Annotated in this window: 42 protein-coding genes and 5 tRNA genes (2 of these 47 only partly in view); 22 read left to right on the top strand and 25 right to left on the bottom strand. The window is 67.2% G+C overall.

The annotated features are described in order from the left end of the window. The 4 genes in view from TsocGM_RS02795 to TsocGM_RS02780 are tightly spaced (at most 53 nt apart) and all read left to right on the top strand, a layout consistent with a single transcriptional unit that may run on beyond the window. Positions 1 to 99, top strand: partial view of a YqgE/AlgH family protein gene (locus TsocGM_RS02795; protein WP_126723792.1) — the 3' end only. Its footprint begins 456 nt before the window's first position; 99 of the gene's 555 nt are visible here — the last part of the coding sequence; its start codon lies off the left edge, out of view; it ends in the stop codon at positions 97 to 99. Positions 100 to 152: 53 nt separating this feature from the next. Continuing rightward, positions 153 to 812, top strand: coding sequence for a sulfatase-like hydrolase/transferase (locus TsocGM_RS27855; RefSeq protein ID WP_126723791.1), 660 nt, complete (start codon positions 153 to 155; stop codon positions 810 to 812). Continuing rightward, complete coding sequence (locus TsocGM_RS02785) at positions 716 to 1,306, top strand: sulfatase-like hydrolase/transferase (protein ID WP_158633341.1); 591 nt, start codon at positions 716 to 718, stop codon at positions 1,304 to 1,306. Before TsocGM_RS27855 ends, TsocGM_RS02785 begins: the two co-directional genes overlap by 97 nt. Further along, positions 1,306 to 1,581, top strand: coding sequence for a hypothetical protein (locus TsocGM_RS02780; protein WP_126723789.1), 276 nt, complete (start codon positions 1,306 to 1,308; stop codon positions 1,579 to 1,581). Before TsocGM_RS02785 ends, TsocGM_RS02780 begins: the two co-directional genes overlap by 1 nt. A gap of 33 nt (positions 1,582 to 1,614) precedes the next feature. On the opposite strand, the gene TsocGM_RS02775 is transcribed toward TsocGM_RS02780, so the two are convergent. The 3 genes from TsocGM_RS02775 to TsocGM_RS02765 all read right to left on the bottom strand — a co-directional run bounded on the left by TsocGM_RS02775 (position 1,615) and on the right by TsocGM_RS02765 (position 5,449). Then, entirely contained in the window at positions 1,615 to 2,067 is a 453-nt protein-coding gene (locus tag TsocGM_RS02775; RefSeq protein WP_126723788.1) for a response regulator, read from the bottom strand. Beyond that, positions 2,057 to 4,156 carry a sensor histidine kinase gene (locus TsocGM_RS02770; protein WP_126723787.1) on the bottom strand — a complete coding sequence of 700 codons (2,100 nt, stop codon included), beginning with the start codon at positions 4,154 to 4,156 and terminating at the stop codon, positions 2,057 to 2,059. Before TsocGM_RS02770 ends, TsocGM_RS02775 begins: the two co-directional genes overlap by 11 nt. A gap of 195 nt (positions 4,157 to 4,351) precedes the next feature. Further along, entirely contained in the window at positions 4,352 to 5,449 is a 1,098-nt protein-coding gene (locus TsocGM_RS02765; protein WP_126723786.1) for an ATP-binding response regulator, read from the bottom strand. Between the two features lie 337 nt (positions 5,450 to 5,786). Here TsocGM_RS02765 and glgB point away from each other — a divergent pair, with 337 nt between their 5' ends. After that, positions 5,787 to 8,051: a 1,4-alpha-glucan branching protein GlgB gene (gene glgB, locus TsocGM_RS02760; RefSeq protein ID WP_126723785.1), complete on the top strand. Its 2,265-nt coding sequence runs from the start codon at positions 5,787 to 5,789 to the stop codon at positions 8,049 to 8,051. A gap of 224 nt (positions 8,052 to 8,275) precedes the next feature. Here glgB and TsocGM_RS02755 read toward each other — a convergent pair whose 3' ends face one another. The 7 genes from TsocGM_RS02755 to TsocGM_RS02725 form a co-directional block, all read right to left on the bottom strand. After that, positions 8,276 to 9,349, bottom strand: coding sequence for a DnaA/Hda family protein (locus TsocGM_RS02755; RefSeq protein WP_126723784.1), 1,074 nt, complete (start codon positions 9,347 to 9,349; stop codon positions 8,276 to 8,278). A 68-nt stretch (positions 9,350 to 9,417) separates the two neighbouring features. Further along, positions 9,418 to 9,912, bottom strand: a complete 495-nt coding sequence (gene smpB, locus TsocGM_RS02750) for an SsrA-binding protein SmpB (RefSeq protein WP_126723783.1) — start codon at positions 9,910 to 9,912, stop codon at positions 9,418 to 9,420. A gap of 109 nt (positions 9,913 to 10,021) precedes the next feature. After that, the gene (gene folK, locus TsocGM_RS02745; protein WP_126723782.1) at positions 10,022 to 11,023 is read right to left on the bottom strand and encodes a 2-amino-4-hydroxy-6-hydroxymethyldihydropteridine diphosphokinase; all 1,002 of its coding nucleotides are present in this window, start codon (positions 11,021 to 11,023) and stop codon (positions 10,022 to 10,024) included. A 24-nt stretch (positions 11,024 to 11,047) separates the two neighbouring features. Beyond that, positions 11,048 to 12,217, bottom strand: coding sequence for an LL-diaminopimelate aminotransferase (locus TsocGM_RS02740; protein WP_126723781.1), 1,170 nt, complete (start codon positions 12,215 to 12,217; stop codon positions 11,048 to 11,050). Positions 12,218 to 12,299: 82 nt separating this feature from the next. Next, on the bottom strand, positions 12,300 to 13,040 hold the full coding sequence (locus tag TsocGM_RS02735) for a YebC/PmpR family DNA-binding transcriptional regulator (protein WP_126723780.1): 741 nt from the start codon (positions 13,038 to 13,040) through the stop codon (positions 12,300 to 12,302). A gap of 136 nt (positions 13,041 to 13,176) precedes the next feature. Beyond that, the gene (locus TsocGM_RS02730) at positions 13,177 to 15,246 is read right to left on the bottom strand and encodes a tetratricopeptide repeat protein (protein WP_158633340.1); all 2,070 of its coding nucleotides are present in this window, start codon (positions 15,244 to 15,246) and stop codon (positions 13,177 to 13,179) included. Between the two features lie 423 nt (positions 15,247 to 15,669). Next, a complete protein-coding gene (locus tag TsocGM_RS02725) occupies positions 15,670 to 16,527 on the bottom strand; it encodes a prephenate dehydrogenase (RefSeq protein ID WP_126723778.1) in 858 nt (285 codons plus the stop codon). Positions 16,528 to 16,754: 227 nt separating this feature from the next. Between TsocGM_RS02725 and TsocGM_RS02720 the strand changes: the two genes are divergently transcribed. From TsocGM_RS02720 to TsocGM_RS02690, 7 genes are all read left to right on the top strand, one after another. Beyond that, positions 16,755 to 16,826, top strand: a tRNA-Cys gene (locus TsocGM_RS02720). 821 nt (positions 16,827 to 17,647) lie between these two features. Beyond that, positions 17,648 to 17,718, top strand: a tRNA-Gln gene (locus TsocGM_RS02715). A gap of 694 nt (positions 17,719 to 18,412) precedes the next feature. Further along, complete coding sequence (locus TsocGM_RS02710; protein WP_126723777.1) at positions 18,413 to 19,939, top strand: MmgE/PrpD family protein; 1,527 nt, start codon at positions 18,413 to 18,415, stop codon at positions 19,937 to 19,939. Further along, positions 19,921 to 20,820 carry a methylisocitrate lyase gene (gene prpB, locus TsocGM_RS02705; RefSeq protein ID WP_126723776.1) on the top strand — a complete coding sequence of 300 codons (900 nt, stop codon included), beginning with the start codon at positions 19,921 to 19,923 and terminating at the stop codon, positions 20,818 to 20,820. Before TsocGM_RS02710 ends, prpB begins: the two co-directional genes overlap by 19 nt. A gap of 34 nt (positions 20,821 to 20,854) precedes the next feature. Beyond that, positions 20,855 to 22,006: a bifunctional 2-methylcitrate synthase/citrate synthase gene (locus tag TsocGM_RS02700; protein ID WP_126723775.1), complete on the top strand. Its 1,152-nt coding sequence runs from the start codon at positions 20,855 to 20,857 to the stop codon at positions 22,004 to 22,006. Between the two features lie 104 nt (positions 22,007 to 22,110). After that, complete coding sequence (locus TsocGM_RS02695; protein ID WP_126723774.1) at positions 22,111 to 23,358, top strand: aldo/keto reductase; 1,248 nt, start codon at positions 22,111 to 22,113, stop codon at positions 23,356 to 23,358. Positions 23,359 to 23,653: 295 nt separating this feature from the next. Further along, positions 23,654 to 23,736 (top strand) — tRNA-Leu (locus TsocGM_RS02690). A gap of 337 nt (positions 23,737 to 24,073) precedes the next feature. Here the strand turns inward: TsocGM_RS02690 and TsocGM_RS02685 are convergent. Continuing rightward, positions 24,074 to 24,147 (bottom strand) — tRNA-Val (locus TsocGM_RS02685). A 219-nt stretch (positions 24,148 to 24,366) separates the two neighbouring features. Between TsocGM_RS02685 and TsocGM_RS02680 the strand changes: the two genes are divergently transcribed. The 3 genes from TsocGM_RS02680 to TsocGM_RS02670 are packed head-to-tail and all read left to right on the top strand — an operon-like array spanning position 24,367 to position 25,473. Then, positions 24,367 to 24,639, top strand: coding sequence for a WXG100 family type VII secretion target (locus TsocGM_RS02680; protein WP_126723773.1), 273 nt, complete (start codon positions 24,367 to 24,369; stop codon positions 24,637 to 24,639). Between the two features lie 18 nt (positions 24,640 to 24,657). Next, on the top strand, positions 24,658 to 25,215 hold the full coding sequence (locus TsocGM_RS02675) for a hypothetical protein (RefSeq protein WP_126723772.1): 558 nt from the start codon (positions 24,658 to 24,660) through the stop codon (positions 25,213 to 25,215). 27 nt (positions 25,216 to 25,242) lie between these two features. Continuing rightward, complete coding sequence (locus TsocGM_RS02670; RefSeq protein ID WP_126723771.1) at positions 25,243 to 25,473, top strand: hypothetical protein; 231 nt, start codon at positions 25,243 to 25,245, stop codon at positions 25,471 to 25,473. Positions 25,474 to 25,519: 46 nt separating this feature from the next. On the opposite strand, the gene TsocGM_RS02665 is transcribed toward TsocGM_RS02670, so the two are convergent. The 3 genes from TsocGM_RS02665 to TsocGM_RS02655 all read right to left on the bottom strand — a co-directional run bounded on the left by TsocGM_RS02665 (position 25,520) and on the right by TsocGM_RS02655 (position 29,626). Next, positions 25,520 to 26,977 carry a hypothetical protein gene (locus TsocGM_RS02665; RefSeq protein ID WP_233578201.1) on the bottom strand — a complete coding sequence of 486 codons (1,458 nt, stop codon included), beginning with the start codon at positions 26,975 to 26,977 and terminating at the stop codon, positions 25,520 to 25,522. A 105-nt stretch (positions 26,978 to 27,082) separates the two neighbouring features. After that, complete coding sequence (locus tag TsocGM_RS25725) at positions 27,083 to 27,823, bottom strand: GTPase (RefSeq protein WP_158633339.1); 741 nt, start codon at positions 27,821 to 27,823, stop codon at positions 27,083 to 27,085. A 513-nt stretch (positions 27,824 to 28,336) separates the two neighbouring features. Then, positions 28,337 to 29,626 carry a hypothetical protein gene (locus TsocGM_RS02655; RefSeq protein ID WP_199756687.1) on the bottom strand — a complete coding sequence of 430 codons (1,290 nt, stop codon included), beginning with the start codon at positions 29,624 to 29,626 and terminating at the stop codon, positions 28,337 to 28,339. 370 nt (positions 29,627 to 29,996) lie between these two features. Here TsocGM_RS02655 and TsocGM_RS02650 point away from each other — a divergent pair, with 370 nt between their 5' ends. Next, positions 29,997 to 32,462 (top strand): PSD1 and planctomycete cytochrome C domain-containing protein, encoded by a 2,466-nt coding sequence (locus TsocGM_RS02650; RefSeq protein ID WP_126723767.1) that lies wholly within the window; start codon positions 29,997 to 29,999, stop codon positions 32,460 to 32,462. Between the two features lie 23 nt (positions 32,463 to 32,485). Beyond that, on the top strand, positions 32,486 to 33,940 hold the full coding sequence (locus TsocGM_RS02645) for a DUF1501 domain-containing protein (RefSeq protein WP_126723766.1): 1,455 nt from the start codon (positions 32,486 to 32,488) through the stop codon (positions 33,938 to 33,940). 109 nt (positions 33,941 to 34,049) lie between these two features. Here TsocGM_RS02645 and TsocGM_RS02640 read toward each other — a convergent pair whose 3' ends face one another. Genes TsocGM_RS02640 through TsocGM_RS02630 form a run of 3 tightly spaced genes read right to left on the bottom strand, consistent with a single transcriptional unit; the run spans position 34,050 to position 39,550 of the window. Further along, positions 34,050 to 35,702, bottom strand: a complete 1,653-nt coding sequence (locus TsocGM_RS02640) for a PPC domain-containing protein (RefSeq protein WP_126723765.1) — start codon at positions 35,700 to 35,702, stop codon at positions 34,050 to 34,052. Positions 35,703 to 35,722: 20 nt separating this feature from the next. Further along, a complete protein-coding gene (locus TsocGM_RS02635; RefSeq protein WP_126723764.1) occupies positions 35,723 to 37,051 on the bottom strand; it encodes a DUF1501 domain-containing protein in 1,329 nt (442 codons plus the stop codon). Between the two features lie 48 nt (positions 37,052 to 37,099). Continuing rightward, on the bottom strand, positions 37,100 to 39,550 hold the full coding sequence (locus tag TsocGM_RS02630) for a DUF1549 and DUF1553 domain-containing protein (protein WP_199756686.1): 2,451 nt from the start codon (positions 39,548 to 39,550) through the stop codon (positions 37,100 to 37,102). A gap of 322 nt (positions 39,551 to 39,872) precedes the next feature. Here TsocGM_RS02630 and TsocGM_RS02625 point away from each other — a divergent pair, with 322 nt between their 5' ends. The 3 genes from TsocGM_RS02625 (at position 39,873) to TsocGM_RS02615 (ending at position 45,265) form a co-directional block, all read left to right on the top strand. Then, complete coding sequence (locus TsocGM_RS02625; protein WP_233578200.1) at positions 39,873 to 41,279, top strand: DUF1501 domain-containing protein; 1,407 nt, start codon at positions 39,873 to 39,875, stop codon at positions 41,277 to 41,279. A 68-nt stretch (positions 41,280 to 41,347) separates the two neighbouring features. Then, positions 41,348 to 43,492 carry a DUF1549 and DUF1553 domain-containing protein gene (locus TsocGM_RS02620; RefSeq protein WP_126723762.1) on the top strand — a complete coding sequence of 715 codons (2,145 nt, stop codon included), beginning with the start codon at positions 41,348 to 41,350 and terminating at the stop codon, positions 43,490 to 43,492. A gap of 267 nt (positions 43,493 to 43,759) precedes the next feature. Next, the gene (locus TsocGM_RS02615; protein ID WP_126723761.1) at positions 43,760 to 45,265 is read left to right on the top strand and encodes a sulfatase family protein; all 1,506 of its coding nucleotides are present in this window, start codon (positions 43,760 to 43,762) and stop codon (positions 45,263 to 45,265) included. A 145-nt stretch (positions 45,266 to 45,410) separates the two neighbouring features. On the opposite strand, the gene TsocGM_RS02610 is transcribed toward TsocGM_RS02615, so the two are convergent. The 3 genes from TsocGM_RS02610 to TsocGM_RS02600 form a co-directional block, all read right to left on the bottom strand. Continuing rightward, entirely contained in the window at positions 45,411 to 46,310 is a 900-nt protein-coding gene (locus tag TsocGM_RS02610; RefSeq protein ID WP_126723760.1) for an NAD-dependent epimerase/dehydratase family protein, read from the bottom strand. 49 nt (positions 46,311 to 46,359) lie between these two features. Further along, positions 46,360 to 47,826, bottom strand: coding sequence for a DUF1501 domain-containing protein (locus TsocGM_RS02605; RefSeq protein WP_126723759.1), 1,467 nt, complete (start codon positions 47,824 to 47,826; stop codon positions 46,360 to 46,362). 70 nt (positions 47,827 to 47,896) lie between these two features. Further along, a complete protein-coding gene (locus TsocGM_RS02600) occupies positions 47,897 to 51,175 on the bottom strand; it encodes a PSD1 and planctomycete cytochrome C domain-containing protein (protein WP_233578199.1) in 3,279 nt (1,092 codons plus the stop codon). A gap of 522 nt (positions 51,176 to 51,697) precedes the next feature. Between TsocGM_RS02600 and TsocGM_RS02595 the strand changes: the two genes are divergently transcribed. Next, on the top strand, positions 51,698 to 52,360 hold the full coding sequence (locus TsocGM_RS02595; protein ID WP_126723757.1) for a 3-keto-disaccharide hydrolase: 663 nt from the start codon (positions 51,698 to 51,700) through the stop codon (positions 52,358 to 52,360). A 36-nt stretch (positions 52,361 to 52,396) separates the two neighbouring features. On the opposite strand, the gene TsocGM_RS02590 is transcribed toward TsocGM_RS02595, so the two are convergent. The 5 genes from TsocGM_RS02590 to ggt form a co-directional block, all read right to left on the bottom strand. Next, positions 52,397 to 53,230, bottom strand: coding sequence for a universal stress protein (locus TsocGM_RS02590; RefSeq protein ID WP_126723756.1), 834 nt, complete (start codon positions 53,228 to 53,230; stop codon positions 52,397 to 52,399). Positions 53,231 to 53,307: 77 nt separating this feature from the next. Continuing rightward, positions 53,308 to 53,586, bottom strand: coding sequence for a hypothetical protein (locus tag TsocGM_RS02585; RefSeq protein ID WP_126723755.1), 279 nt, complete (start codon positions 53,584 to 53,586; stop codon positions 53,308 to 53,310). An 876-nt stretch (positions 53,587 to 54,462) separates the two neighbouring features. Beyond that, a tRNA-Leu gene (locus tag TsocGM_RS02580) sits at positions 54,463 to 54,547 on the bottom strand. Between the two features lie 276 nt (positions 54,548 to 54,823). Next, positions 54,824 to 55,210, bottom strand: coding sequence for an HU family DNA-binding protein (locus TsocGM_RS02575; RefSeq protein WP_126723754.1), 387 nt, complete (start codon positions 55,208 to 55,210; stop codon positions 54,824 to 54,826). Between the two features lie 209 nt (positions 55,211 to 55,419). Then, positions 55,420 to 57,225, bottom strand: a complete 1,806-nt coding sequence (ggt, locus tag TsocGM_RS02570; RefSeq protein ID WP_233578198.1) for a gamma-glutamyltransferase — start codon at positions 57,223 to 57,225, stop codon at positions 55,420 to 55,422. A 201-nt stretch (positions 57,226 to 57,426) separates the two neighbouring features. Between ggt and TsocGM_RS02565 the strand changes: the two genes are divergently transcribed. After that, positions 57,427 to 57,671 carry the 5' end (the start) of a SurA N-terminal domain-containing protein gene (locus tag TsocGM_RS02565; protein WP_126723753.1) on the top strand. The gene runs 1,015 nt beyond the window's last position, so 245 of the gene's 1,260 nt are visible here — the first part of the coding sequence; it begins with the start codon at positions 57,427 to 57,429; its stop codon lies off the right edge, out of view.

The following is a 57,671-nucleotide window of genomic DNA, read 5'->3' as shown; positions in this document are numbered from 1 at the left end:
GCGTCGATGTGGGAAGCGATCATGCGGCGCGTCTCGGCCTCGATCCTCGCCAATGCGCTGGGGATCGAGGAGCTTCCCGAGGATCCGACCGTGAACTGAACCGAGGCCCCATCCGGGCGCCCGGGAATCGGAGGTCCCAGGGAGATCGACCAATGTTCCGCGCCCTGCTGGCCCTGGCCGCCTCCTCCGCGATCGATCGCGACCAGATCCCTCGGCCGAACGTTGTGCTGATCTCTGTCGATGACCTCGGTTTCGGCGAACTCGGCTGCCAGGGGAACCCTCAGATCCCGACGCCGAACATCGATTCGATCGCCGAGGAGGGCATCCGATTCGCCTCGGAACACGTCTCGGCGTCGTCTTGCAGCCCCTCTCGGGCCGGCCTCCTGACCGGTCGCATCCAGAACCGGTTCGGCTCCGACCTCAATCCGGTCGGCGATCGGAACGACGAGCCCGGCGTCGGGCTCCCGCCTGCCGAACTCACCCTGGCGGAGCAGCTCCGATCGGCCGGGTACGCAACCGGACTCGTGGGTAAGTGGCACCTCGGCGGAACGAGACCCTACCACCCCCTGCGACATGAGTTCGACCACTTTTCGGTTTCCGGCACGAAGGACACGACTACGCCCCCCCTCCCTACGAGGGAATGGTCACCTGGCTGCGCCGCCGGACCCTCCCGGATGGAGGCGAGGGCCTCTGGATTTCCTCCGATGGCCGCCTCGTGCTCTCGACCCAGATGGGGAACGACGAGCCGGCTTATGATGCGAATAACCCGAGCCTCCGCGACGGACAGCCGGTCGAGGTGCCGACCGACCTGACGGATGCGTTTTCCCAGGAGGCCGCTTCGTTCATTCGCCGGAATGCCGATCGGCCGTTCTTCCTGTACCTCGCCTACAACGCGGTCCACAGCCCAATGCAATCCCGAGAGGAGGAGTTCGAGCGATTCGCTTCCATCGACGACATCCAGCACCGCATCTTTGCCGCGATGCTCTCCCGGCTCGATCAGGGGGTCGGGACGGTGCTCGAAGCCCTCCGAGACGAGGGGCTCGACCGCCGCACGCTTGTCTTTTTCATCTCCGACAATGGTGGGCCGACCCGGGAGTTGACGTCCAGCAACTCGCCGCTCCGAGGGGGCAAGGAAACGCTCTTCGAGGGGGGATCCGAGTCCCCTTCCTCGCCCGGTGGACGGGAACCTGACCGGCAGGGAAGGTGGAGGAGCGTCCCGTCTCCTCACTGGACGTCTTCCCGACGGTCTCGACCCTTGCCGGGGTGCCGATGCCTGGAGATCGCCGGTACGATGGAGTGGACCTGATGCCTTACCTTCTGGGAGAGGAGGAGGGCCGGCCGCACAACACGCTCTGGTGGCGGATGGGGGAGGAGGCGGCGTTCCGGTCGGGAGACGGGAAGCTGGTCCGTGATCGCTCGGCAGGCCCAGGACTGGGCTGGCAACTCTTCAACCTCGCCGACGACCTGGGAGCGACTCGAGATCGGAGGGGAGAACACCCCGAACTCCTGGAACGGCTCGCCGAGTCCTGGAACTTGATGGATGCCGAGACGAAGGTCGGAGGCTCCAGTCCGTCGGAGTGAGCGAACCGCCTCGAACTGCCGCCGCGAGGAGACTCAGCCGGAGGGGGGTCGTCGCGGGGGACGAGTCGCGGTCCGCTCCCAGTAACGTCCGATCGTCTCGGCGAGCGTGCGATATCCGGCGAAGTCGGCCGGCTTCTGGACAAACGTATTGGCCCCAGCCTGATAGCTGCGCCAGACGTCGATGTCTCGGCCGGAGGTCGTCAGCACGACGACGGGAACGGCCCGGAGCAACGGATCGGACTTGAAGCGGGAGAGGATCTCAGCGCCGTCCGGACCGGGAAGGTTGAGATCGAGCAGAACCAGGTCGGGGACCTGATCGGCTGGGGTCGAGGGGTTGGAAAGGCGGTCGAGGTGGACCATGGCCGAGACACCGTCGGCCAGGGTGGAGAGCCGGAGCACGATCGGGAGCTCGGCCAGCGCCCGTCGGAGGATGAGCACATCCGACGGGGAGTCGTCGATCAGCAGGATGTGGAACTCATGGGGCATGGATGGCATCGTCCGGGGCGAGTGACGGCTCGTCCCGGCCGGGGAGGCCGGGTGGGGAGGCGACCAGAGGCCGACCGTCGGGGACAAGCGGCAAGTCGACGAGGAAGGTGGACCCGACACCGGGCCGACTCTCGACCCTGATCCTCCCGCCGTGGGCCTGGGCAATCTTTTGGCAGATGGCCAGGCCCGCCCCGGTTCCCTCGTAGCGGTCTCGAGGGTGGAGCCGTCGGAACATCTGGAAGATCTTGTCGTGGTACCGCGGGTCGATGCCGATCCCATTATCCCGGACGAAGAGGGTCGTCCGACGGGAGCTCCCCGACGAGGGGCTCGGGAGGGTCCCGACCTCCACCCGGGGGTGCTCCGCTTCATTATACTTCAGCCCGTTGCCGACGAGATTGCCGATCAGCTGTCCGATCCTGGTGCGATCCCCCCAGATCGTCGGCAGCGGGCGCTCACAAACGACCTCCGCCCCCCGAGTCCGGATCAGCTCGGCATAATCGACCCGGAGGGTCGACACGATCTCCTCCAGCGAGACGGGGCCGAAGTCGTCCGTGGTCCGGCCGGCCCGGGAGAGCTCCAGCAGGTCCCGGATGAGGCTCCGCATCCGGCCGGAGGCCTCGGTCAGATAGTCGAGGTACTCCCGGGCTTGATCGTCGAGCCGGTCGCCGTAGTCCTGACGGAGGAACCCGGAGAAGGCGATCAACGTCCTGACCGGCTCCTGGAGGTCATGGGAGATAACGTAGGAGAACTCATCGAGCTCGGTATTCTTCCGGGAAAGCTCATCATTGATCCGTGCCAGCCGCTCGTTATTGCGGCGCAGCTCGTCTTCCAGGCGACGTCGGGTGGTGATGTCCTGGGCCACGCTTCGGGAGTGGATCAATCGGCCCTGCGAGTCGAGCACGGCGACCGCGGTGACGAGGACGTCGATAATCCGGCCGTCGGCGGTCATCCATCGGCTCTCGACCTCGATGCGGCCCTCCCGGAGGTACTGGGCGAACCGGCCCCGGAAGGTCGGACGGTCCTCCAGCGGAAGCAGGTCCTCGTAGGGGCGCTGGACCAGGTCGCGGCGGCGATAGCCAAGGGTCCGGAGCAGGGTCTCGTTGCAGACGAGGATCCGGCCGTCGGGGTCGAGGCTGAAGTACATCGCGGGGGCGTTCTGATAGAGGTCGCTGTAGCGGTCCTTCAGCTCGGCGAGCGCCCGGTTGGCGAGGCGGAGCTCGTCGTTGAGGTGGAGCAGTTCCCGGGTGCGTCGGCGTTCCTCGCGTCGGGCCCGAATGCGGTCGGTGACGTCGGTGACGTGGCAACGGAGATAGACCGCCGAGCGGTCGGGGCCGTACCGGGCGGAGACGTTCAGCTCGACCACCTTGCGATCGCCCCCCAGCGTGGTGACCCGGTAGATCAGCCCGAGCGACTCCCCCCGGTCGGCGGTTCCTCGGAGCTGCCGCTCGGCGGGGAGTCGGTCGTCGGGGTGCAGGAGTTCGAGGATCGTCCGCCTTCGGAGCGTCTCCAGCCCGGCCCCGAGGAAGGTCTGAAGCGCGGGGCTGGCCTCGGTCCATCGGAGGGAATCCGGCTCGAGTCTCCCGACCATCTCGTCACCGGAGAACGAACTCGAGGAGGATCCGTCGCCGGAGCCAGGTGAGGACGGAGGGTCGAACAGGCCGCTCCGGGTCAGCGCCTCTCGGGCCGGGAGGTTCGATTCCGTGGCGAGGGCCCGCAGCGAGAGCGAGAGCCGGGCCTGAAGCTCGGCCGTGGCCCTGGCCAGTGCGATCAACTCGGGAGGGTCGTCCCGGCGGAGCCCCCTCGGCCGGGCTCCCGGACCGGGCCGGAGGCCATCGGTCTGGGTGGCGATCTGCTCGGTGATCAGCCGGGCCGGGCGTCGCCATCGCCGACGCTCGGCCACGAGGCCCCAGGTGAGTCCAATCGGCAGGACCGCGGCGGCGCCGAGCAGGATTCCCGACGCGGTGCCGGAGGCCCCCCGGAGTGCCACGATTCCCGAAGCGATCGCGAGCAACCCCGAGATCGCCGCGACCGAGTTCTCGGCCATAATCCACCGCCCCAACCGGCCGCGGACCTCGACGTTCCGTGTCATGGCTGGCCTCGCTTGGATGCGTGTTCCGATCGTGTCGACAGGAAAGGAGAACGCCCAATCCCCGAGGGTCGAGAGGGAAGGAAGACGGGGCGGAGCCCGTCTCGCCCTGGAAGTTGCTCCCCGAGAGTCGTCGCCTGCCACCCGAGACGCGACTCCTCTCGGGCAATCGGCAGACCAGGCACGGCATCCTGGGAATCACGCCGGGGCGGCTTCGGTGGCCATCGGGAGCCAAAGGCAAAACCGCGCGCCCCCCTCGGGGCGGTTCTCCGCCCAGAGTCGACCCCCGTGTTCCCGAAGGATTTCGGCGGAGAGATAGAGGCCGTAGCCGGTGCCGGTTTCCTTGGTGGTGTAGAACGGCTCGAAGATTCGGTGCAGCACCTCCTCGGAGATGCCGGGGCCGTCGTCGATCACCTCAATGCGGGATCCCGGGCGGTCGTCGAGCGAGCACGGGGAGAGGCGAAGGACGACTCGGCCGCTCGTCCGGGAGGCGAGGATCGCCTCCCGGGCATTGATCATCAGGTTCAGCAGGACCTGGAGCAGTCGGCCGGCGTCGGCCATGACCGGGGGGAGCGGCCCCTGGGGCTCTTCCACGGTGACCTCGACCCGGCCGTGCTGGGGGTCGGCTCCCTTTCGGAAGTAGTCAACCGCCTCCCGGATCAGGGGCTCGGGCTCCAGCGGTCGGAGAACAGGCGGTCCCCCCCGGACCGCAGCCATCAGGTGCTCAAGGCGGATCTGGAGCAACTGAACGCTGCGGATGATCGGCTCGGCGAACCGAAGGGCCGGGTCGGCCGGGTCGAGCTGCATCTTCATCAGCTCGGCGTTGCCCCGGATGACGCCAAGGGGCCCTCGGATCTCGTGGACAATCCCCGCCAATAGCCGGCCGATCTGGGCCATCTGCTCGTTGAGCAACGAGGTGTTCGCCATCTGCCGGTAGCGGCAGAGCCTCCGGACGCGGGCCAGAACGACCTCTGGTGCCGCATCTTTGGGCACGTAGTCGTCGGCGCCGGCCTCGAGACCGGCGAGGACATCGGCCTCGTGGTCGCGAACGGTGAGCATCAGGACGGGGATGCCACCGATCATCGGGTCGGCCCGCAGGGCCCGGCAGACGCTGTGGCCGTCGAGATCCGGGAGGTTGATATCGAGGATGACGACGTGCGGGCGGATGGAGAGCGCCGCGGCGACCGCTTGGCCGCCGGAGTCGACCTCGTGAACGCGGAAGTCGGCCCGTCGCAAGAGGTTGCGAAAGTAGGCGCGATCAGCCGGGCTATCATCGACGATCAGGACGTGGCTCATTCCGTCGCGTCCGCGGCCCGGTCCCCCAATCCCCTTCGCCGGGCCCCTCACGGCGAAGGCCGAGGCGGGGACCGGAACCGAACGACCACCCCGGGCGGGGGGCGATCGTGCGGAGGCCGACCTCCCTGTCGGACCCCGAGCGGCGTGGCCGGGGTCGCTGGCCCCTCGCGATGTCTCCATCATGGCAAACCCGGCGGCCGCGATCAATCCGCCGCTCCCGGCGATCGGCATTGAGGTTGCAGTCTTACCCATCCCAGGACTAGCCTACAGGCAAGTCAGACGGGCCACGCGCCGAAGATGGCGAACCGCATCGGACCCATCGGATAGCGAAGCGATTATGAGTACCACCGCCTCGTCGCCCCCCTCCTCGTCGAACCGCACCCCGACGATTCACGCTTCGGACATCGAGCACATCGTCCATGCGAATCATTGGGATCCCTTCGGTGTCCTCGGGCCGCACCCGGTCGGGGAGAACGGCCGGCCGGCGATTGCGATCCGGGCGATGCTTCCCGACGCGAGCAAGGCGTGGGTGCTGGATCTCTCCGACGGGGAGCCCGGCCGTCAGATTGCGATGGACCGGATTCATCCGGCGGGCCTGTTCGAGGGGCTGCTCTCGGGCCGGTCGTCCGCGCCGCCGTATCGACTTGTGGTCGAGAATGGCGAAGGGCATTCCTGGCAACTCGTGGACCCTTACCGCTTCGGCCAGATCCTGTCGGACTTCGACGTCTACTTGCTGGGCGAGGGGAACCACCTCCGCTCCTATGACAAGCTCGGGGCGCATGTCCGAGAGGTCGATGGCATCCGGGGGGTACACTTCGCCGTCTGGGCGCCGAATGCGCAGCGGGTCAGCGTGGTGGGGAATTTCAACCACTGGGACGGCCGCCGCCACCCGATGCGGAATCTCGGCCCGACGGGGCTCTGGGAGCTCTTCATTCCCGACCTCCAGCCGGGAGAGGTTTACAAGTACGAAATCAAGAGTCGATACAACGACTACCTTGTGACGAAGGCCGACCCCTACGGCTTCTACGCCGAACGACGGCCCCAGACCGCCTCGATCGTCTGGGACATCGACCGCTTCCGCTGGGAAGACGGCGAGTGGATGGCTCGACGGGCCGAGCGGCAGGCCCTCGACGCGCCGATCTCGGTGTACGAGGTCCACCTCGGTTCGTGGAGACGCCGTGCCGAGGAGGATGGCGGATACCTCAGTTATCGCGAGCTGGCCGAACAACTGGCCGCCTACGTCTCCGAGATGGGGTTCACCCACGTCGAGCTGCTCCCGATCAGCGAGCACCCGTTCGACGGCTCGTGGGGCTACCAGCCAGTCGGGCTTTATGCGCCGACCTCCCGATTCGGCTCGCCGGACGACTTCGCCGCGTTCGTCGACACCCTGCACCGCCACGGGATCGGCGTGCTGGTCGACTGGGTCCCGGCCCACTTCCCCCGGGACCAGCACGGCCTGGGGTTCTTCGACGGCACTCACCTCTACGAGCACGAGGACCCCCGGCTCGGCGAGCACCGCGACTGGGGGACCAAGATCTACAACTATGGCCGATCCGAGGTGCGCAACTATTTGCTAGCCAACGCCTTGTTCTGGCTGGACAAGTACCACATCGACGGGCTTCGGGTCGATGCGGTCGCCTCGATGCTCTACCTCGACTACAGCCGGAACCCGGGCGAATGGATCCCCAACGCCTTCGGAGGCAACGAGAACCTCGAGGCGATCGACTTCCTCAAGAAGTTCAACGAGGCGGCCCACGCCCAGTTCCCTGGGATCTTGACGATCGCCGAGGAATCGACCGCGTTCCCGGGGGTCTCCCGGCCCACATACATCGGCGGCCTCGGCTTCAGCCTGAAGTGGAACATGGGTTGGATGAACGACACGCTGCGCTATTTCTCCAAGGACCCGATCTACCGGAAGTATGAGCACGGGATGCTCACATTCAGCCTCGTCTACGCTTTCAGTGAGAACTTCATGCTCCCGCTGTCGCACGACGAGGTCGTGCACGGCAAGCGAGCCCTCCTGGACAAGATGCCCGGAGACCAGTGGCAGAAGGTTGCCAACCTCCGCCTCTTGCTCTCCTACCAGTGGACCCACCCGGGCAAGAAGCTGCTCTTCATGGGCGGCGAGTTCGGCCAGTGGCGCGAATGGAACGAGTCGGAGAGCCTCGACTGGCACCTGCTTCAGTGGCCGGACCACCAGGGGGTGCAGCGGATGGTCGCCGACCTGAACCGCATCTACCGCTCCGAACCGGCCCTGCACCAGATCGACTTCGAGTGGCAGGGCTTCGACTGGCTCGAGCTACACGACTGGGAGAACAGCGTGCTGGCCTATCTCCGCAAGGGGAAGACCCCGGGGGATGAACTGGTCGTGGTCTGCAACTTCACGCCTTGCCTCCGCGAAGGCTATCGGATCGGAGTCCCCAGGGGAGGCGGCTACCGGGAGCTCTTCAACTCGGACGCGAGCTTCTATGGGGGCTCGAATGCCGGCAATGGCGGCTACCTCGAAGCGATTCCGGAGCACCACGCCGGCCGACCGTACCACCTCCGCCTGACCCTTCCGCCGCTGGCGGCGGTGATCCTCAAGCCGCAGCACGATGCCTGATCGCGAGGCCGACCGCGGGGCGGGAGGACTCGCCGGGCCGGGGGATCGTCCCCGGTCCCGATCGGCCTCGGCGGCGGGACGACAGGAAGCGCTCCCTGGCCTCACCATTGGCGCGCTTCGGTCGCGCACGCCGGCCACCTCGGCGTCATCCCCTTGGCTGAACGGCGTTCGATGACCGGGAGGAGAGTCGGAACCACGGTCGACGAGCGCAGGTCGGTTCCGTCTCAAGGGCGATCAGTGGGGGTGTCGACCCGCCACTCGCGTCGAATCGCGGCGGCGGCGGCAGCGAAGGCCGGGTCGTTCTCCAGCCGAGTCGAAGCGGCTTGGCAGGCGTGACGGATGGTCTTGGCGTCTCGACCGCCGAAGGCCTGGCCGAGGCGAGCATAGCTGGCCCCGGTCAGTTCCCGGGCGATCAGGATGGCCAGGTGGCGGGCCTCGACGATCGCGGCCCGGCGGCTGGGAGACCGGAGGGCCGTCGACCGCAGGCCGAAGTGGCGGGCGACGGATCGGGCGACCGCGCCGATGGACACCTCCGGGCCGTCAGCGGCGTCCTCGGCCACCAGCGTCCTCGCCAACTCGCCGTCGATCGGCCGGCCTTCGACCCGTGACTGGAGGGCGATCCGGGAGAGCCATCCGCCGAGGGTCCGGTAGCCGTCGGCGGACTCGGCGAGGAGGTCCAACGCCTCGGCCGAGAGGATGAGCCCGAGAGCCCGAGCCCGGTCGAGCAGGAACCGCCTCCGGGTCGCCGGCCCCGGGGCCGAGAGCCGGACAGTGAGCCCGCCTCGGAACCGGTCGGCAAGGCGACGGGGCCAGTCTCCCCAGCCCGACGCCAGGTCTCGGGCCGTGACGACGACCGATGCGCCGGCGGCCTCGAGGTCCTCGAGCGTCGACGCCAACTCGGTCGTCGCGATTGGCGACCGAGCCAGGCCAAGCACGTCGTCAATCGCCAGCAGGTCAACCAGTCGGAGCCGGCGGCGGAGGTCTGCCCAGGAATCGGGGGCGACCGCCTCCTTGGCGCGATGGCATTCCTCGGCGAACGAGGAGCCGGACAGAAGGGCGACGGCGGACTCGGGTCGGCGAGCGATGAAATCGGCGGCCAGCTCTTGAAGCAGCCGGGTCTTGCCCGAGCCGGCCGGACCGACGATCACCAGCGGCGAGTGCCCGGTCGTCCCCCTGGCCAGCGCGCAGGCCGCCGCATGCGCCATCGCGTTCTCGGGGCCGACGAGGAACCCGTCCCAGGGGCCGGGCCCGTTGGCGAGGGGATCGGGTCCGAGGTCGACGTCAGGCAGCGGGTCCATCCGTCTGGCCTTCCGAATCAGCCGATCCAACCCGGTCGCTTGGGATCGGCCATGGTCTCCCCGCTCGCTCAGGATCGATCGCGGAGGGCGCGATCGATCTCTCGCATGGTCTCGCGGGACTTGATGGCCTGCCGCTTGTCGTGGAGCTTGCGGCCCCGGGCAATGGAGATCTCGACTTTGGCGAGCCCCTTCTTGAAATAGAGTTGCAGCGGGACGATGGTCAGCCCCTTCTCGGCGGCCTTGGTCTTCAGCCGCTCAATCTCGCGGCGGTGCAGCAGGAGTTTGCGAGGCCGCTTGGGAGTGTGATTCATTCGATTGGCCTGGAGATACTCCGGGATATCAACCCCGTAGAGCCAGACCTCGTCGCGGTCGATGCCGGCGTAGGCCTCCTCCAGGCTCGCCTTGCCGACTCGGAGGCTCTTGACCTCGGTGCCGGTGAGGACGATCCCCGCCTCGACCTTCTCCAGCAGGTCGAACTCGTGGCGGGCGCGACGGTTCCGGGCGACGACCTGGATGCCGTCCGACTGTGCGTCCTTCGCCTTCCCGCCGCCCTTCTTCGCCATGGTGGCCGCCTGCCTCTCGGCTCGAGTCCCCGGGGATGTTCGGTGACGCCCCCGTTTGCGTGAAGGAATTATAGGGCCCTCGCAACGCGCACGACACGGGCCGATCGGATCAGGGTCGCGTCGCGAGGCAGCAGGAGACGACCTCGGCGACGATCCCGGCATCGTCTTCGGCGTCGGGAATTAGGATTGGTACCTCGACCGCCCGCTCCAGGGAGGCGAGGCCCCATCCCCACCTTCGGAAGCCAATGGCGACGCAGAAGGTCGGCGAAGGGGCGATCGCTTGCCGCCGGTCGACCTCGCGGAAGCGTCGCTCCAGGCGATCGAACTCGACCGGGTCGACGTTCCTCTCTGCGCATCGGGCGAGCGCCGACCCGATTCGCAGGAGTTCGAGTGGTGGGGCCCAGTCAGAGACGATCCATCGGTCTCCGGGGGTCCGGAGCAACTGGTCCCTCGCTTCCTCGATGGCCGCACTCGAGGCCTCGATTCGGTCGAGTGCGACGAGGAGCTGTTCGGAAGGTCTGGTCTCCTCGTCTGGAGGGGGCCGTCGCAGCAGTTCCCCCTGAAGTTCGTCCGAGATTGCGAGGGCCACCCGGCTCGCCCGATCGACCTCCCCCCCCGCATCGACGCCGAGGACGCTCGGACGACGATCGAGCCGGACGAGCAGGTCCAGCACGGTCCTCCCCGTCAGCGGATCGACCGCGTCTGGGGCGATCTCCGCGAGGGGATCGAGGACGAATCTTCGGACGGAGAATCTCGGGTGCGGGACGGTCAGCTCGGGAGTGTCGACGATCTGATCCCCGAAGAGGATCAGGTCGAGGTCGAGGGTCCGGGCGTCCCAGCGGATCTCGCGCACCCGGCCGGCCCGACGCTCGAGGTCGAGCAGGACCTGGTGGAGCGAGACCGGGTCGAGCGTCGTCTCCAGCGCCGCCGCCGCATTCAGAAAGGCCCCCTGGCCGCCGGGTCCGCCGACGGGGGCCGTCCGGTGATAGGTGCTCACGCTCCGGAGGTTGACGCCGGGAAACCCGGCCAGGTCGGCAACCGCCCGGTCGAGGGTTGCTCTCCGGTCGCCGAGGTTGCCGCCGAGGGCGATGAGCGCCAGGGTGTTTCCCATCGCGATCGCCCCCGAGCGGCCGGGTTAGAAGGAGAGCTTCGCGATGCGGTCGACCGCTTCTTCAAGGCGAGGGGTGTCGACCGTCAGTGCCATGCGGAAGAAGCCGTCGCCCGCGTCGCCGAAACCGAGTCCGGGGGTGGTGACGAGGTTCGCCTCTTCCAGCAGCTTCGAGCAAATGGCCGTGGAATTGAGGCCGGCGGGGCACGGGATCCAGACGTAGAAGGTCGCCGAGGGGGTCGGGACGTCCCAGCCGAGCCGCTTGAGGCCAGAAACGAGGGCGTCGCGACGTTCCTTGTAGAGGTCTCGGATGGGGGGAGTGAGCGTCTCGTACTGCTCGAGCGCGGTGACGGCGGCCATCTGCACCGCGGTGAAGATGCCGGAATCGGTGTTGGCCTTCACCTGGGCCAGGGCGGCGACCAGCGGGGCGCCACCGACGGCGAAGCCGACGCGCCAGCCGGTCATGTTGAAGGTCTTCGAGAGGCTGTGGAACTCGACCGCCACGTCCTTCGCACCCGGAACCTGGAGGATGCTCGGCGGCGGCTCGTCGAAATAGACCTCGCTGTAGGCGGCGTCCTGGGCGACAACGAAGCCATGCTCCTTCGCGAGCCCCACGACGCGCTCGAAGAACGAGAGATCGGCCGAGCCGGCGGTCGGGTTGTTCGGGTAGTTGAGAAACATCAACTTCGCGCGCTTCCAGACGTCGCCCGGAATGGCGTCGAGGTCGGGGCGGAACTGCAGCTCGGGAACGAGCGGCATGATGTACGGCTCGCCGCCAGCGAACTGGACGCTGGAGCGGTAGACCGGGTAGCGAGGATCGGGCACGAGGCCAAGGTCGCCGGGGTCGATGACCGCCAGCGGGAAGTGGGCGAGGGCCTCCTTGGAGCCGATCGTCGGAAGGATTTCCGCCTCCGGGTCGAGCGCGACGCCATAGCGCCGGGAGAAAAACGCGGCAATCACCGTCCTCAGCTCCGGAGAGCCCTGATCAAGAGCGTACTGGTGGAAGCTGGGGTTCTCGACGTGGTGCTGGAGGCTTCGGATGATTGGCTCGGGGGTGGGCTTGTCGGGGTCGCCGACGCCGAGGTTGATGATGTCCCTGCCGGCGGCGATGGCGGCCTTCTTCTTGCGGTCGATTTCGGCGAAGAGGTAGGGGGGCAGCAGGCGGAGCCGCTCGGACTTGACGAAGGTCTCGGGCATCGTGGGCTTCTTCCGGGAGGAGGCGACGTGGGGGCGTCGGTGCGCCCCGACGGACGGAAAGGTGGGCGAGGGCGGCGCCGGCTCAGGAGGCCATCGCCTCTTCGGGGATATTCTCGTTGCTGTAGACGTTCTGGACGTCGTCGTTGTCGTCGAGCAGATCCCGAAGCTTGAGCATCTTCTTGCCGTTCTCGACGTCAAGGTCGACGGTCGTCTGCGGCACGTAGCTTGTCTCGGCCGATTCCGTGGGAATCTGATGCTCTTCGAAGGCCTTCTGGACGTCGTCGAAGGCCTTGGGGTCGCAGGTGACGACGAAGTAGTCCCCGTCGCGCTTCAGGTCGTCGGCGCCGGCCTCGAGGGCGATCTCCATGAGGCGGTCTTCCTCGATCTTGGCAACCTCGATGACGAAGACGCCTTTGTAGTCGAAGAGATAGCTGACGCAGCCGGTGGAGCCGAGGTTGCCGCCGCAGATGTCGAACGCCCGGCGGACCTCTCCGGCGGTCCGGTTTCGGTTGTCGGTGAGGATCTCGCAAAGCACGGCGACGCCGCCGGGGCCGTAGCCCTCGTAGATGACCTCCTCGAAGGTTTCGGCGCCGAGTTCGCCGGTGGCCTTCTTGATGGAGCGTTCGATGTTGTCCTTCGGGCAGCTGAAGGACTTGGCCTTGTCGATGGCGTAGCGCAGCCGGAGGTTCATGGCGGGGGCGGGGCCGCCGTTGCGGGCCGCGACGTAAATGGCGCGGCAGAGCTTGCTGAAGAGCTTACCACGCTTGGCGTCGACGGCGTTCTTTCGGGCCGCCACGTTGGCGGCATGGGAGTGGCCAGCCATGTCGAATCGGGCTCCGGGTCGGTCGCTCCGCCCCAAGGACGACGGCGGGCACAGTGCGACCCGACCGGGGGATCGGGCCCGGTCAGGGCTACGGTGCCCGCCTCGGGGCGGAACTCGGTTCGATAGGGGAATCGGGTCAGGGGTTGGCCGCTTCGGCGGGCTCCTCGTCGCCGAGGGCCCTCAGCTTCTCTCGGATGGAGGCGAGGGACGGGTCGGGAGGATCGGCATCATCGGCGAGGTCGGCGGCCCGTCTCCAGGCCTCCCGGGCCTCGTCTCGGCGGCCGAGGGCGAAATAGACATCGCCGAGGTGGTCGAGGTTGACCGCGGAAGGGCGCAGGTCAACGGCCTCCTGGAGCGGGACGAGCGCCTCTTCGACCTTCCCTTGCTGGTAGAGCACCCATCCGAGGCTGTCGAGATAGGCGCTGTTGGTCGGATCGGCCTCGACCGCAGTCCGGATGAGTTCCTCCGCCCGATCGAGCTTGATCCCACGCTCGGCCCAGAGGTAGCCGAGGTCGTTGCTGATCCAGGGGTCGCCGGGCTGTTCCTCGAGAAGCTGAAGGAGGATGGCCTCACCCTGCTCGAAGCGATCGGAGGCAGCCAGGGTGTTGGCCTTCCAGATCTTCGCCAGCCGGATCGCCTCGGGATTCCCCCGGAATCGTTCCGGGATCTCGTCGTAGAGGGCCAGCGCCTCCTCGAACCGGCCGAGCCGCTGGAGGGCGTAGCCGACCAGTTGGAGGAGGGGCAGATCGTTGGGCTCCCGTTCGAGCAGTTTCCGGCCGTTGGCGAGAGCGTCCTCGATCCGGCCGGCTTCGAACTGCAGCTCGGCGACCCGGGCGAGCAACTGGGGCTGCTCGCCAAGCTCGGGGAACCGGGCGATCAGTTGTTCGAGAACGTCGACCGCCTCTCCGGCCCTCCCGGCGGCGGCGAGGGAGTCGGCCAGCTCCAGGTGATTCCGGGGAGAGGGATCGCGTTCGAGGTTGAGCCGATCCAGAGTGACCAGGCGATCGGTCCGCTCGGCCAGGGAAGCGATCTCGGACAGCAACTCCAGCCCAGCGGGTCCGAGCCGAGGAGGATCGGCCTGGAGCATCTCCAACCCCGCGTCGATGACGGCATCGGCGACCTCGGGGTCGGTCGCGATGAGCCGGATCTGGGGCTCGATCGCCGCCCTCCCCCCACCTTGCCCGCCGGAGGTTTCGAAGAGTTGGAGCAGCTCCTCGAACTTCTCCGACTCGAGGTACGACTGGGCGAGCGTGGCCAACCCCTGGTTCGACTGCTCGCCGATGCTCAGGTAGAGCCTCCTCGCCTCCTCGACCCGGCCCTCCTGCTCGTAGCGTTCCGCCAGGGCGTACTTCAGCAGGTAGTTGTCGGGGCTGGCCTCGGAGGCTTCCTCCAGCCGGGGGATGATTTGATCGGTACGGTCGAGGGCGGTGAGCACCTGGGCAAGCACATCGAACGGCACTCGGCCCGGCGGGTGCTCCGAGATCACGGGTTCGAGGACGGCGAGGGCTTCCTCGGCGCGGTCGGCCCGGAGGAGGGCCTGAGCAAGGTAAAGCGGCGTCTGGGTGCTCTCGGGGTCGTAGACCAGACTGCGACGCAGCGCGAGGATGGCCAGGTCGTAGCGACCGGCGTTGAAGAAGACTTCTCCGAAACGACGGTAGCCATCGGCCTCGTCCTCGCCGAGGACATCCTGCACCTGGGCCGGGGTAAGCCGCAACGCCTCCCTGGAGTCGAGCGCCCGCACGAGCTGTTCCAGCGGGGAGACCGCCAGGTCGGGGCGCTGCTGGTCGACGAAGAGCCGGCCCAGCTCGTGGAGGACGACCAGTCTCGTGAGACAGAACCCCGGCAGTTCGGGGTTCTCCAGCACAGACTGAAGCAACTCCTCGGCCGCGGCCAGGTCGTTGTTGGCACGGTAGTGACGGACCAGCCGCCGAATCGTCTCGGCGTCTTCGGGATCGGCCTGGATCGCGGCGGTCCCGGTCTCGATGGCCTTCTGGACGCGATCCTCCCCATCCGGTCCGAAGCCCCCAAGTCCGAAATAGAGTCGGCTCAGCCGGCGCAGGATCGCGACCGAGTCCGGATCGGCCTCCCGGGCCTGTTCGAGCAACTCGATCGCATCACTCCATTCCCGACGGGCTTCGAGGGCCCGTGCCGCGGCATAACGTTGTAAGGCATCGAGCCGTTCGACCTCCTGGGAGGTCCTCGGCACCCGGGGGACGAAGATCTCCGGGGGCGACACCGTGGGAGGCGCCTGGGATCTGGGCCGCTCGGCGGGCGCCGATCCGTCATCTCCTCCGGAGGGGAAGAGGAACCAGGCAAGAGTCATCGCGAACGCGTGGAGGCAAATCGAGCCGATCATAATCCTGGGCGATCCTCCACTGATCCCGGGCCTTGGTCGGGGGTCGTCACGACGTCTTGAACCCTCGCATCCCTCTGGCTCGCCACGAATTCGGGGGCCGGGACCGGCTCAGGGGGAGTTGCGTGTTGGACTCAACCTCGGACCGACTCAGTTTCATCGTATCACGGCCCCGCCCGGGGTGCCAAGACCGGCAAGATCTCACCCGATGTCCGACCAATGGCCAGGGCGTCTGGGTTGTCGTTCGATGGCGGAGGCCGGGACGAGGGCTGCCGATCACGCCGGGGGTCCGTCCTCGAACGACCTCCGACGCTCCCTGGCTGTCACCCAGAGCGATCGGAGCGTCTCGGGGTCATCCGAGGCGATCGCGTCCCGGAAGCGACCCAGCGCGGCCTCGAACTCAGCCACCGATTCGAGCAGATGCACTGCGTTCTCCCGGAAGATCGCGACCCAGAGATCGGCATCCGAGGCCACCACTCGGGTCCCGTCGCGATACGCGCCCGCAGCCAGCTCCAAGCAATGTTCGGGGACACTGGAGGCCAGGGCAGCGGCGACCACATGGGGAAGATGACTCGTCCGGGCCAGGGCCGCATCGTGATCGTCCGGATCGAGGACTACGATCCGGCAGCCGAGGCCGGTCCAGAACCGGCGAGCGGCCTCGATTCGATCGGCCGGCGTCCTCCCGGTTGGGGTGAGGGCACAAACCCTCCCATCGAGGAGGTCGGCCCGGGCGGCGACGGCCCCCCGCCGCTCCGAGCCCGCCAACGGGTGGGCACCCACGAAGACCTCCCGCGCCCGGATATCGCCCTCAACCGCCTCGACGATCCGACGCTTCGCGCTACCCGCGTCCGTGATCAGGACATGCTCGGGAGCGACCGCTGCCAGCGACTTGATATCGGTGGCGATCCGATCCGTCGGCGTGCAGACGACGATGACCTCGGCCTCTGCCACCGCCCTGGCCGGGTCGGTCGTCCCGCAATCAATCGCCCCAAGTCCTTTCGCCTCGTCGAGCCTGGAGGCGTCTCTCCCCAGACCGATGACCCGATCGGCCAGCCCCTTGCGCCTCAGCGCCAGGCCGATCGACCCCCCGATCAGCCCGACCCCCGCGATCGCAACCGTCCCGAACCTCTCCAATGTGCGTCTCCAGCCGTCCTGATCCTCGGCCCGATCGATCGAGGCTCCGCCCTTGGATCATGCCCTCAATGGCCGCCTCGCCGGCTGGCGATCCGCCTCGGCCTCGGGCCAACGCGGTTTCGACCAGAAGCTCCCTCTCCGTGTCGCATCAGGAGACAGTCCGGAGGACGTGATCATCCGGTGCCCGCTTGATCTTGGCGAGGGTGTGATGTAAATTACTCCCTCTCGGCGCCGTAGCCAAGTGGTAAGGCAGCGGATTGCAAATCCGTTATTCCCCGGTTCGAATCCGGGCGGCGCCTTTCCGACTCAGACCGACCCGAGGCGTCCAAGTCCGTCTCAGGTTTTGTTTTGCGCTGTTGGCGGGGCCTTCCGTCGCATCGGTGATTCGCTTGAAAGCGAAGGGAGCCAGGGACCCGACCCGAGGCGCCCCAGACGTCGGTCCCGGCATCGGCCGGCTCGGCGCAGAGCATGTTCGCCGTCTTCCGCGTCAGCATGGCGGTAAACACCTGGAGGCCAGGGCGGGAGTGATCGGTTGTTCGGCGATGCGTCGATTCTCTTATCGTGTAGGTGCTCTCGCAGACGTACACCGATCTGTCGGCATCGAGCCGGAACCCGACCGGGTCAGGCGACGACGCGTCTCGCCCCGGAGTCCGCTCCCGAGGGCGACCCAATCCCGAGATCGCGAGGCGTGATCCGGTCCGGACACCTGTCAGAGCCGGATGTCGCATGGGTCGCCATGACGAACGGGTCCCTCGCCGACGACCGCTTCCGAAAGCTCGAAGAACGAGCGAACCACCACCCACCTGCTCGAGGGGGCCAGCAGGACCATCTTCGGCCGGTGACCGAGCGGGAGGAGCAGGTTACGAGAACGAATGCGCCTTGTCGACGATGGGCGGACCTTGGTAGAATCGCCGCCATGAGGTCGACGAGGGGCTTTTGATTTCGATCTGAAGTCGTACTCCGAGGCCCCGTTTGACGCAAGCCCATCAGGACAACGGAAAGAAATCAATCGACGCCGACTGTTTCGGGCGAGTCGTCTCATTGACTTCTTGGGGTTTCGACTCTTCCAATACAACCCGACTCAGCGATCGCCTGTTTCCATCGGCAGGTCGGCAATCATTGGGGAATGGTGTAACGGTAGCACGCTTGACTCTGGATCAAGTAGTCTAGGTTCGAATCCTAGTTCCCCAGCTCCGAAGGAACCCGCCGAAAGGGGCGGGTTTCTTTATGCGCCGCAATGACGTGAGCCGTCCCTCGACTGCGAGGATCCGTGCCCTGAAAGACCTCGAAGGGCTCTGGAACACCACACGTCATGAGAATCGAGAGGGGAACTGGGTGGTCGGCAAAGTGAGAGGCCCCCAATGGCCCCACCGGATCAACCACAACATCAAACGGGCGGGCCTCGGTTCGTCCCCTCGGACCGCAATGTGCCGGTCGCGGGGCATGCCAATCGACAAATGAAGACCGAGTAATTGATGGACGAGCAGGACAGTCTCGTCCTGTTCCGCGTTCGGGAATTGGTCGCGGGTTTGGCATGGGCATCACCGCTTGCGCGATCTAGAAACGTATACCGAATCGTTCGCATGTGATTGAAAACGTTTGACTGTATCTTCCTCGAACGGTCGCACCGAAGGGGATGGATTCGTCTCCTGACCCCATTCGTCCTTCCCCGGTTCGAGTCCGGCCTGCGACTTCTGCGCTCTCGCTCCCGTGTGCTCGGAACGCCCGGTTCACGCCCTGGTGAGGGATCGCGGGCCATTGGTCGTCCCAGGTCGTTCCTCGATGGTGAGGTGCGACAGCCATCCCCTTTCACGACGATCCGACGTCTCCTATGATGACCTCCTGGACGAACCGGAGGGAAGCCAGTCGGAGCGGCGTGGAACCGATGGAATACGATCAAGTGCGAGTCTGCCGATCTTCCCGCGAACTACCTCGGGAGGAGCAACTCGCCTGGCGCCTAGCGAGGGTCGCTTCGGCAGGCCCCGAGGTCGAGCCGGATGTGGCCGAGATGGTCGTCAATCGGGTGATCGACAACGCGGCGGTGGCGGTCGCCGCCCTGGACCGGCACCCGGTGCGCTCGGCTCGGCAACAGGCATTGGCGCATCGGCGGGAGGCGGGGGCAACCGTCTTCGGTCTGCCTTCGGCCGTGAGGGTTCATGCCGAGTGGGCCGCCTGGGCCAATGGTACGGCGGTCCGCGAACTGGACATGCACGATACCTTCCTCGCGGCCGACTACGCACATCCGGCCGACTCGATCCCCCCCCTCCTGGCCGTCGCTCAGCAGTGCGGGCGATCGGGATCGGACCTGATCCGGGGAATCGTGACGGCCTACGAGGTCCATGTCGCGCTCGTGAAGGCGATCTGCCTGCACGCTCACAAGGTGGACCACATCGCGCACCTCGGTCCCGCCCAGGCGGCAGGCATCGGGGCGCTTCTTGGCCTGGAGACGGAGACGATCTACCAAGCGATCCAGCAGGCGGTGCATGTCTGCATCACCTCCAGGCAATCTCGTAAGGGGGTGATCTCCTCGTGGAAGGCGTATGCGCCCGCCCACGCTGGCAAGCTGGCGATTGAGGCCGTTGACCGGGCGATGCGGGGGGAGACAAGCCCTTCGCCCATCTACGAGGGGGAGGACAGCGTCATCGCCCGGTTCCTGGACGGGCCCGATGCCGAGTATTGCATCGGGTTGCCCGGCGACGACGAACCCCGGCGGGCGATCCTGGAAACCTACACCAAGGAACACTCGGCCGAGTACCAGGCGCAGGCGCTGATCGATCTGGCGTTCGACCTTCGCCCTCGGATCCCCGACCTGGAGCAGGTGGAGTCCATCCGGATCGCGACCAGCCACCACACACATCACGTGATCGGCACCGGTTCGGGCGACCCTCAGAAGTTCGACCCGTCGGCCACCCGGGAGACGCTCGACCACAGTGCGATGTACATCTTCGCCGTCGCCCTGGAAGACGGGGAGTGGCACCACATCCGCAGCTACACTCCCGAGCGGGCCTCCAGGCCGGAGACGGTGCGGCTCTGGAGGAAAATCGAGACCGTCGAGGATCCGTCCTGGACGACCCGATACCACGACCCCGACCCGGCGCGAAAGGCGTTCGGCGGGCGGGTCGAGATCCGGATGCGAGGAGGGAACCTGATTGAGGCTGAACTGGACGTCGCGCACGCTCATCCCCGGGGGCGTCGCCCGTTCGCGAGGGAGGGGTACCTCTCGAAGTTCCGTCGACTGACCGAGGGGATCGCGGAGCCGGCGGAAGCCAGTCGCTTCCTGGATGCGTGCTCCGCCCTGAGGGACCTCAAGGCCGGGGAGCTGGATCGGCTCTCGATCGAGGTTCCCGAAGCCCGACTCGGCCACGACGGCCCGACCCGAGAGGGGATCTTCTCATGCTCCACGCCCGACTGACCTCCTCGGAAAAGCGCCGATCGCTGCGATCGGCACTGGCCAGCGGAGAACTTCTCCGTTTCCCGGGCTCGTTCTCGCCGCTGGTGTCACTCCTGATCGAGCGGATTGGATTCGAGGGGATCTACGTGTCGGGAGCCGTCCTGTCGGCCGACCTCGGCCTGCCGGACGTCGGCCTGACGACGCTCTCCGAGGTGTCGAGGCGAGGCCACGAGATCGCCCGAGTGTCGAACCTGCCGGCAATCGTGGACGTCGACACCGGCTTCGGGGAACCCTTGAATGTCGCCCGGACGATCCAGGTGCTCGAGGATCTCGGCCTGGCCGGCTGCCACCTCGAAGACCAGCGCAACCCGAAGCGTTGCGGTCACCTCGACCACAAGCAAATCGTGCCCGTCGAGGAGATGACCAGGAAGATCCGGGCCGCCGCCGACGCGAGAAGAGACCCCGACTTCCTGCTCATCGCCCGAACCGACGCGGCGGCGATGGAAGGAATCGACGCGGCGATCGAGCGTGGACATCGCTACATCGAGGCGGGGGCCGACGCGCTGTTTCCTGAGGCATTGCGCGATCGACGAGAGTTCGAGCGGTATCGCGAGGCGGTCGACGTCCCGCTGATTGCCAACATGACCGAATTCGGCAAGTCGGAGCTTCTGCCCGTCTCGACGCTCCGAGAGCTGGAGTACAACATCGTCCTCTACCCCGTCTCGGCGCTTCGCCTGGCGATGTTCGCCGTCGAGTCGGGCCTGAGGCGGATCGCTGACGAAGGGACCCAGGTGGGTCTGATCGGTGCGATGCAGACGCGCCGCGACCTGTACGCCCTGCTCGATTACGAAGCATACACCGCCTTCGACCGCGATCTCTTCGACTTCTCGACTCCCGAGTGACGGACCGGCCAACGGGCCGGGGGAAGGGGCAGCGATGGACGGCCAGGCGATCCGTGTCAAGAAGGGGCTCGAAGGAGTCGTCTTCGACGAGACGGCGATCTCCGAGGTCATCGCTGAGCGGCAGATGCTCCTCTACCGGGGCTATCCGGTGGCCGAGCTGGCCGATCGCTGCTCGTTCGAAGAGGTGGCGTACCTCCTGCTCCACGGCGACCTGCCTGACCGCGAGCAGCTCGGTGCGTTTTGCGACCGGGAGCGGCGACATCGACCGATCGACGAGGGGACGATCGCCCTCCTTCGATCAAGCCCGCCCGGCCATCTGCCAATGGACGCGCTCCGGACGGCGGTCAGCTACCTGGGAATGACGGGGCCGCTCCGAGGGGAAGAGGACGCGGTGGGGATCGTCCGCAAGGCCGAGCTCCTCCTGGCCGCGATGCCCACGATCGTCGCGGCCGACTCCCGGCTGAGGAAGGGTGAAGAGCCGATCCCGCCCCGGGATGACCTGCCGTTCTCCGAAAATTTCTTCCACATGTGCTTTGGCAAGATTCCATCACCGGAGCTGGTCCGCGCCTTCGACGCCTCGCTGACGCTCTACGCCGAGCATGGCTTCAATGCGTCGAGCTTCACGGCGAGAGTTGTCGCGTCCTCGCTCTCAGACCTCTGCTCGGCGGTCACCGCCGCAATCGGATCCCTTAAGGGGCCGCTCCACGGCGGGGCGAACGAGGCGGTCATGCGGATGCTCGTCGAGATCGGCTCTCCCGAGCGGGCGAGGGATTGGGTTCTGGCCGCGCTGGCCGATCGCCGCAAGATCATGGGGTTTGGCCACCGGGTCTATCGGTCGGGAGACTCTCGGGTCCCCACGATGAAGCGCTACCGGGACCGCGTCGCGGCGGCCGTCGGCGACCACCGCTGGATCGCCATCTCCGACGTTGTCGAGGAGACGATGCGGGAACGAACGGGGATCCCAGCCAACCTCGACTTTCCGGCCGGCCCGACCTATGCCTTGATGGGGTTCGACTCCGCCCTGTTCACGCCGATCTTCGCCATGGCCCGGGTCGCCGGCTGGTGCGCCCATGTGGCCGAGCAACTCGCGTCGAATCGGATCGTGCGGCCGCTGGGTGCGTATGTCGGCCCCCCTGAGCGCGAGGTCGTGCCCCTGGAGGAAAGAGGCACCGGTCCACTCCCCTGATCCGGTGTCCGGATCGGACTGGACGCGGTGTCGCTGCCCGGTGATGATCAACCCTCCGGAATCGACTTCACCCCGACCCATCAATGAGCGTGGAGATCGGACCCATGAGCGAGGTATCGGCGCATCGCACCGATCGTCGGACGTTCCTCCAGACCGGGGCGCTGGCCTCAGCGGCGACTCTGGCGGGTCCTTCCCCCGCCCTCCCGGCCCAGGATCGTGCCGAGGCGCAGCCGAACGGGGTCATCCCCACCCGAACGCTCGGGAAAACGGGCGTGCAGGTGACCATGCTCGACCAGGGGGCCATCCGGGGACCGAGCTACGACCGGATCCTCCGCTTCGCCTTCGCCAGCGGCATCCGCATGTTCGACACCGCCAAGGTCTACGGCACCGAGCCGAACCTCCGCCGCTGGTTCGAGCAGGATCCCGAGATTCGCAAGCAGATCTTCCTGGTCACCAAGGACATGCCGCGCACCCCCTCACAACTGCTTGGCATGCTCGACCAGCGCCTCGAGGCCCTGGGGACCGACTCCATCGACCTCTTCTTCATCCACGGCCTGGGAGACGACCACTCGCTCGACGACGCGATCAACATGGTGACCGGACGCGAGTTCAAAGAGACGGCGGAGGCGATCCGCAAGTCGGGCAAGGCCCGGTTTGTCGGCTTCTCGTCGCACCACAAGGACCGCGCGACGATCATCCAGAAGGCCGCCGAGGCCGGCATCGTCGACGCGATCATGCTCCAGTACCGCCCCTGGCTCGACAAGGATTCCCCCCTGAACCGGGCGCTCGACACGTGCTGGGAGAAGGGAATCGGTCTGATCTCCATGAAGCAGATCGCCGGCCAGTTCTTCGGCGATAAGCCCGAGGGGAACATCCTCGACGACGTCGTCCGCCGCGTCCCCATGCTCCAGGAACGCAAACTCACCCCGTTCCAGGGGCTGCTGCACGCGATCTGGAGCGACGAGCGAATCAGCACCGTCTGCTGCTCGATGCGCAACACCGAGCAGATCCGCGAGAATGTCGATGCCGCCCGTCGCTTCGAGCCGATCGAGACCGCAGACCTGGACCGCCTCCGAGACGCCAGCCGCGCCCACGGCCCATCTCTCTGCGGGAATTGCGACGGCCGATGCTCACTGGCCGGGCGGACTCGGGCCTCGCTGGGGGATCTGACGCGATTTTTGACCTACTATCGCCATCTCGGCGACCGCTCGGAAGCTCGACGCCAGTACGCAATGCTCCCCGCCTCCGCCCGAGACTGGTCGGATGCCGACCTCGAGGCGGCTCGGGCCTCCTGCCCTGACCACCTCGACTTCGCTCGCCTCCTCCCCGAAGTCGATCGGCTACTCTCCTGAGTCCCACCCCGGCGCCGCTCCCGGTGGCGGCGCCGGGACCCTCCTTTGGGCTCGGGTATCGACTTCTGGAGGACCCTGCACCCATGTGTCACCCGGTCCCCCCGGCGCTTGCAGGAGGATTCCGGCCGATCAGACCCCGTCGCTGAGCAACCGGGGGGCCACTGGTCCCTGGTCAGGGATCTGTCGGAATCCAGTTCGGAGCGATCTCCTCGGTCTCCGCAGACTCTACCGGAACTGGCTCGGGTATGGTAAGATCGATCCGATCGGGGAGAGAGCCAGACGAGGTTCGCCTCGGGCCGAAGTGGCGGAATGGCAGACGCGCCGGACTCAAAATCCGGTCCCCGCAAGGGGGTGTGGGTTCGAGTCCCACCTTCGGTACTAACGACTTACGGCGACTCGGATCGACGTGAATCGCCGCCCGTCGTAACGGGATGGCAACATCGTTGGGGTGGCATTGGAGTGACCAATGGCCTCCCTATCGCACCTCTGCTTCCACAATCGAAGCAGAGGCTGATCGCCCTGCCACTCACCGTTGAGTTCCTGATAGTACTCTCGACGAAAAGAGCCGACGTCCTCAGCACTATGGCTGACGACCTCGGCTTAGATCGAGCGTCGGTGAGTGGGTGAACCGGACAGGGTTGTACCCTCGGTTGATCCCTCTCGATTTCACCCCAAATCCTGACGGCCTAAGTCTTGAAGGCCAGAGGGGTTAGAATGGGCGGCACTGGACTCGAACCAGTGACTTCCACCGTGTGAAGATGGCGCTCTAACCAACTGAGCTAGCCGCCCGGTTTCTTCGTTCGCTTCGGTAGTTTATTCCGGAGATCGCCCGGAATCAAGCGTCGTTGTCCCCTCTGCTCTGTGACCTCTGGACTCCTCCCTTGTGGATCCAAAGGGAGATGATCCGTCGGACGGGGAAACCGGGTGGGGCTACTTTGACCCCCAGTCTCCGCACCGATAGGCTTGAGTGAGACGATTCCCGTTCGCTCCCTCCCGGAGCCCTCGACCATGCCCCAAGCGCACGTCGACCCGGCCGAGCTGCGCCGGTTCGCCCAAAGCCTCAAGCAGTTCAACAACGACCTGGTCAGCCGGATGACTGTGCTCAACGGCCAGCTCAACAATCTCGGTGCCACCTGGCGGGACCGAGAGCACGACAAGTTCGTCGAGGAGTTCCGTCAGACGATGAACGTTGTCAACCGCTTCGTGCAGGCGTCCGAACAGCACGTCCCCTTCCTGATGAAGAAGGCGGAGAAGATCGAGGATTACCTGCAGCAGCGCTGATCCGATCGGAGAACGGAGATGGCCGGACAGGCCCGGGTCAATTCGATCGAGGCCCTGAGTCGGTTCCGAGCCGCACTGGTCGAGTTCGCCGAGGGGGCCCGGAACGCGCTGGGAGGCATCGACATCGAGTTGAGGCGCGTCCGTGACTGGCTCGAACACGATCAGCCGCGCTACTGGAAGTCTCAGATTCGGCTCTGGGACCAGCGCATGGTGGAGGCCCGGTCATCGCTTCACCGGAAGAACCTCCAGCGCACCGACGGCTTCGTCCCCGATGTCTCCCAGGAGAAAGAAGCGCTGAGGATGTGCAAACAGCGCATCGAGGAGGCCGAGCGCAAGCTCAGGGCAATCCGACGCTGGGTCCCCCAGTTCCAGCATGCGCTGGCCGAGTACCACGGACGGACCCGCGCGCTCTCGGATGCCGCCTCGATCGACGTCGAGCGCATGCTCGCGATGCTCGACCGCATGATCCTCTCGCTCGAGGCCTACGTCGGGACCGCCCCGCCCAGGGAAACCTCCGGCAGACCGTCGTCGCGGCCCGATTCCGTCGGACAAGACCCCCCGATCGATTCTCCCTGAGCCGTCCCCCCGCTGGAGTCACTGGCCATGCGACCCGGTAACATCACCGCCGGCGCCTCGAAGTTGCAACACGACCTGAAGGCGCTTCGGGCCCAGTGGGACCGTTCCCGAGAGGAGTGGGACGATCCCGTCAGCCGAGACTTCGAGACGAAGCAACTTGTCCCCCTCGAACAGGCCGTTGCTCAGGCGCTGCACGGCATCGACGATCTGCAACAATTCCTCGCCCGGATGATCCGCGAGATCGGCCCGAGCGAATGAGCCGGCCGCCCCGGCCTCTTCGAGGGGCGGCCGACTCGGAAAGCGATCAGGGGAAGGATCGTTTCAATTCTCCGAACAGATCGATGATCACGTCTTCGATCTTCTCGGACGCCTGGATCTCGACCCGATTCGTACCCAGCCATGTCTCGTAGCCTCCGAGCTCGTGCTGGCGGGGCGTGGGCAGGTATCCGTACGACCCGTTCGCCAGCTCGATCGTGAAGCTGTCGTTGAAGGGGCTGCGTTGCTTGATCTCCAGGCCAGACTCCGCGAACACCTCGAACGGGATGGCCGCGATCCCCAGGTCGCCGATCCTGAGAGTCTGAAGCAGGATCGACACCGAGACGGGCCCCTCCGCCGCTCGGAGCACGCGTTCGGCGTAGATCCGCTCATGAGAGTGGTAGGGCTTCGCATCAGCCGGCCGGTCGAGGATCTCTCGAGCGTAGGCGATCTGCTCGGCGTTGGGGACGCGGGCCGCGAGGGTCAGCTCTCGGGTCGCGGCTCCGAGCGGGACCCAATCCCGGAACGCGATTCCGAGGTGCGCCCGGGAGACGGCCACCGCCACCTCGTCGGCCACCGCTCGCATCTTCTCGTAGGGGGCCAGCCGCTCTCCGGGAGATCGAAAGTCGATGTTGTTGACGTCGCCGCTCGTCCCGTTGCTCAGGATGCCCACGAATGGCGGATCCTGCCCATCGGCCCCCAGCAACTCCTGAATCCTCGAGGCGAAGACGCCGAAGTAATCGGCCGAGACGTGCCCCGCCGGGACTCCACCGACATAGTGCAGCGAGTAGTTGGCCAGCAGTGCGATTGGCCTGCCGTCGGCCGACTGAACCGAAAGGATGGAGACTTCCGGATCGGTCGGCCCGGCCGGCTCGAGCAAGTCAGGATCGCCCCGTCGGGGGTTCATCTTCACGCGATCAGTGCCGCCGAACGGGTTCGGGAGCACCGTTTCAGGCTTGAGGAACCATCGTCGGTTGAACACCTGGCCCGGCACGTCGACCGAGCCCCAGCCGATCCGGGCCGACTCTCGGTTCCGGGCGGCTCGAGCGATGCCGTCGGCGATCCGACCCGCCAGGAACTTCGGGTAACCGGTCAGTTCGCCCGAGGTCGCCAGCCGGTCCATCCCCCTCGCGGGAGTGGCCGAATGGGTATGCGTCGAGGCGATCAGCATATGATCGCCAGGGATTCCAGTCGCCTCCTCGGCGAGCGCCCGGGCTGCGTCCAGGATATCCCGGCTGATCCCCACGTTGTCGCAGAGCACGATCGCCAGGGTCGTCTCCCCGTCGTCGAGTACCAGGCAACGGGCGTTCAGCTCGTCGTGAATGTGGGTCGCGGGCGGTGACTCCCAACCGCCCACGATCGGCTCTCCCAGCGGTGGCGTGATGTTACTCATCGCCGCGCCTGCTTGTAGCAGGCGGTCGGGCGCATCGGCCGCGATCGCCAGGGGCCCGGCCAGCGCGATCGCCGCCACGGCGGACCCGATCCACACGAATGTTATTCGATGCATCATCATACACTCCAATGTGAGCGATCGAGATACCCTTCGGCCTGGGAGACGCCCGATGATCCGTCGGCCGATACCAGATCGCAAGCCCCCCTGATCCCTTCTTGCTCAACACCCGACCCGACGCAGCCGATCCAGGGCTCGAGCCGCCGCCCGGGGACGGCCGCCCTGGAGGAGCCGGAGAGACCGGCCAAGCAGCCGGACGTGAGCGGGGCGGAAGGGCACGGCCATCCCACGATCGGGGGGGGCGGGGACGATCCGTTCGGCGATCCGGCGGAGAAGGTCGCCGAGGCCGTCTCCCCGCTCGGCCGAGACGATCGCCACCGTCCCCCAGGCCTCCTCCGGCTCCCAGGTCGCAAAAAGATCGGCCTTGTTGCACGCGATCAAGGCCCCCGGGCTGTCGGCAATGAGGGCACGGTCGGCCACGGTCAGTGGCTCCGAACGATCAAGGACCAGCACCACCAGGTCGGCGCCATCTTGCTTCGTCCTCGCCATCGAGACGCCGCCGGCCTCGATCGGGTCGTCCGTCTCCCGGAGCCCGGCAGTGTCGGACAACTCGATCGGCCAGCCGTCAACGGCCGTCCGCACCGTGACCACGTCTCGGGTCGTCCCTGGCATCGGTGAAACGATCGCCCTGCCAAAGCCGGCCATTGCGTTCAGCAATCGACTCTTCCCGACATTCGGCCGCCCCGCCAGGGCCACTCGCCACCCACCGAGCAGCCGGACGCCGATTCCCGACCTCCGGAGCAGCGTGCCCAGTCCCTCCACCGCCCCCTCGGGATCCGATTCGCAGCGCCTGGCCAGATCTCCCAGCTCCTCGTCCAGCGCCCCGGCGGCTTGGTCCAGCAAGATCTCCGCCGTCCTGGCCGTTTCCGCCAGAGCAAGATCGCACTCCGCCTGCCCCCTCAGTGGCGACTCCGATCGGGTGACGATCCATTCCTCAGCGGTCGACCGTGAGGCCCCGACCGCTTCCAGTGCCCCAACGACCAGCCCCACCGCCGCCGGTCCCCCGTGGCATTGCAACTCCACCTCGGGACCGATCGGCCCATCAACTCGCAAGGCGACCACCTCGTCCCCCGTCCCGACGCCAATGCGACCAACCCGCGGCCTCCCCGTCTCCGTCACTGACAACCTCTCCCCATGAAGGGGCCGGAAGGTCTCGTCCACGGCCCCGACCGCTCCCTGGCCCCAGACTCGGATGACGGCGATCGCTCCCCTCGACTCGGCGGTGAGCAGGCTCACCCGAGGGCCGTCCTGTGTCGATCCGACCTGCCGTGCCATCAATCAGTACCGCCTCGTGATCGCCTGATCCGAAGAAATGGACATCCGACTGAACAATGATAAAATCGCTCGCATGAGCACTCACGTCTTTGCGCCAATTGCCTTCGCCATCGTCTCGGCGAGGACAGCCTCGGCACCCGGCGCCACCCAGCACCAGTCGAGGAGATTCGTGTCCCCCTCGGCGACAGCCCGATCGGTCGGCACATACCCCGTGGCGCACTCGCCGTAACCGACGGCCATCACGAACCGATCCGGGAGGAGTCGCTGGGCGAGCAATTGATACTCGACATAGGACTCGCCCGGGAGCAGGAGGATGACAGCGGGCCCGAGATCGATCACGGGCAAGTCGATCGGTCTCCCCTGCTCGCAGCGAGACCGCCAGCTCAGCCCCATCGCGGCGAGGCATTGACCGAAGGGCCTCGAGTCGTTCGCGAGTCGATCCCTGAGCTCGGCGACCGAGAAGCCCTCATCGTCCCTCGGCGCCAGAGTGAGCGGAGTTGATCGGAACCCGACCCGCTCCAGCGGCCCTCTCCGGGTCGCCTCCCAGGATGCCCTCATCGCCCGGTACATCCGATCGGCGAGCACTGGCCGATTCTCCGTCGAGCCATCGTTATACTTCCCCGCCGTCACATTGCCGCTGCATCCGGACAGGTAGATCTGGAAGACTTCAGGGTGATCCTCCTGCATCAGCGCCCGAGCCCTCCCGACGAAGTCGCTGGAGACGCCGCCCGACCCGTAGTAGCTCATCGGGTGCACCGCGTAGGCATGCAGCGCCGCCACCGGACGATCACCGTCCCAGAAGCTCAGGGTCCGGAGCATCGGGTCGATCGTCCCCTCGGGCTGCTCCCGAGCGTACTCGTCTTGGGTGGCACTGGTCCTCCCGAACGAGGGGCTCCCGTCCGGCAGCAGGTACCTACGGTTCGATGCGACCCGATCGACCCTCGCTGTCCCCGTGCCGATCCCGTCGACGCGACGAGCCGAGCCGAGGGCGTCCTTCAGAGCGGCAGCCACCCGGCGGAGGGCCTGATCGTGGAAGGCCGGGTCGCAAACGCTGCCCTCGGCACGTTGCTCTCGGAGGAGCCGCTCGGCCTCCAGGTCCATCACGGGAGCATCGTGCTGGTGGACGCTGCTCACCAGCACCCGGCTCGGATCGGTGCCTGCGGCCTCGGCGAGCGCCGAGCGCCAGCGGTCGTAGGCGTCATTCCGGATCTCGCACCAGTCGACCGCCACCAGCACCAGCGGTCGATCCTCCCCCAGCAGGACGATCCCTCTCGCCAGCAGCGGATCGACGACCTCCCGAGCCGGGGCGATCCCGCCCCCCATGCAGGGGTGGCCGATCGGGATGGTCACGTCGGCCGAGAAGGTCGCCATGTGGAACTCGGATCGGCTTGCCGCCCTGACCCTCCCCGACGCGACGAAGGCAGTCGCCATGCCACCGAGGAGTGCTCGACGAGTGATTGACCTTCGAACGCTCTCCATGACCCGCCCTCCGGTGAAACCGCGAAGAACGCCGGGGCCCGTGTCCCGGCCGATCCGATTGGATCCGATTCGATGACACACCGAACCGATCGGATTCGACTTGATGACACTTCGTCCCCGACTCACTCGTCGTCGGGTCGGTCGAACCAATGGTCCGCGTCCGCGACGACAGATCCATTTGCCGAGCGTGCCCCGGAACGATACGCTCAACATACGATAAACCTCTCCGTTGCTCACTCCCCCGGTTCGGAGCCCCGAGACGATGACGCGACCGCAACCGAGCCGAGCCCCGGCCCGACTCTGCACGCTCCTCCTCGCCTCCGCGGGCCTGCTCGCGCCGGTTGGCGGGCGGGCGGAGGAACCGGTCAGCTTCTCCCGGCAGATCCGACCGATTCTTGCCGACTCCTGCTTCTCCTGCCACGGTCCGGACGCCAACGCTCGGAAGGCCAACCTGAGGCTCGACACCGTCGATGGAGCCACCGCCGACCTCGGCGGATTTGCCGCGATCGTCCCGGGGAGTCCGGAAGAGAGCGAGGTCCTCCTCAGGATCGAGGAGGAGCTCGCCGAGCACCGGATGCCGCCCCCCGACTCGGGCAAATCGCTCTCCCGAAACCAGATCGACCTGATCCGCCGCTGGATCGAGCAGGGAGCCCCCTGGGAGGGGCACTGGGCCTTCTCTCCCCCCAGCAGAGTGGAACCGCCGCCGGTCGTCGACGAGGAGTGGTGCCGCAATCCGATCGATCGCTTCATTCTCTCCCCCCTGGAACGTGACGGTATCGCTCCCTCTCCGGTGGCCGACCGGGTCACCCTCATCCGCCGAGCCAGCCTCGACGTCATTGGCCTGCCTCCCACCCCCGAGGAGGTCGACGCGTTCCTTGCCGACGATTCGCCCGACGCCTACGAGGCCCTCATTGACCGCCTTCTGGCCAGCCCCCATTTCGGCGAGCGCTGGGGACGGCTCTGGCTGGACATGGCCCGGTACGCCGATTCCAACGGGTACAGCATCGACGCCCCCCGCGAGATCTGGCTCTATCGTGACTGGGTCATCGACGCCCTGAACCGCGATCTCCCGTTCGACGAGTTCACCCTTGATCAGCTCGCTGGCGACCTCCGTCCCGGGGCGACCACCGAGCAGCTCGTCGCGACCGGGTTCCACCGGAACACCCCGATCAACCAGGAAGGGGGCATTGACCGCGAGCAGTTCCGCATCGAGTCGGTGATCGACCGGCTCAACACGACGGGGACCGTCTGGCTTGGCCTGACCGTCGGCTGCGCCCAGTGCCACGACCACAAGTATGATCCGATCTCTCAGGTCGATTACTACCGCCTGTTCGCCTTCCTGAACTCGGTGGACGAGCCGACGATCCCCGTCGCCTCTCCCGAGGACATCGCCCGGCGCGAGGAGATCGAGCGGCAGGTGGCCGATTACCTCTCCGAGATCGAGCGCGACCCGAAGTTGCTGGCGATCCAGAAGTCGTGGGAGGAGAACCTCGACGCTCCCGCCCGGCAACGGCAATCGCAGGAGGTCCGCGAGGCGTTCGACGCGACTCCGTTCGACAAGCGGACCCCTGAGGCGAACCGCGTTGTCTTCGCCGCCTTCATCGATCAGTCCGACGCGCCCGAGGTGACGCCGCACCGGGAGGCTCTCCAGAAGATCAAGGCGGACTTGCCGAGCATCCCAACGACGATGGTCGTCCGCGAGCAGGCGAGCCCAAGGGAGACTCGGTTCCTCATGGGGGGCGATTTCACCCGGCCGGGCGAGGTCGTGGAGCCAGGCGTACCCTCGGTCCTCCCCCCCCTCCGCAGCAGGTCGGCCGGTAGACCGGATCGCCTGGACCTGGCCCGGTGGCTCGTCGATCCCGCCAACCCACTGACGGCGAGAGTCACGGTCAACCGCATCTGGCAAGCCTACTTCGGGCGGGGGATCGTCGAGACCGGCGAGGACTTCGGTACGCAGGGCACGCCGCCGTCGCACCCCGAGCTGCTCGACTGGCTCGCGACCGAGTTCGTCGCAAGGGGCTGGAGCCAGAAGGCGATCCACCGACTGATTCTCACCTCGAACGCGTATCGCCAGGCGTCGGCCCATCGGCCGGAACTCTCGGAGATCGACCCAGGCAACCGGAGGCTCGCCCGGCAATCCCGACTCCGGATCGAGGCGGAGTTGATTCGAGACTCGGCGCTTGTCGCCTCCGGGCTGCTCCATCCCAAGATCGGCGGCCCCAGCGTCTTCCCCCCCCAGCCCGACGGGGTCATGAGCCTCGGCCAGGTCGACCGCGGCTGGACAGCGGACCAGGGGCCCGACCGATACCGACGGGGCATGTACACCTTCTTCTGGAGAGCGACTCCCCACCCCCTGCTTGTTGGCTTCGACGCCCCCGATGGCACATTCGCCTGCACGCGAAGGGCCCGATCGAACACTCCGCTCCAGGCCCTCATGCTCTTGAACGACGAGGCATTCTTCGAGTTCGCCTCGGCCCTGGCCGACCGGGTGCTCGCGACGGGGCCGACGGATGACGCCGGACGGATCGACCTGGCCTTCCGCCTCTGCCTGGCCCGCCATCCCGATGAGGCCGAGTCGGCCCGGCTGGCCGAGTTGCTCGAGGGCCAGCGTGCCCATGCCTTGGGAAACTCGGGTGCGGGGGCTGACCCCGAGGCCGCGGAGCGGTCGGCCTGGACCGCGGTCGCCCGGGTTTTGCTCAACCTGGACGAGTTCATCACGCGAGAATGACCCCGCCCGTCGAGAGCGAACCGATGACCGACCTCCCCCCCTTGCTCCGATCAACCCGCAGGCACTTCTTTGAACGGTGCGGCATCGGGCTCGGCTCGATGGCCCTCGGGTCGATCCTCGGCGGCAACGCCCCGGCCCGAGACGTGGGACGGTCGCGGTCCAACGACCCCCTCGCCCCCCGCCCTGGCCACCTCGAGCCGAGGGCGAAGCGCGTCATCTACCTCTTCATGGCCGGTGGCCCGAGCCAGCTCGAGCTGTTCGACCACAAGCCCGAGCTCCAACGGCTGCACAATCAGCCGATCCCCTCGTCGTACCTGGAGGGGAAGCGCTTCGCGTTCATGGACACGTTCGCCAAGGAACCCCCCCGGCTCCTCGGCACCCGGCGAGCGTTCGCCCGCCACGGCGACAGCGGAGCGTGGGTCTCGGAGTGCCTCCCGCACACCGCCCGAGTGGCCGACGACCTGACGTTCGTCAAATCGGTCTGGACCGAGCCGGTCAACCACGCGCCCGCGAAGCTGTACATGAACTCGGGAACCACCCAGTTCGGCCGGCCGAGCATGGGGGCTTGGCTCACCTATGGGATTGGGAGCGAGGCGGACGACCTGCCCGGGTTTGTCGTCCTCCAGTCCGGTCCCAGAGGGCCGCGAGGAGGCTCGGTCCTCTGGGGAAGCGGCTTCCTTCCGACCGCCTATCAGGGTGTGCCCTTTCGAAACGGCCCCGAGCCGATCCTGGACCTCTCCCGGCCCGAAGGAGTGTCCCCGGCCGATCAGGCCGCCACGCTCGACGCCATCGGCGACCTCAACCGGCGGCGGCTGGACTCGACCGGGGACCCAGAAATCGCCACCCGGATCGCCTCCTACGAGATGGCGTTTCGGATGCAGACCAGCGCCCCCGAACTGATCGACCTCTCCGGGGAATCGAAGGCCACGCTCGACCTCTACGGCGTCGAGCCTGGCGTCCCCTCCTTCGCCACCAACTGCTTGCTGGCCCGTCGGCTGGTCGAGCGGGGGACCCGGTTCGTTCAGCTCTACCACACCAACTGGGACCACCACGGCGGCCCGACCGAGAATCTCGAAGACTCGCTCGATACCGTCTGCCGGGACGTCGATCGGGCCTGCGCCGCGCTCGTTACCGATCTGAAGGCGAGAGGCCTCCTCCAGGACACGCTGGTCATCTGGGGGGGGGAGTTCGGCCGGACACCGATGGGTGAGGTCCGCGAGAAGATTGGCCGGAACCACCACCCCGACGCCTTCACAATGTGGATGGCCGGCGGCGGTGTGAAGCCGGGGCTCACTCTGGGGGAGACAGACGAGTTCGGGTTCTCGGGGATCGAGGACCGAGTCCACGTCCACGACCTCCAAGCGACCATCCTCCATCTGCTGGGCCTGGACCACACCCGGCTGACCTACCGCTTCCAGGGCCGGGACTTCCGGCTGACCGACGTTGGCGGCCGGGTGGTCGAGAAGCTGCTCGCCTGACCACGGACCCGCCTCGGGGTGAGTCGCGATCGGGCTCGGAACCGCGGAGGCTTCCGATCCTCACAGAGTGCAGCTCAAGGCCCGTCGCGTCACCATCTCGGGTCGCTCTTCACGACCCGTCGGCATCAGCCTCGCCAGTCGAGTCGGTGGCGGGCAGGACGGTGAGCCAGAGGTCTTCGGTCAGGGAGCCGTCGAGGCGGGAGGCTTCGACCGGCTGGAGCGGCTGGCCATCGGGATCGAGGGCAAGCAGGTGCACGGAGCCTGACCAAGGGGAGACGTCGACGGCCAGGAGACGGAGGGTCACCTTCTTCGAGGAGTCGCCTTCCGGCTCGGACGTGGCGGATTCGAGCCGGACGCCGTCGGGGAGTCCCTCGGCGGCGAAGGTGACGGTGCGGTCGAAGCCGTCTTGTCGGTCGATCGAGACCGCGATCTCAAGCGGTGAACCTGGATTGAGTTCGAAATGATCGGCCGCGACCGAGGCGACGAGGCGGGGAGCGACCTCGCGGGCATCCAGGCGGTAGAGGTATCGGGGGCCTCCCCGGCCGTGTAGGTCCCGAATCGAAACCGTCAGGAGGCCATCGGCGGGGACGGTAACGGTCGCCTGGGGGTCGGGATCGCGCCGGGAGTCGTCGGCCTCGGCGAGTTGGGCCCCCGAAGAGTCGACGATCCGGAGGACAGGATCAATGGGGGCTCCGAGCGATCGGCCCTCGACGCGTAGGGAAAGGGAGGCGCCAGCGGGGGCGCGGAGGGGGATGGTATCAACCTGGCCGGGGATGTCGAGACGGCCGCAGACCAGGGCGGGGGCGGGGATGGGGGGAGGATCGTCGGCGTCAGGTTCGAGCACGACGGGGATCTCGACGATGTCGAGCTGGGCGAAGCCTGCGAGGTTGTCATCCCAGGCGACCCGGCGCCGCCCGGAGGCCGGGGCGGTCGTCAGAGAGGCAGCCTCGACGGGGAGGTTCCAGCCCACGGGGAGGGAATCCGGAGCGGCTTCGATCCCGGAGGCCGAGACGGCCGAAGGGAGCGCGAGATCGACGAGGCCGCCCGTCGTCAGAGTGAGACGATAGACATAGTCCTCGGCGCCGGCGAAGCGAATCGAACTGTTCGGCTCGGCGGGGAAGGCGAAGACTCGGACGAGATAGGTGCCGGCGGAAGGGGCGGTAAAGGTCAGGCCAGGATCGAGCGTCGGGGAGTTGTCGGCGTGGTCGAGGACGAAGCCGAGGGGGGAAACGATCTGGAGCACGCCGTCCATCGGCGAGCCGAGGTGGCGATTCGCCTCCAGAGCGGCCACGAGGGTTTGGCCGGAATCGAGGGGAAGGGCAAAGGTATCGACGTCCCCCGACTTTTGCAACTTGCCGTTGATGACGGTCGCCTCGGGGCCGATGGCCTGGGCCTGATCGCCGGCGTCATTCGGCTCGGCTTCGATGATCTCGGGAAGAGTACCGACGACGAACGGCCGGATGGGAGCGGCGCCCTCGGCGTTGTAGAGGCGTACCCAGTAGACCCCGGGGGAGGCGTCGGGGGAGACCGTGGCGGAGAAGCGGCCGGCTTCCTCCCCGGGCTCGAACATGAGGCCGGGCCGGTCGACCCAGACCTGGACGGGCCAAGGCTTGAAGGAGCCCTCGGCCTGCACCTGGACCGTATCTCCTCGCCGGGCGCCGCCGGGGTAGAAGGAGGAAACCTTGGGGGCATCGGCCGCCACCGGGGCAAGGGGGGCCAGGGCGACGACCGAGAGCAGGAGGGCGGTGGTGCGCAGGCTCATGAGGGCTCAGATCCGGGGGCTCAGCCCATCAACTCGGCGATGGGGGTGGGGTCGCTGACGAGGTGGGCGGGGCGGCCCTGGGGAGTGTAGTAAATCTTGTCGGGATCGATGCCGAGCTTGAGATAGACCGTGGAGGCGAAGTTCTCCGGAGAGAGAATGCGCTCGTTGGCGGCGTAGCCGCGGGGATCGGTGGCGCCGACGACCTGGCCGCCAGGGGTGCGGCAGCCGGCGAACATGACGGACATGGCGTTGGACCAATGGTCCCGGCCTCCCCGGTTGTTGATCTTGGGAGTCCGGCCGAATTCGCCGAGGGCGACGACCAGGGTGGAGTCGAGCAGGCCGCGCTGCTCCAGGTCGAGGATGAGGGCGGCGAGTGCCCGGTCGAAGGGGGGGAGTTTCTTGTCGAGAGCGTTGAAGATCTCGACGTGGTGGTCCCAGCCGCCCTCATACAGGGTGATGAAGGGGACGCCGGCCTCGACGAGGCGACGGGCGAGCAGGCAACGCTGACCGAACGAGGTACGACCATAGAGATCGCGGATGGAGTCGGGCTCGGAGTGGATGTCGAAGGCACGCTGGGCGTCCTTCGAGGCCATCAGGGTGTAACCCTGTTCGTAGTACTCGTCGAGAGATCGGACGGGGTCGCCAGCGGCGTCGTGGTCGATGCGCTCGAGGCGGTCGAGCTGGGCGCGGAGGTCGCGACGGTGATCGAAGCGGCCGAGGTCCAGCTCGCGGGGAGGGGAGACGTCTCGGACCCGGAAGCTGTCGCGGTTGGGGTCGTCGGGGACCTCGAACGGGGCGTACTTGGCCCCGAGGAAGTTCGGGCCGCCAGAGCGGGACATGCGGGGGATGGAGAAGTACGGCGGCAGGCCACCGGTGGGGCCGCGTTCGTAGGCGGTGACGGAGCCGAGGCTGGGGTGGAAGCTGACGAAGGCACCGCAGCCGACGGGAATGCGGGTCGGAGCCCCCGTCATCATGTAGTGATTTCCCGCCCCGTGGTTCCCCTGGTTGTGCTGGATGGAGCGGACGATCGCGAGCCGATCGGCGATCTTGGCCAGTTCGGTCATGTGCCGGGAAAAGTGGACCCCGGGGATGGCCGTGGCAATGGGGTCGTACTCGCCCCGGATCTCGGCAGGAGCCTCGGGCTTGGGGTCGAAGGTCTCGTAATGGGTCGGGCCACCGTCCATCCAGACCAGGATGCAACTCGTCGGCCGGGAGGACGTCGGCATCAGGGCCTCTGCCTGGCCCCGGAGGCGAAGTGCGTCGATGAGACCACCCCCGATCAGGGTCGAGAGCCCGAGCCGCAGGCAGTCGCGGCGGGAGACGCCTTCGCAGTTGCTTGATCGGCTCATGCGATCCTCCTGGGTTCCCGAATGGCCGGGGACGGACGGACGGGGCGGTCAGTCAATAAACAGGAATTCGGCGGAGTTGAGCAGGGCCCAGAGGAGATCCTCGCAGGCCCTGCGGCGGTCCACGCCGGGCTCGTCGAAGACAGCCAGGGCGACCGAGCGTTCCTCCTCGGTCGGCCGTCGGCAATAGAGGAGCAGGTAGAGCTCCTCGACGATGGCGGAAGGGGGCCGGTCGCTGGCGGCGAGCCGAGCGGCGAGACCATCCTCGTGGGTGATCTTGGCATGCAGGCTCGGCGCGTTCATCAGGTGAAGCACCTGAGTGACGGACGTGTCCGGAGTGCGCTCGCAGGGCGGGTCTTGATTGGCGTCCGGCCGGCCAAAGGTGTCAAGGAAGGTGGAGGGAACGCGGTGGGTCCAGATCTGCGTGGCCCGGGTGCCGGGTGCGGCGGCGTCGTACTCCTCGGGGATTCCCGTGACGTCGCAGATGGCGTCGATCAGAACCTCGGCAGGCAGCCGCTTACGATAGTGGCGGGCGTAGTTGCGCACATCGGCCACGTTGCGATCGTTGGGGAGCGAGTCGAGGGCGTAGACTCGCGAGGTCATGATCGTGCGGATCAGATGCTTGAGGTCGAAGCCGCTTTGGACAAACTCGTCGGCGAGCGCATCGAGCAACTCGGGGTTCGTCGGCGGGTTGGTGGCGCGGAGGTCGTCGACTGGCATGACCAACCCAACTCCCATCAAGTCGGCCCAGACCCGGTTGGCGATGACCCGAGCGAAGTAGGGGTTGTCGGGGTCGGTCATCCAGGAGGCGAGGGCGCGGCGGGGGTCGTCATCCGGATCGGGGGCCTCGCCGAACAGGGGCGCCGGCTCCATCCGTTCCCCGGTCAGAGGGTGGGAGACAGCGCCCTTGCCTGAGGCGAAGATGACCTCCTCACCCCCGCTGATCGGGGGGGAGAGGCCTGTCCCCTTGCGCCCGACCTCAGCGAAGTAGGCGGCGAAGCCGTAGAAGTCATCCTGGCCCCAGACCTCGAACGGGTGGTGGTGACACTTGGCGCATTCGAGCCGGATACCGAGGAACAACTGGCTCACCATGGTGGTCAGCTCTTCGGGTTCCCGCCGATCTCGAAAAATGGTGGACGGGCCTTCGGAGAAGGTGCTGCCCTGGGCGGTGACGATGGTGCGGACGAACTCGTCGTAGGGCATGTTCTCGCGGAAGGCTCGCCGGATCCAGGCGTCCAGATTCCAGACGGCCTTGATACCGACCCGGTAGGGATTCGGTCGGAGGAGGTCCATCCACTTGGTCGCCCAGTAGTCGGCGTACTCGGGGCGTTCGAGCAGCCGGTCGACCAGGGAGGCTCGCTTCTCGGGGGAGGGATCGTCGAGGAAGGCCCGGGTCTCTTCGAGGCTCGGCAGGCGGCCGATGGCATCGAGGTAGGCGCGGCGGAGGAACGTGGAGTCGTCGGTCTCGGGGGAGGGGGTCAGACCGAGCTTACGGAGCTTGGCCCAAACCAGGCCGTCGATGACGTTCGACCGGGGCAGGTCGTCATACAACGACGCCGGGACCTCGCCCTCCAGGGGGATGGTGACGGAGCAAGTGGCGAAGTGGCCCTCGAAGCGGGCACTGATCGCCGCCTCTCCAGGGCGGTCTCCTGCCCGGATCAGGCCGGAATCGTCGACGGCGACCACGGCGGACTCGTTCGACTGAAAGGCGGCCAGATGGGTCACGTCGGCGGTGGAGCCGTCGGAATAGCGGGCGGTCACGATCGCTCGCTGCTGGTCACCGGCGGCGAGGGAGCGTTCCGGGGGCCAGATGTCGAGGCCGACGACGGTCGGAGAGCCCTCGGGGTCTCGGGGCATCCCGCTGGCGATCCAGTCGCGAAGGATCCGGTATTCCTCGCTGTCGGGCTCGATCCGCTTGCCGCCGCCGTGCGGCAGCGAGGCCGTGGCCTTGAGCAGGGTGAGGCTCTGTTCCGGAGCCGCCGGGAAGACGCGGCGTCCTCTCGCCTCCTTCGTCAGGGCATTGTGATCGAAGGTGGGGTCGAAGCCGAGCAGCGAGAGCTGAAATCCGTTCTGGCCGCGCTGCTTGCCGTGGCAAGGTCCCGAATTGCAGCCAAGCCGGGTAAGCAAGGGCATCACATCCCGCTCGAAGGTAACCGGGCGAGCGATGCTCATGCCGGTGACGGTGACCGAGGCACGCGCTTCCTCGCCGTCGAGAACGGCCACGATCACCGTATTGCCGTCTCCCTCAGGTCGGGCAACACCGTGCTCGTCGACCGAGACGACCGAGGGATTCTCGGATCGAAACGAAACGAGGGCAGACAGGTCGACGGTGCGGCCATCGGCATTCCCGGTGACGACCAATTGTTGCCGGGCGCTCGACCCAGTGAGGTGAATCTCGTCTGGGACAATGCTGAGGTCGCTGGCGGCCGATCCGGCCACCTCCGGAGGTGCAGAAGCCCCGACCATCGCAAGTGCGAGGACAGAGAGGAGCGATCGTCTCATCACCGGTACACACCTCACGTCTCGACCTCGGAACTTCGCGGTCAGAATTCCTGACTGTTGCGATCTTACTCGGTTCGGCCCGAAATTCAACAACAGTCAAACGGTCCGAGCAGGATCCACGATCGATCGGACAGCCCGGATCGGGGAGGCAGAGAGATTGGACAAGGGGCAAGGGACAAGGAAAGCATCCGGATGTGCGGATGCTGTCGCCCGGGGGAGGATCGTGGTAGGGTGAAGGCCATCGTCCGTGCCCTTCCCCCTTCGCGGTCGAGGCGAGGTCGCTATGAGAGGGCCAACCGAATCGGGCCGATTTCCAAGTGGGATGTCGCGTCGCTCGTTCCTGAGCGAGGCGGGGGGAGGCTTCGGGCTGCTGGCGCTGGGGTGGCTGCTCCAGCAGGAGAGGGCCCACGCCTCCGAAGACAGGGCGCTGGACCCGCTCGCGCCGAAGCCTCCCCACTTCGAGGCAAAGGCCGATTCCGTCATTTACCTCTTCATGCACGGCGGCCCGAGCCATCTGGAGACGTTCGATCGCAAGCCGGATCTCCAGCGCTTACACGGCTGCCCGCTGCCCGAGAGCTTCGGGCCGGTGGCGACGCGGCGGAAAGTCGCGAGAAATCCCCTGCTGGGGACGAAGCGGACATTCCGGAAGTGTGGTGAAAGCGGCGTTGAAATATCGGATCTCTTCCCGCACCTCTCGTCCTGCGCCGACGACCTCGCCGTGATCCGGTCGTGCTGGGCCGACAGCGTGAACCACCCGCAGGCCGTCTATCAGATGAACACGGGTTCGATCCTGATGGGCAGGCCGAGCCTGGGGTCGTGGGTCGGCTATGGGCTGGGGTCCGAGAGCCGTGATCTGCCGGCCTTCGTCGTGCTCCCCGACCCTGCGGGGGGGATCAAGGGAGGCCCGCCGGCCTACGGAAACGGCTTCCTGCCGGCGAGCTACCAGGGAACCGTGATGCGAGGGGGCGAGGAGCCTCTGCTGAACCTCCGACCGCCGGAGGGGACGCTCGACCGAGCCGAGCAGCGCCGGATGCTCGACTACATCGGCGTCCTGAACGCCCGACACCTGGAGTCGAGGCCCGAGGACGGCGATCTGGCCGCCCGGATCCAGACCTATGAGCTCGCCTACCGGATGCAGTCGGCGGCGCCGGAGGCAGTCGACCTCGCTCGCGAATCGGACGAAACGAGGGCTCTCTACGGGCTCGACGACCCCGTGACGGCCGACTTCGGGGCGCGTTGCCTGCTCGCTCGGCGGCTGGTGGAGCGAGGAGTCCGATTCATCCAATTGTACTCCGGGGACTTCAACGGCTGGGACGCGCACAACGACGTGGAATCGAACCACTCGACGATGTCCGCGAAGACCGATCGTCCGGTCGCCGCTCTGCTGACAGACCTGAAGCGGCGTGGCCTGCTCGATCGCACGCTGGTCGTCTGGGGGGGAGAGTTCGGCCGCATGCCGATGTCGGAGAGCGGGACCGGACGCGACCACAACCCCCACGGATTCTCGACGTGGTTCGCGGGGGGCGGAGTGAAAGGCGGAGTGATGCACGGGGAGACGGACGCGGTCGGCCTCCGCGCCGAGGTTGATCGCGTCCATGTGCATGATTTGCACGCGACGATCCTCCACTTGCTCGGGCTCGACCATACCCGCCTGACGTTCTTTCACAACGGCCGGGAACACCGGCTCACGGACGTGGCCGGCGAGGTCGTGAGGCCGATCCTTGCGTGAAATGAGAGGGCAGGGACGGCCAGGGGGAGGGCCCGATCGGGACGACGCGCCGAGGGGGGACCGCTTCGATGAGACTCACCGCGATTCTGATCCCATTCGTCATCCTCGCAACCTCGGCCGCCGCGGACGGGGAAGATCACTGGGCGTTCCTCCCTCCAGAGCGTCCGGAGGTGCCCGCTGTCGGAGACGACTCCTGGCCGCGCAACCCGATCGATCGCTTCATCCTGGCCGGGTTGGAGGGTTTCGGAGTGCGTCCTGCCCCGGAGGCAGACCGACCCGCCCTGCTCCGGCGTCTGAGCTTCGACCTGACCGGGCTGCCGCCGACCCCGGAGCAGGTGAACTCCTTTCTCTCGGATCCAGCGCCCGACGCCTACGAGCGGCAAGTCGACCGCCTGCTGGCCTCCCCGCACTATGGGGAACGTATGGCTCAGCACTGGCTGGACCTGGCCCGGTACGCAGACACGGACGGCTTCGAGTTCGACCAAACGAGACCGGCGATGTGGCGCTATCGCGACTGGGTCGTCTCGGCCCTGAACGAGGATCTGCCCTATGACCGGTTCGTCGCCCTGCAAATGGCCGGCGACGAGCTCGAGCCAGAGGATCCCTCTGCCACGGTCGCCACGGGATTCCACCGCTGCTACCCCGACATGGTGGACATGAACGACCAGGGAGAGCGTCGGCAACTCGCCCTGGACGACATCACGGAGACGACCGGCCTGGTGTTCCTCGGCCTGACCATCGGCTGCGCGAAGTGCCACGACCACAAGTTCGACCCGATCTCCCAGGTCGACTACTTCCGCCTCCAGGCGTTCTTCACCCCGAGCCGCTTCGAGGACGAATTCACGGTAGCGACGGAGGAGCATCGAGCCGAGCACGAGGCGGCCCGTCGGCGGTGGGAGCGACAGGTCGCTGCGCTCCGATCGGCCCTGCTGCGACTGGAACATGAGGCCCGGGAACGGATTGCCCCCGGGCCACCGCCAGGCCTAACTCGAGAAGCGAAGGCGGCGCTGGAGAAGTGGGAGGCGGAGCGATCGCCGGGCGAGACGGCGATGGTCTTCGAGGCCATCATGGGGGATCCACGGGTCGAGCCGGATCGGCTGGCCGAGGAGCTGGGCCCCGAAGCGCTCGCCAGGCGGAACGAACTGCGGGAGCAACTCGACCGGGCGGAGCAGGCGGAGCCCCCTCCCCTGCCCCGGGCCCGAGTGCTGGTCGAGTCGTCTCCCGAGGCCGGGCCGACCCATGTGCTGATCCGGGGCCAGTACGGCCGCGATGGGCCAGAAGTCGAGCCGGGGTTCCCGGCGGCCCTGCCCGGTGGCGAGGAGTCTCCGCCGATCACGCCGGGGCGTCGGTCGACCGGTCGGAGGTCGGTACTGGCAGCCTGGCTCACCCGGCCGGAGCATCCACTGACAGGCCGAGTGATCGTGAACCGCCTGTGGCAACAGCACTTCGGCCGAGGAATCGTGGCGTCGCCAAGCGACTTTGGCACCATGGGGAATTTGCCCTCCCACCCAGACTTGCTCGACTGGCTGGCGAGCGAGTTGCCCCGCCGGGGGTGGAGCCTGAAGGCGATGCACCGGCTGATTGTCACAAGTTCATCCTATCGCATGTCGTCACGATTCGACTCGAAGGCGCACGCGATCGACCCGGAGAATGAGCTCTTCTGGCGGCAGGATCGCCGTCGGCTCGACGGCGAGGCGATCCGAGACGCGATGCTCGCCGCCTCGTGTGCACTGAATCCAGAGCTCGGCGGACCGCCGATCTTCCCGGAATTACCGCCGGAGCTGACGAAGCTGAGCAGCAAGGGGGCGATCTGGCCCGTGTCTTCCGAGGCCCGTCAGCGGAACCGTCGGAGCCTGTACGTATTCGTGCGCAGAAACCTCCGCTACCCGTTCTTCGAGGCGTTCGATCGCCCCGACACGAACGCCAGTTGCCCTCGCCGGGCCGAGACGATCATCGCCCCGCAGGCACTCGCGCTGCTCAACGACCGACTGGCGTTCGATGCCGCACAAGGCCTGGCCGCTCGGCTCGAACGCGAGGCGGGACCGGAGAACGCGGATCGGATCGAGCTCGCTTACTTGCTGGCCCTCGGCCGGACGCCGGACACCGAGGAGCGGCGGCTGGCGGTCGAGTTCCTCGGCGACGGCGGAGAGCGGGCCTGGATCGCGTTCTGCCTGGCATTGTTCAACCTGAATGAGTTCGTATTCCTGGATTGATCCGGAAGAGGCCGCGGGCTGGAACCTTCTCCCGATCGGATCCGGGGAATCGAATGCGGCCGGCGTGAGGTCGGGCCTGTCCTCATTCCCCGCTGGTCGGCGGTCGACGGCGGCCGACCGACCCTGGCTCCCGGGACGGAGGACCGATCGACACCGATCGAGTCGGAGGGGCCTCCCGCCCTCCGAGGTTGGGCCTGGTCGGATGGGCCTCCTCAGGCCGATCCGTCGACAATCCATCCGAGTCGGCCGGGAGAGGAGTCTGATCGCATGAAGAACCGTTTTGTTGCGATCGCGACGGCGATCGCGTCACTGGGGATCACTCGGGCCGTCGTCGCCCAGGACGAGGAGCGGTCGAACGTCATCCTCTTCATCGCCGACGACATGGGCTGGGACGACTGCGGCGCCTACGGCCATCCGACGATCCGGACCCCGAACCTCGACCGGCTGTCGAGCGAGGGAATGCGGTTCGATCGCGCCTTCCTGACATGCAGCTCGTGCAGCCCGAGCCGGTCGAGCCTGATCACCGGACGGTATCCCCACGCCACCGGGGCTGAGGAACTGCACTGGCCACTACCGGCCGAGCAGGTAACATTCGTGGAACGCCTGAGGGAAGCCGGCTACTTCACGGCCGCCGCCGGAAAGTGGCACCTGGGCGATGCGGTGAAGGATCGGTTCGACGAGGTCCGGGAGGCCAACCCGCGCGGCTTTCAGCTCGCGCCGGAGGACGAAGCAGGAGGAGTATCGGATCGACTTGGGTTCGACGCTGAGGGGGCTGCTCAGGCCGGATGCGACCAGTGGGTGGCGGTGCTTCGCGACCGCCCGAAAGACCGACCGTTCTTCCTCTGGCTGGCGGCGCTCGACCCGCATCGAGACTACCAGGAAGGAACGATCCCCGAGCCGCACACTCCGGAGGATGTTGTCGTACCGCCCTACTTGCCGGACACTCCCGAGGTGAGACGAGATCTGGCCCTCTACTACGACGAGATCGCCCGGCTCGACCACTACGTCGGCGAGGTGCTGAAGGAGCTTGATCGTCAGAAGGAGGCGGCGAACACACTCGTTCTGTTCATTTCCGACAACGGCCGGCCATTCCCGAGGTGCAAGACCACCGTCTATGACAGCGGGATCCGCACTCCGATGATTGCGCGGTGGCCGGGACGAATCACGCCCGGAGTCGTCAGCCGGGCGATGATCAGTTCGGTCGACCTGGCACCGACGATCCTCTCGGTCGCCGGGATCGAACCCGGTCCGACGATCCAGGGCCGGGACGCCTCGGCACTCTTCGAGGAACCGACGGCCCGGATTCGCCCCTTTGTCTTCGCCGAGCACAACTGGCACGACTACGCGGCCCGGAAGCGGGCGGTGCGGTCGGAGCGGTACAAGTACATCAGGAACGAGGATGCCCAGCTTCCGCTGACCCCGCCTGCCGACGCGGTGCGGAGCCCCACTTTTACGGAGCTCAGGCGATTGCGGGATGCGGGGGTGCTTGAACCGCATCAATCGGCTTGCTTCACCGTGCCGAGGGCGGTCGAGGAACTGTATGACATGGAGGCCGACCCGCACGAGTTGGTCAATCTCGCCACCGACCCTCGGTACGCCGGGCTCCTGGCCGAGCTGCGTGAGGCGCTGGACGCCTGGGCCGCGGAGACGGACGACTCCCCGGAAGTCGCGATCAGCGGCGACGAGTTCGATCGGGAAACCGGGCGTCCCCTGCCAAACCGGGAGCGCCCGAGACGCCCGCGCCCCAGGTTGATCGCGCCGGGGGCCGGATGACCGGAGATCGGATCCCTCGGAACGCTGACGCTCCAAGGCGGAGTGGGCTGCGGGAGGCGACTGGCCCCCGACCATCTCGCCGCTCGCGTCATCAGGTGGTCGATCCGCCTCGCGGACCCGCCCGAGAGCCTCCCCTCCGATCAAATCAGGAGCACGCCGAGACGAGGGCTCGAATGTAGTCTTCGAGCTGAGGTCGCCCGCCGAAGGTCATACCGAGGGAGCGGAGGAGCGTGGTGTCGATCTGGTGCTTCGGGCGAGTCGGCTCCCCGAGGAGACGGCCGGGGGCGCCAAAGGAGATGGCGAGACGGGCGACGTCGTATTCGGAGACGTAGAGGTCGTAACAGTTGAACGATTGGCCGACGACAGACTCGAAGGGGGCGTCGAGCAGGAGGGAGACGGCTCGGGCGACATCGAGGACGTGGACCTCCTTGCCCCCTCGTCGGGTGATGACCTCGCGGCCGGCGACCACGTCGCGGACGAGGCCGAACCACTTGCTGCCCTCGACCGAGCGGGCCAGGCCGTAGATTCCAGTGGGGCGGAGGGCGCAGATGGGCAGTCCCGCTCGGCCGAAGCTGTGGACAAAGGCTTCGAGCGCGGCTTTGTGGGCTCCGTAATGGCTGCCGGGCCAAAGGGGGTGCGTCTCGTCGAGGGGGCGGTCGTCGAGGATGGTGTCGTAGACGGCACAGGTCGAGACGAAGACGAACCGGGAAACGCCGGCCCGATGGGCGGCCTGGAAGAGGCGAAGCGAACCCATCAGGTTGGCCTCGGCGAAGGAGATCAGGTCCCCCTCGGCGCCGATGAAGCCGGGCCCGGGACGGTCGAGGGCGGCGTGGACGACGGCATCACACCCCGCGATCAGGGCGGCCTCGCTCCCTCGATCTCGGAGCGAGCCGGGGACCCATTCGATCGCGCGGTCGAACGGCTCGAAGCCGCCGCGATCGCTGCTCATGCGATACCAGCAGCGAAGGGTGTGGCCGCGCTCCGCGAGGAGGCGGACGACATACCGGCCGAGGAAGCCGGTGGCGCCAGTGACGGCGATGCGCATGGGCGGGACCCTCCTCGGCGAGGCTCGGGGCGCGACGGATCGGGACGACTCAGGCAATGATGTCGTGAACGATCGTACCGTGAACGTCGGTCAGCCGGAAATCCCGGCCGGCATAGCGATAGGTGAATTGCTCGTGGTCGAAGCCGAGCAGGTAGAGCATGGTGGCGTGAAGATCGTGGATGTGAACGGGGTTTTCGACGGCCTTGAAGCCGAACTCGTCGGTCGCGCCGTGAACGTATCCCCCCTTCACACCGCCACCGGCCAGCCACATGGTGAAGCCGTAGTGGTTGTGATCGCGGCCGTTCATCTTGCCGGCATTGGCGCCCGGAGTGGGGAGCTCGACGGTGGGGGTGCGGCCGAATTCCCCTCCCCAGATGACGAGGGTGTCGTCGAGCATCCCGCGTGCTTTGAGGTCCTTCAGCAGCGCCGCGATGGGGCGGTCGCACTGGGAGGCCAGATGGCGGTGGCCGTCGGCGAGGTCGTCGTGGTGGTCCCAGGGCTGGCCGTTGCCGTGGTAGACCTGGATGTAACGGACGCCGCGTTCCAGCAGACGGCGGGCGATCAGGAGCTGTCGGCCGTGGACACCGTCGCCGTAGCTGGCACGGACGTAGGCGGGCTCGCGATCGACGTCAAAGGCGTCGGCGGCCTCGGACTGCATGCGGAAGGCAAGCTCGAAGGACTGAATGCGGGCGTCAAGCGCGGCGTCTCGGCCGCGGCGCTCAAGGTGGCGGAGGTTCAGCTCCCGGAGCAGGTCGAGCTGCTGACGCTGGGCGGGGGAAGAGAGGCGGTCGTTCTCGATGTACTCGATCAGCCGGTCCAGTTCGGTGTGCTGGGTGTCGATGTGCGTCCCCTGGTAGATGCCGGGGAGGAAGGCGGATTTCCAGTTGGACGACTCGGCAATCGGATAGCCGCCAGGGCAGAGGACGACGAAGCCGGGGAGGTTCTGATTCTCGGTCCCCAGCCCGTAGAGGACCCAGGAGCCGACGCTGGGCCGGGGGAGACGGGCGTCTCCGCAGTTCATGAGCATAAGTGACGGCTCATGATTGGGGACGTCGGCGTGCATCGAGCGGATGACGCAGATGTCGTCGATACACTCGGCGACGTTGGAGAAAATCTCGCTGACCTCGATGCCGCTCTCGCCATACTTCTTGAACTTGAAGGGAGAGCCGAGGGCGGCTCCGGTGCGGCGCTCGGTGCGGAGGTTCTCGGTCGGCAGTTCCTTGCCGGCGTACTTCTCGAGCAACGGCTTGCGGTCGAAGGTGTCAACCTGCGACGGCCCGCCGTTCATGAACAGGTGGATGACCCGCTTGGCTCGGGGAACCAGCGGTGGGGTCTTCGGGGCCAGCGACGATGCCGACGAGGGGCCGGCTGAAGCGGCCTGGGCCGACGTCGGGAGCATCCCGGCCTCAGCGAGCAGGCCGCCGAGGGCCATCGCGCCAAAGCCCATTCCGGAGCGGCAGAGGAGCTCCCGTCGGGTGACAGGCAGTTCGTTGAAGTCGGGTCGGGCGTGGGGCATCGGGCGGTCCTCCGGGGGGATCGAACGGGGGGAACGGGTGGGGTGCCTACCGGGCGATCGGAGCCCCGGATCAGTCGATGAAGAGGAATTCGTTGGTCATGAGCAGAGCGTGGGCGTACCGCTCCTCCGGAGTCGGCGGAGGGGATGCGGAACCGGTGAAGTCGGACGTGGCGTCCCACCGGGCGATGTCGCCGCCGGGCGATGCGAGCAGGACGGTCGGCGCCCATTCGAACGAATCGAAGGCGGGTCCGCCGATGCAATCGACGATGAAGTCGATGGTGTCACCGACGCGGACGGGGATCCCATCGACTTGGGTTCGGGTGCGGCTCCCCTTCACGGTCCACTCGCCGAGCAACCCGCTCTGGGAGGAGACGACTCGGGCTCGAATCCCGTCCCCCTTGTCCGAATCGTGGGAGAGGCGGCCCCGAATGCGGACAATCCCGTCGCTCGGGGCAACCCATCGGCGGATGGCGGCGTGCCTCGGGTCGTCTCCAGGGTGGCCACCGCCGGCGGAGAGCCGGAGATATCGCCCCTCGGGGTGGGGGTACTCGGTACCGAATCGCCAGGAGTCTCCGGACCAGTAGGGGAGCTCCTGGAATGAGGCGACGCGGCCTTCTTGCTCATCGAAGATGCCGAAGCCGTACCTCCAGGGGGAGGAGCGCGAAGTGGACGGTTCGGCGGCCGAGGAGAGGAAGGCCAGGGCAAGTGCCAGTTCTTCGGTGTCTGGCGCCCGTCCGAAGAGGAGGTGATAGAGCCGGCCGACGAAGGCCGAGGGGTCGTCGGAACCGGCCTGCTCGGTCACTCGGGAGGCAAGCTCACGGGCCTGGCGGGCGACGAACGGGCTGTTCATCAGGAAGAGGGCCTGCTGCGGGACGATCGTGCTCGGCCGGGCGGGATTGGACACCTCGACGCTGCCGAAGTCGAAGGTGCGGTAGACGCCGTCGAGGAATGTGCGGTCGATCATCGAGTAAAGCGTCCTCCGATCCCCGTCGGGGTCGGACGGAGAGGACTGGGGACGCCCGCCGAGACGGGAGTCGAGGCGTCCGGCGACCGCGAGCATGGCATCTCGCATCGGCTCCAGCTCGAGGCGCCTGCGGTTCTGGCGCCAGAGCAGCAAGTTCTCCGGATCGATGGCGGCGGCCTCGGGGCGGTCGACGCTAGCCTGGCGATAGGCGTTCGAGGAGAGGATCAGGCGGTGAATGGCCTTGATCGACCAGCCGTCTCGAACGAAACGCCGGGCGAGGTAGTCGAGCAGCTCGGGGTGGGTGGGGGCGTCGCCCCGAGTGCCGAAGTCGCTGGGGGTACCGACGATCGGCCGATCGAAGAGGTGCATCCAGACGCGATTGACCATGACCCGGGCGGTGAGCGGGTTCTCCGGGTCGGCGATCTTCCGGGCCAGCTCGAGGCGGCCGCTGCCGTCGGTGAAGGGCGTTCGGTCCTTTCCTTCGAGCAGCTCGAGGAACTGACGGGGAACCTGCGGGCCCCGGTTGCCGGGATTGCCGCGGAGGAAGATAACCGGCTCGCTCGGGCGCTCCGAGTCGACCATGACCATCGCCCGGGGAGGGGCGCCGGGGTGGTTTGCCTGGAGTTCGTCGATCTTGCGAGAGAGCTCGGTGTGCTGGTTCCGCTCGTCGCGTTCGAGGAGCCGGGTGACCTCGGCGATCGGGATCGAGAATGGGCCGCCTTCGGGGACGAACAGGGCCTCGACCTCAGCACGCCCCTCCTCGTCCTCTTTGCTCGACAGCGCGGAGGCGAACCGTCCGACGAATTCCGCGAAGGTGGACGGTGGCCCCGGCTCCCGAAGCGCCCGGGCGACGATGGGATTGATTGGTCGTTCGGGATTGCCCAGCAGGTCGTCGATCACGCCGGGGGCCTGCTCGGCGAACCGATCGGCCGGGATGGCGGACAGGGCGTGCCAGGGAGCGAGGATCGAGTCGTGCTCGTCCTTGGTCCGCGACTGCAAGTCCTCCCACTTCGTAAGGAACGTGCTCAGGCGGCGCGGGGCCAGGTCCCGCTCGCGAGCAACGTTGTCGACGGCATCTCGGCCGGGGCGTTCCCCATCCGGGGCCCCCGAGGAGTTGAGGGCAAGCATGCCGTCGAGGTAGACGGAGAGCCGAGCTCGGATGTCTTGGATGATCTCGTCGCGTTTGGAACGCTCGAACTCGGCAAGGGCGTCCTTCCGCTCCTGGAGCTGCCGGAGAAAGTCCTCACGCTCGGGGCCTCCGGCGTCGTCCAGCTCGGCGATGACGGGAAGGGGGTCAGGTTCGGTGGAGCTGTCGAAGACGCCGTAAAGGGAGTAATAGTCGGCGGTGGGGATGGGGTCGTACTTATGGTCGTGGCAGCGGGCGCAGCTGATGGTCAGGCCCATCAGGCCCCGGCCGACAACATCGATCCGGTCATCAATGATGTCGTTCTTGCTGTTGAGGAAGCGCTGGCCGACCGTCAGGAACCCCATCGCGGCGAGGTCCGGGTCGTCGTCGGGGAGGCCCAGCTTATCGGCGGCGAGTTGTTCGAGGATAAACCGGTCGAAGGGTTTGTCCTCGTTGAAGGAGCGGACGACGTAGTCGCGATAGGTATACGCGTAGGGGTAGCGGCGTTCCTCGGTGAAGACGTAACCCTTGGTGTCGGCGTAACGGGCGACGTCGAGCCAGTGACGGCCCCAGCGCTCGCCGTAGTGGGGAGAGGCGAGCAAGCGTTCGACGACATCGGCGAAGGCTTGGTCGTCGGGGCGAGGGTCGGCGAGGAAGGCGTCGATCTCTTCGGGGCTCGGGGGAAGTCCAATCAGGTCGAACGACGCGCGCCGGATCAAGGTGCGCCGGTCGGCCGGAGGCGAGGGTCGGAGGCCGGCCTTGTCGAGCCGGTTGAGGATGAAGGCATCAACCGGGGAAACGACCCACGAGGGGTCGGATACCTCCGGAGGAGTCGGGTCGCTGACGGGCTGGAACGCCCAGTGGGTTTCGGAGGCGTCGGCAATGCCCTCCGGAGTGGGGATCGTGGCGTCGTCTGGCCAGGGGAGGCCGAGGGCAACCCAGCGCTCGAGATCGGCGATGACCGGGTCCGGGAGCTTGCCGTCGGGGGGCATGGTCAGCCCGTCCAGCTCGTGTCGGACGGCGAGCAGGAGGGGGCTCCCCGCCGGGTCGTCGAGGAAGGCGGCCGGCCCCTCGATCTGCCCCCCCTGGAGGATGGCCTCGCGGGAGTCGAGCCGGAGTCCGGAGTTCTGCTTACGGTCACCGTGGCAGGAGACACAGCGCTCGGCCAGCACGGGACGGATGCGGGCCTCGAAGAAGTCGAGCGACTCGGGAGGCCAGGTGTCGGGCCGGTCATCCCCGGAAGCCGGCGCGGGCGACATCAGGAGGGAAAGCCCTCCGAGGAGCGACGTCGCCAGGCCAACGATGAGGGAGTGCGGTCGAATCGGGATCATTGCGGCCGATCCTTCGGGGAGGGCGATGCGGCGGGAGGCGCTCAGGCCTGTATGGGGGGCGCTGGGTGCTTCGGCTCCAGGCGCTTCGGCCCAGAACGATCACCCAACCCGACGATCTCCGGCGGGTCATTGATCAATTATTGAACGTCCCCTCCGCCACGATCAAGCCAGACTCGACACGCCCTGGCGGTTCGGATCACCCAGAACCGATCTCGGGGGACGGCTCGGTTTGGACCCTCCCCTTTCGGTCGGGCCGATCGTACCAAGACGAGCAGGGCGAACGGCTGCCAAGCGGCAAGGTCGCGCGGCGTTCCCGCCGGGTCGGTTCGGGCGTGGGCGCTTGAAACGAGCCTGGAATTCCGCTAGATCTCGGTCAACCTCGGGCCGTTCCGAGCCGTCGAGGGCGGTCGCCGGAGCCGAGGGTCATCCACGATCGAGAGCACGAGTACGATGTCCCACACCCGAGCGTTGGCGATCCTCTCCTCGGCGTTCCTCACGGCGGTCGCCGCCCCGGCCGCTTGCCCGGCGCAGGAGTTCGTCCCGCTGTTCAACGGCAAGGACCTCTCCGGCTGGACCGGCGCCACTGATGGATACGCTGTCGAAGACGGAATCCTTTACTGTATTCCGGGTAGCGGCGGCAAGTTGTTCACGGAGGACGAGTACGGAGACTTCGTGCTCCGATTCGAGTTCCGGCTGACCCCGGGCGCGAACAACGGCATCGGTCTGCGGACCCCGACCGAGGGGGATCCGGCCTATGCGGGGATGGAGATCCAGGTGCTCGACAACTCGGCCGAGAAGTACAACGCGTTGCAGCCTTATCAGTACCACGGCTCAGTCTATGGGGTGGTTCCTGCCAAGAAGGGATACCTGAAGCCTGCGGGCGAGTGGAACTCGCAGGAGATCTCCTGCATCGGCCGCCGGGTAAAGGTCGTCCTCAACGGCGAGACGATTGTCGACGCCGACCTCGACGAGGCCTCGGAAGGGGGGACCATGGACCATCGGGAGCACCCGGGCCTGGCACGCAAGTCGGGGCACATCGCCTTGCTGGGCCACGGCGATCGGGTCGACTTCCGCAACATGGAGGTCAAGTCACTCGACGGCGAGTCGGAGTGACGTTCGTCCCCCCGGGGGATCGAGCATGCGACCGCTCTAGTGGAAGAGAAAGACGGGCACCGGGCATTCCTTCAGGACGGCCCGAGTCGTCGAACCGAGGATCCACTCGCGGAGGGTCGGCTTACCGTAGGCCCCCATCACGAGCAATTCGGCTTTGGTTTCTTCGAGTTGCCCGAGAATCTCGCGGGCCGGGGCCCGGTCGGACTTCAGCACGATTGGCTTCGCGGCGAGTCCGTGGAAGCCGAGATATTCCGAGGCTCGATCAGCTGTGCGAGCGGCCTCAACTTTGTCGGTGCCGCAGCACAATACGGAGATCTGACGGTCCTGGCCGATTCCGGAGGCCTGGAACGCCTGGAGCGCTCGGGCAGCTTGCACGCTGCCATCGAAGGCGATGAGGACGTTTCGGGACTCCGGTCCAGGCCGCCTGGGGCATGCGACAACGGGCCGGGGATTCTCCGTCAAGACGCGGCGGAGCGTATCGTCGGCCGCGTCCTCCCAGCCAAACCGAAAGTGAGTGCGCTGGCCCATCAAGATCAGGTCGTAGCGTTGGGCTTCGACCAGGATCCGCTCGCTCGGATTGCCGACATCCTCGAGGGGCTTGAAGGCCACCTTCGCCTCGGCGCAGCGGATCGCGGCGCGCTCCAAAGTTCGATCAACGGCGCGGCGAACGTCCTCGGTGAGACGTTCGTTGATCTGGCGAAAATACACCTCGCCAAGCCAAGTCTCCTCGGCACCGTGGATGCCGGGTTCATCGACGATTCCCAGGCCGACAACCATCGCGTCAAGCCGGGAGGCCCACCGGATCGCAAGTTCGAGGGCGGCGTCGCCGTCGACGCTGCCGTCGAGCCCGACGAGCATGGTCTTGAGCATCGGTCCAGCTCCGCGGGGGAATGGGGTCCGCGCCGGCCCCCCCGGGTGAGGACGCTGCCGGCGTCTCCCCTGTCGGATCAGCGCGACTCTTCCTCGTCAACCGCATCCCACTGGTGCTCGGCGAGGAACTCTCGAAGGTCAGCCATCGCCTTGATGATCCCCTCGCGATGGCGATCGCCGCCGACGCTGTCGAGCTCCTTCTCGAACATGTTAAGCAAATATCGTGCCGCAGCTGCGGGGGTTTCCCCTTGCGCCCAGTTCTCCGGGAAGTTCTGATGATGGACGCACGTATGGGCCACCCCATGCGCCTCGCATGGGCCCTCCGACACGACGATCCGACTTTGGGTGTGAATCATCAGAGAGTCCTCCTATCCTTCTATCCCTCCGCCCGAGCGATCGGGGCCTCGCGGGCGATCATGGGACGAAGCGCGTCAGGAGAGGTAATCGGCGCAGGTGGACGCTCCGAGAGTCTCGATCAGGAGGCTCGACCACAAAAAAACCCCAACCTCTGCCCGATGGCAGTTGCTGGGGCTCTCATCGCCGGAATGGTCGGCCCTTCGCGAGCCGACTATTCAACCCTTAATACTACCTCCGACACGGAGGTTGTCAATCCTTGACCACACCCTTCGTCTTGTGATAGGTGACCAGTTGGTCACGTGCTCGCCGAACCGTGCGTGGGTTTGACTTCCCACCCACCCTAGAGATTGATGGACGCCGCGCTGGCGTCGGATCGTTCTCCATCCGACAGTGCTCCAGCACAAGACTGGGCGGTGGGGACAATGTCACAGTCAACCTCGCCCTTGGTGTACTGGTTCGCTTCAGATCGGTTGTTCGCCCCGCCCTGATTGTCCCTCGTCGCCTCATCGAATGCGGCGAGGGCCTGGACCGATTCGGTTGCCTTGAGGATCTGGCGGACCTTCTCGATCGGCGTCTGGCACCCGGCCGGGCGAGGCGACTTTCCGCGCTTTCCGCGCACTCTGGATCACTTCCGAACGGCCCGGGCCATGGCGAGGATGCCGGCCCGGACCGCCTCGGACAGCGACGGCCAAGCATCCACGATTTCAGACAGGTCAGGCGGAATCGTGGTAGCAGATTTGGTAGCAGTCGGGAGACGGCGGGAGGCAGACGTTGGCGGTTGCTGACGTGATTCCCCGTCAATCTCGGCCGGGCCGCGTCGTCGCAAGCCTGTTGCAGAGGCGGCTTTTGGCGACCCCTGGCGGTCGGAGTCGAGATGCCGGCGGTGGGAGTCGAACCCACACGGGGGTTCCCCCCCGGGAGATTTTAAGTCTCCTGCGTCTGCCGTTCCGCCACGCCGGCAAGGGAGATCAGGCCGGCCGCTCGGGGGAGGATCGACCGAGGGTCGGGGGTGACGCCAGCCGCTCAGGGAACGGCCGGAGAGGTGTCGTCGAGGAGGATGGGGGTGCCCCGGGCGGAGGGACGGGAACCGGTCGGAGCCTGGGAGAAGACGGGGGCGAGGGTGGGCATCGGGGGGCTTCCGGGGCCGATCGCGGTAGGGGAACATCGAACCGAAGAGCGAGGCGACGGCCTGGAGGAGGAGACGGGAACGGCACCTCCTCCAGGGCGGTCGGGGAATCACTTGCCGGAGAGGACCGAATCCTTCAGGGCCTTCAGCGGGGTGACCTTGACGGTGTTCCGCTTGGGCTTGGCGGGGATGTCGATGATCTCCCCGGTCTGCGGATTGCGGCCCTTCTTGGCCGGAGTGGCCTTCTTCTCAGCGAGGCGGATCTTCAGCAGACCGGGAAGGACGAACTGCTTGGGGCCGCCCCGCTTGGTCAGCGACGTGCGGACGAGCTCGTCGAGGTGCTCGAAGAGGCTAGCCACGTCCTTCTTGGCCAAGCCGGTCCGTTCCGATAGCGCGGAGTAGAGCTCGTTCTTGGTCATCGGCCGGGCCTTCGCCTTGGCCTCGGGCTTCTCGGCCTTCGCGGACGCGGCCTTGGGGGCGGCTTTCTTCGCGGCCATGGATCGCATCCCCTCCTGTCGATGATCGGTCGACCCTGGGAGCCGTGACGGTCGGCCTCGGCCCGCGGCGGGGAGGCTCGGACCACGCTCCTGCCGAACCAGATCGACGCTCCGGCCGGAAATATACAGGAAAAATCGCCTCAGGACAGCGCCCTTGCAGCGTTTTTTGCGGTGAAACGCCCCTCGGACCCCGTCAGAGGGCCCCGGGTTCAGTCTCCGGACGCCCTGGATGTGTGCCGCCTCCGGTCGTTGACGCCGTGCAAGAGGCCGGTGACCGGGTCGACGATGATGGTATGGGCATCCCCCTGCAGCTCCGTGGAACGGAGCCGGTGGCCGCGATCGCGGAGCTCCCGGGTCGTTTCCTCGGGCCAGCGCCGGCCTTCCAGGGTGATCACGTCGGGGAACCAGGCGTGATGGGTCCTCAGGGCGTCGACGGCCTCCCTAGGACTGCGGCCGAACTCCAGGACGTTGAGCACGACCCAGAGCACCGTGTTGGGGATCGTCCTCCCTCCCGGCGAGCCGGTGACCAGCCGGACACGTCCGTCCTCCAGGACGATGGTCGGGGACATCGAGCTGAGCATCCGCTTGCCGGGGGCGATCCGGTTCGGCGGCGTGCCGATCAGGCCGGAGGCGCTCGTCACACCGGGCACGAGATTGAAGTCTCCCATCTCGTTGTTCAGCAGGAATCCCGTGCCGGCGACGACCGCCTTGGAGCCATACCCCTGCTCGAGCGTGTAGGTCAGGGCCACGGCGTTGCCGGAGCCGTCGACGACCGAGAGGTGGGTCGTGTCGCTCCCCTCGGCCAGGCCGGCGATCGGGAAGTCGGCCAGATCCTGGCTCGGCGTGGCCTTGGGGCCGATCGAGGCAGCCAGGTCGTCGGCGAAGCTCTGCGAGGTCAGCACATCGGCTGGCACGTCGATGAAGTCCGGGTCGGCGATCCGGGTTGCTCGAACGAAGAACGCACGTCGCATGGCCTCGGTGATCCGGTGCAGCGTCTCCGCCGATTCCGGCCCGTCGGCGGCCAGGTCGTACCGCTCGAGGATGTTCAAGGCCAGGAGCACGACGATCCCCCCCGAAGAGGGCGGCCCCATACCGTAGACGTCGTAACCTCGGAACGTGGCATGAACCGGGGGACGCTGGACGGCCCGGTACGATTCCAGGTCTTCGCGGGAGATCAACCCACCCTCGGCCTGCATGGCCGCGACGATCAACTCGGCGGTGCGGCCGCCGTAGAACTCGTCGGGCCCGTGCTCGGCGATCCGAGAGAGGGTGTCCGCCAGGTCGGGCTGTCGCAGGATGTCGCCGGCTTGCCAGGGTGTGCCGTCCGGCTTGCGGAAGGCCCGAACCGAGGCGGGGAAGTCGGCAAGCCGGGCCCCTCGGCCGCTGCCGTCGAGCGCGTCGGAAGCGCCGTCGTCGTCGAAGAGCTGGCTATTGAGCGAACGGGCGAGGGTGTTGGAGACAGGAAAGCCGTCCCGGGCCAGCGCGACCGCCGGGAGGACGAGGTCCGCCCAGGGGAGCGTCCCGAACCGCTCGTGGGCCAGGCCGAGCCCCTTGACCGTCCCCGGCACGCCGCCCGCTCGAAGGCCGGCGCGGTGGCGGGGCAGGAACTTCCCCTCGTCGTCCAGGTACATCCGCTCGGTCGAGGCCAGAGGAGCACGCTCCCGGAAGTCGAAGGTCACCACCTCTCCGCGATCGGCCAGGAAGGCGACGATGAACCCGCCGCCGCCAAGGTTCCCCGCCGCCGGGTGGGTGACCGCCAGGGCGAAGGCCGTGGCCACCGCGGCATCGATCGCGTTCCCACCTTGCCGGAGCACGTCCCGGCCCACATCCGAGGCATGCTCCTCCTGCGAGACGACGACGTGCCGGCGAAACTCCTCGGCCTGGGAGGTCGGCGCGACGAGCAGACGCGACGAGGCGATCGCGACCAGGGCCAGCAGCAGGATCGGCCGGCAACGGGGCCGTCGACGTCGGGTCGAGGAGGAGGCGATCGGGGCGGGTTCGAGGCGGATGCTCACGTGGGGGTCTCCGAGGGGGGCCGACCCAGGATCGGGTCCGGCTCGGTCAATGACGGTCCAGGGCCCAGAAAGGTCGGGGAGAGGGACGCCGTCGGGTCGAGATCGGCGTTGACCGGAGGGGGCCGAACGTTATGGTATCGGCCGGAACGTGCCGGATCGCCACCGAAGTTCCCCGGCGCGACGAGTTCAAGGAGGGACGACATGGGCGAACTGATCCGGGCCGGCCGTCTCGGGGTGCCGGCCATCGCGGTCTTGATCCTCGGCCTGGCGCCGGCCGGCGCGATGCAGTCGAAGCCGGGGGCTCCGGCCCAGGAGAACGGGGCGGCCCAGCCCCTTCCCCCGCTGGCGCTGCGGGCCGTACCGGCCAACCCAAGCGACCCAATCGCCGTGGTCAACGGCGAGGTCATCTCCCGCCAGAGGCTGGCCGATGAGTGCGTCGCCCGGCA

The organism is Tautonia sociabilis, from assembly GCF_003977685.1.
Classification (GTDB): Bacteria; Planctomycetota; Planctomycetia; order Isosphaerales; family Isosphaeraceae; genus Tautonia; species Tautonia sociabilis.
The sequence above is the reverse complement of the archived record's forward strand: the minus strand, read 5'-3'. Positions and strand labels throughout refer to the sequence as shown.

Bases quoted from the DNA above. Each gene is read 5' to 3' on its own strand.
- TsocGM_RS27855 (WP_126723791.1), top strand. From the start codon at position 153: ATGTTCCGCGCCCTGCTGGCCCTGGCCGCCTCCTCCGCGATCGATCGC.
- TsocGM_RS02780 (WP_126723789.1), top strand. From the start codon at position 1,306: ATGCCTTACCTTCTGGGAGAGGAGGAGGGCCGGCCGCACAACACGCTC.
- TsocGM_RS02775 (WP_126723788.1), bottom strand. From the start codon at position 2,067: ATGCCCCATGAGTTCCACATCCTGCTGATCGACGACTCCCCGTCGGAT.
- TsocGM_RS02770 (WP_126723787.1), bottom strand. From the start codon at position 4,156: ATGACACGGAACGTCGAGGTCCGCGGCCGGTTGGGGCGGTGGATTATG.
- TsocGM_RS02765 (WP_126723786.1), bottom strand. From the start codon at position 5,449: ATGAGCCACGTCCTGATCGTCGATGATAGCCCGGCTGATCGCGCCTAC.
- glgB (WP_126723785.1), top strand. From the start codon at position 5,787: ATGAGTACCACCGCCTCGTCGCCCCCCTCCTCGTCGAACCGCACCCCG.
- TsocGM_RS02755 (WP_126723784.1), bottom strand. From the start codon at position 9,349: ATGGACCCGCTGCCTGACGTCGACCTCGGACCCGATCCCCTCGCCAAC.
- smpB (WP_126723783.1), bottom strand. From the start codon at position 9,912: ATGGCGAAGAAGGGCGGCGGGAAGGCGAAGGACGCACAGTCGGACGGC.
- folK (WP_126723782.1), bottom strand. From the start codon at position 11,023: ATGGGAAACACCCTGGCGCTCATCGCCCTCGGCGGCAACCTCGGCGAC.
- TsocGM_RS02740 (WP_126723781.1), bottom strand. From the start codon at position 12,217: ATGCCCGAGACCTTCGTCAAGTCCGAGCGGCTCCGCCTGCTGCCCCCC.
- TsocGM_RS02735 (WP_126723780.1), bottom strand. From the start codon at position 13,040: ATGGCTGGCCACTCCCATGCCGCCAACGTGGCGGCCCGAAAGAACGCC.
- TsocGM_RS02710 (WP_126723777.1), top strand. From the start codon at position 18,413: ATGGAATACGATCAAGTGCGAGTCTGCCGATCTTCCCGCGAACTACCT.
- prpB (WP_126723776.1), top strand. From the start codon at position 19,921: ATGCTCCACGCCCGACTGACCTCCTCGGAAAAGCGCCGATCGCTGCGA.
- TsocGM_RS02700 (WP_126723775.1), top strand. From the start codon at position 20,855: ATGGACGGCCAGGCGATCCGTGTCAAGAAGGGGCTCGAAGGAGTCGTC.
- TsocGM_RS02695 (WP_126723774.1), top strand. From the start codon at position 22,111: ATGAGCGAGGTATCGGCGCATCGCACCGATCGTCGGACGTTCCTCCAG.
- TsocGM_RS02680 (WP_126723773.1), top strand. From the start codon at position 24,367: ATGCCCCAAGCGCACGTCGACCCGGCCGAGCTGCGCCGGTTCGCCCAA.
- TsocGM_RS02675 (WP_126723772.1), top strand. From the start codon at position 24,658: ATGGCCGGACAGGCCCGGGTCAATTCGATCGAGGCCCTGAGTCGGTTC.
- TsocGM_RS02670 (WP_126723771.1), top strand. From the start codon at position 25,243: ATGCGACCCGGTAACATCACCGCCGGCGCCTCGAAGTTGCAACACGAC.
- TsocGM_RS02665 (WP_233578201.1), bottom strand. From the start codon at position 26,977: ATGCATCGAATAACATTCGTGTGGATCGGGTCCGCCGTGGCGGCGATC.
- TsocGM_RS02655 (WP_199756687.1), bottom strand. From the start codon at position 29,626: ATGGCGACCTTCTCGGCCGACGTGACCATCCCGATCGGCCACCCCTGC.
- TsocGM_RS02650 (WP_126723767.1), top strand. From the start codon at position 29,997: ATGACGCGACCGCAACCGAGCCGAGCCCCGGCCCGACTCTGCACGCTC.
- TsocGM_RS02645 (WP_126723766.1), top strand. From the start codon at position 32,486: ATGACCGACCTCCCCCCCTTGCTCCGATCAACCCGCAGGCACTTCTTT.
- TsocGM_RS02640 (WP_126723765.1), bottom strand. From the start codon at position 35,702: ATGAGCCTGCGCACCACCGCCCTCCTGCTCTCGGTCGTCGCCCTGGCC.
- TsocGM_RS02635 (WP_126723764.1), bottom strand. From the start codon at position 37,051: ATGAGCCGATCAAGCAACTGCGAAGGCGTCTCCCGCCGCGACTGCCTG.
- TsocGM_RS02630 (WP_199756686.1), bottom strand. From the start codon at position 39,550: ATGAGACGATCGCTCCTCTCTGTCCTCGCACTTGCGATGGTCGGGGCT.
- TsocGM_RS02625 (WP_233578200.1), top strand. From the start codon at position 39,873: ATGTCGCGTCGCTCGTTCCTGAGCGAGGCGGGGGGAGGCTTCGGGCTG.
- TsocGM_RS02620 (WP_126723762.1), top strand. From the start codon at position 41,348: ATGAGACTCACCGCGATTCTGATCCCATTCGTCATCCTCGCAACCTCG.
- TsocGM_RS02615 (WP_126723761.1), top strand. From the start codon at position 43,760: ATGAAGAACCGTTTTGTTGCGATCGCGACGGCGATCGCGTCACTGGGG.
- TsocGM_RS02610 (WP_126723760.1), bottom strand. From the start codon at position 46,310: ATGCGCATCGCCGTCACTGGCGCCACCGGCTTCCTCGGCCGGTATGTC.
- TsocGM_RS02605 (WP_126723759.1), bottom strand. From the start codon at position 47,826: ATGCCCCACGCCCGACCCGACTTCAACGAACTGCCTGTCACCCGACGG.
- TsocGM_RS02600 (WP_233578199.1), bottom strand. From the start codon at position 51,175: ATGTCGCCCGCGCCGGCTTCCGGGGATGACCGGCCCGACACCTGGCCT.
- TsocGM_RS02595 (WP_126723757.1), top strand. From the start codon at position 51,698: ATGTCCCACACCCGAGCGTTGGCGATCCTCTCCTCGGCGTTCCTCACG.
- TsocGM_RS02590 (WP_126723756.1), bottom strand. From the start codon at position 53,230: ATGCTCAAGACCATGCTCGTCGGGCTCGACGGCAGCGTCGACGGCGAC.
- TsocGM_RS02585 (WP_126723755.1), bottom strand. From the start codon at position 53,586: ATGATTCACACCCAAAGTCGGATCGTCGTGTCGGAGGGCCCATGCGAG.
- TsocGM_RS02575 (WP_126723754.1), bottom strand. From the start codon at position 55,210: ATGGCCGCGAAGAAAGCCGCCCCCAAGGCCGCGTCCGCGAAGGCCGAG.